This is a genomic window from Bacillus sp. T17B1, assembly GCF_026796395.1.
Classification (GTDB): domain Bacteria; phylum Bacillota; class Bacilli; order Bacillales; family Bacillaceae; genus Bacillus; species Bacillus spizizenii_A.
This window is the reverse complement of sequence record NZ_JALAYA010000001.1, coordinates 1-57,671: the sequence shown is the minus strand read 5'-3', so window position 1 is coordinate 57,671 and position 57,671 is coordinate 1. Positions and strand designations below refer to the sequence as shown.

Annotated in this window: 59 protein-coding genes, 1 other RNA gene, 1 pseudogene and 3 other annotated features (1 of these 64 running past the window's edge); of the genes and pseudogenes, 52 read left to right on the top strand and 9 right to left on the bottom strand. The window is 44.3% G+C overall.

Translation table 11 applies throughout. The features are described from left to right. Together MOF34_RS00305 and cotN are read left to right on the top strand one after the other, a co-directional pair. On the top strand, nucleotides 1-532 hold the final stretch of the coding sequence (locus tag MOF34_RS00305) for a LysM peptidoglycan-binding domain-containing protein (RefSeq protein ID WP_268397836.1). Its footprint begins 1,397 nt before the window's first position; the window shows 532 of its 1,929 coding nt (coding positions 1,398-1,929); its start codon lies off the left edge, out of view; it ends in the stop codon at nucleotides 530-532. 32 nt (nucleotides 533-564) lie between these two features. Further along, nucleotides 565-1,590 (top strand): spore coat protein CotN, encoded by a 1,026-nt coding sequence (gene cotN, locus MOF34_RS00300; RefSeq protein ID WP_268397834.1) that lies wholly within the window; start codon nucleotides 565-567, stop codon nucleotides 1,588-1,590. A gap of 18 nt (nucleotides 1,591-1,608) precedes the next feature. Here cotN and MOF34_RS00295 read toward each other — a convergent pair whose 3' ends face one another. Further along, nucleotides 1,609-1,800 carry a hypothetical protein gene (locus tag MOF34_RS00295; protein WP_024122364.1) on the bottom strand — a complete coding sequence of 64 codons (192 nt, stop codon included), beginning with the start codon at nucleotides 1,798-1,800 and terminating at the stop codon, nucleotides 1,609-1,611. A gap of 165 nt (nucleotides 1,801-1,965) precedes the next feature. Continuing rightward, nucleotides 1,966-2,188, top strand: a binding site (T-box leader). A 59-nt stretch (nucleotides 2,189-2,247) separates the two neighbouring features. On the opposite strand from MOF34_RS00295, the gene valS reads away from it, so the two are divergent. The 16 genes from valS (at nucleotide 2,248) to rpmA (ending at nucleotide 16,656) form a co-directional block, all read left to right on the top strand. Then, on the top strand, nucleotides 2,248-4,890 hold the full coding sequence (gene valS / locus MOF34_RS00290; RefSeq protein ID WP_268397832.1) for a valine--tRNA ligase: 2,643 nt from the start codon (nucleotides 2,248-2,250) through the stop codon (nucleotides 4,888-4,890). A 59-nt stretch (nucleotides 4,891-4,949) separates the two neighbouring features. Continuing rightward, the gene (locus tag MOF34_RS00285) at nucleotides 4,950-6,242 is read left to right on the top strand and encodes a bifunctional folylpolyglutamate synthase/dihydrofolate synthase (protein WP_268397830.1); all 1,293 of its coding nucleotides are present in this window, start codon (nucleotides 4,950-4,952) and stop codon (nucleotides 6,240-6,242) included. 136 nt (nucleotides 6,243-6,378) lie between these two features. After that, nucleotides 6,379-7,125: a prepilin peptidase gene (locus MOF34_RS00280; protein ID WP_268397829.1), complete on the top strand. Its 747-nt coding sequence runs from the start codon at nucleotides 6,379-6,381 to the stop codon at nucleotides 7,123-7,125. Nucleotides 7,126-7,258: 133 nt separating this feature from the next. Next, nucleotides 7,259-8,251 carry an SPOR domain-containing protein gene (locus MOF34_RS00275; RefSeq protein WP_268397827.1) on the top strand — a complete coding sequence of 331 codons (993 nt, stop codon included), beginning with the start codon at nucleotides 7,259-7,261 and terminating at the stop codon, nucleotides 8,249-8,251. 151 nt (nucleotides 8,252-8,402) lie between these two features. After that, complete coding sequence (locus tag MOF34_RS00270) at nucleotides 8,403-8,972, top strand: Maf family nucleotide pyrophosphatase (RefSeq protein ID WP_019715261.1); 570 nt, start codon at nucleotides 8,403-8,405, stop codon at nucleotides 8,970-8,972. A gap of 36 nt (nucleotides 8,973-9,008) precedes the next feature. Continuing rightward, complete coding sequence (radC, locus tag MOF34_RS00265; protein ID WP_019715260.1) at nucleotides 9,009-9,704, top strand: RadC family protein; 696 nt, start codon at nucleotides 9,009-9,011, stop codon at nucleotides 9,702-9,704. A 91-nt stretch (nucleotides 9,705-9,795) separates the two neighbouring features. Next, a complete protein-coding gene (gene mreB, locus MOF34_RS00260) occupies nucleotides 9,796-10,809 on the top strand; it encodes a cell shape-determining protein MreB (protein ID WP_019715259.1) in 1,014 nt (337 codons plus the stop codon). Nucleotides 10,810-10,839: 30 nt separating this feature from the next. Continuing rightward, nucleotides 10,840-11,712: a rod shape-determining protein MreC gene (gene mreC / locus MOF34_RS00255; RefSeq protein WP_019715258.1), complete on the top strand. Its 873-nt coding sequence runs from the start codon at nucleotides 10,840-10,842 to the stop codon at nucleotides 11,710-11,712. Beyond that, nucleotides 11,709-12,227, top strand: a complete 519-nt coding sequence (gene mreD, locus MOF34_RS00250) for a rod shape-determining protein MreD (RefSeq protein ID WP_019715257.1) — start codon at nucleotides 11,709-11,711, stop codon at nucleotides 12,225-12,227. Before mreC ends, mreD begins: the two co-directional genes overlap by 4 nt. 52 nt (nucleotides 12,228-12,279) lie before the next feature. After that, nucleotides 12,280-12,960: a septum site-determining protein MinC gene (minC, locus tag MOF34_RS00245; protein ID WP_268397823.1), complete on the top strand. Its 681-nt coding sequence runs from the start codon at nucleotides 12,280-12,282 to the stop codon at nucleotides 12,958-12,960. 1 nt (nucleotide 12,961) lies between these two features. Then, a complete protein-coding gene (gene minD / locus MOF34_RS00240; RefSeq protein ID WP_268397822.1) occupies nucleotides 12,962-13,768 on the top strand; it encodes a septum site-determining protein MinD in 807 nt (268 codons plus the stop codon). A 144-nt stretch (nucleotides 13,769-13,912) separates the two neighbouring features. After that, entirely contained in the window at nucleotides 13,913-14,704 is a 792-nt protein-coding gene (gene spoIVFA, locus MOF34_RS00235) for a stage IV sporulation protein SpoIVFA (protein ID WP_268397820.1), read from the top strand. Beyond that, nucleotides 14,697-15,563 carry a stage IV sporulation intramembrane metalloprotease SpoIVFB gene (gene spoIVFB / locus MOF34_RS00230; protein WP_268397819.1) on the top strand — a complete coding sequence of 289 codons (867 nt, stop codon included), beginning with the start codon at nucleotides 14,697-14,699 and terminating at the stop codon, nucleotides 15,561-15,563. The genes spoIVFA and spoIVFB overlap by 8 nt, the downstream gene beginning before the upstream one ends. Before the next feature lie 57 nt (nucleotides 15,564-15,620). Continuing rightward, nucleotides 15,621-15,696, top strand: a sequence feature (ribosomal protein L21 leader region). 13 nt (nucleotides 15,697-15,709) lie between these two features. Then, nucleotides 15,710-16,018, top strand: a complete 309-nt coding sequence (gene rplU, locus MOF34_RS00225; RefSeq protein WP_019715252.1) for a 50S ribosomal protein L21 — start codon at nucleotides 15,710-15,712, stop codon at nucleotides 16,016-16,018. Nucleotides 16,019-16,020: 2 nt separating this feature from the next. Continuing rightward, nucleotides 16,021-16,359, top strand: a complete 339-nt coding sequence (locus MOF34_RS00220) for a ribosomal-processing cysteine protease Prp (protein ID WP_003229669.1) — start codon at nucleotides 16,021-16,023, stop codon at nucleotides 16,357-16,359. Between the two features lie 12 nt (nucleotides 16,360-16,371). Beyond that, entirely contained in the window at nucleotides 16,372-16,656 is a 285-nt protein-coding gene (gene rpmA, locus MOF34_RS00215; protein ID WP_003222623.1) for a 50S ribosomal protein L27, read from the top strand. 119 nt (nucleotides 16,657-16,775) lie between these two features. Here the strand turns inward: rpmA and MOF34_RS00210 are convergent, their stop codons facing one another. Further along, nucleotides 16,776-16,898, bottom strand: coding sequence for a hypothetical protein (locus tag MOF34_RS00210; RefSeq protein WP_138921989.1), 123 nt, complete (start codon nucleotides 16,896-16,898; stop codon nucleotides 16,776-16,778). 77 nt (nucleotides 16,899-16,975) lie between these two features. Between MOF34_RS00210 and spo0B the strand changes: the two genes are divergently transcribed. The 4 genes and pseudogenes from spo0B to pheA all read left to right on the top strand — a co-directional run bounded on the left by spo0B (nucleotide 16,976) and on the right by pheA (nucleotide 20,246). Next, a complete protein-coding gene (gene spo0B, locus MOF34_RS00205; RefSeq protein ID WP_268397815.1) occupies nucleotides 16,976-17,554 on the top strand; it encodes a sporulation initiation phosphotransferase Sop0B in 579 nt (192 codons plus the stop codon). 33 nt (nucleotides 17,555-17,587) lie between these two features. Then, complete coding sequence (gene obgE / locus MOF34_RS00200) at nucleotides 17,588-18,874, top strand: GTPase ObgE (protein WP_019715249.1); 1,287 nt, start codon at nucleotides 17,588-17,590, stop codon at nucleotides 18,872-18,874. 57 nt (nucleotides 18,875-18,931) lie between these two features. Beyond that, on the top strand, nucleotides 18,932-19,375 hold the full coding sequence (gene thrR / locus MOF34_RS00195) for a transcriptional regulator ThrR (protein ID WP_003222630.1): 444 nt from the start codon (nucleotides 18,932-18,934) through the stop codon (nucleotides 19,373-19,375). 16 nt (nucleotides 19,376-19,391) lie between these two features. Further along, nucleotides 19,392-20,246, top strand: a pseudogene (gene pheA, locus MOF34_RS00190) (prephenate dehydratase). A gap of 23 nt (nucleotides 20,247-20,269) precedes the next feature. Here the strand turns inward: pheA and MOF34_RS00185 are convergent. Both MOF34_RS00185 and MOF34_RS00180 read right to left on the bottom strand, forming a co-directional pair. Continuing rightward, a complete protein-coding gene (locus MOF34_RS00185; protein ID WP_019715247.1) occupies nucleotides 20,270-20,812 on the bottom strand; it encodes a transcription repressor NadR in 543 nt (180 codons plus the stop codon). Next, nucleotides 20,772-21,959 (bottom strand): IscS subfamily cysteine desulfurase, encoded by a 1,188-nt coding sequence (locus MOF34_RS00180; RefSeq protein ID WP_268397812.1) that lies wholly within the window; start codon nucleotides 21,957-21,959, stop codon nucleotides 20,772-20,774. The genes MOF34_RS00185 and MOF34_RS00180 overlap by 41 nt, the downstream gene beginning before the upstream one ends. Before the next feature lie 102 nt (nucleotides 21,960-22,061). Between MOF34_RS00180 and nadB the strand changes: the two genes are divergently transcribed. From nadB to MOF34_RS00150, 6 genes are all read left to right on the top strand, one after another. Continuing rightward, complete coding sequence (gene nadB, locus MOF34_RS00175; protein ID WP_268397810.1) at nucleotides 22,062-23,657, top strand: L-aspartate oxidase; 1,596 nt, start codon at nucleotides 22,062-22,064, stop codon at nucleotides 23,655-23,657. After that, entirely contained in the window at nucleotides 23,611-24,471 is an 861-nt protein-coding gene (nadC, locus tag MOF34_RS00170) for a carboxylating nicotinate-nucleotide diphosphorylase (RefSeq protein WP_268397809.1), read from the top strand. The genes nadB and nadC overlap by 47 nt, the downstream gene beginning before the upstream one ends. Then, entirely contained in the window at nucleotides 24,458-25,564 is a 1,107-nt protein-coding gene (gene nadA, locus MOF34_RS00165) for a quinolinate synthase NadA (protein ID WP_268397808.1), read from the top strand. The genes nadC and nadA overlap by 14 nt, the downstream gene beginning before the upstream one ends. 115 nt (nucleotides 25,565-25,679) lie before the next feature. Then, a complete protein-coding gene (safA, locus tag MOF34_RS00160) occupies nucleotides 25,680-26,846 on the top strand; it encodes a spore coat assembly protein SafA (RefSeq protein WP_268397807.1) in 1,167 nt (388 codons plus the stop codon). Nucleotides 26,847-26,994: 148 nt separating this feature from the next. Then, a complete protein-coding gene (locus MOF34_RS00155; protein ID WP_268397806.1) occupies nucleotides 26,995-27,591 on the top strand; it encodes a YhcN/YlaJ family sporulation lipoprotein in 597 nt (198 codons plus the stop codon). A gap of 103 nt (nucleotides 27,592-27,694) precedes the next feature. Beyond that, nucleotides 27,695-28,417: a YebC/PmpR family DNA-binding transcriptional regulator gene (locus tag MOF34_RS00150; protein WP_268398059.1), complete on the top strand. Its 723-nt coding sequence runs from the start codon at nucleotides 27,695-27,697 to the stop codon at nucleotides 28,415-28,417. A 40-nt stretch (nucleotides 28,418-28,457) separates the two neighbouring features. On the opposite strand, the gene MOF34_RS00145 is transcribed toward MOF34_RS00150, so the two are convergent. Beyond that, nucleotides 28,458-29,912, bottom strand: a complete 1,455-nt coding sequence (locus MOF34_RS00145; protein ID WP_268397805.1) for an alanine/glycine:cation symporter family protein — start codon at nucleotides 29,910-29,912, stop codon at nucleotides 28,458-28,460. Nucleotides 29,913-30,176: 264 nt separating this feature from the next. Here MOF34_RS00145 and MOF34_RS00140 point away from each other — a divergent pair, with 264 nt between their 5' ends. Continuing rightward, nucleotides 30,177-30,299: a hypothetical protein gene (locus MOF34_RS00140; RefSeq protein WP_268397804.1), complete on the top strand. Its 123-nt coding sequence runs from the start codon at nucleotides 30,177-30,179 to the stop codon at nucleotides 30,297-30,299. Between the two features lie 45 nt (nucleotides 30,300-30,344). Here the strand turns inward: MOF34_RS00140 and MOF34_RS00135 are convergent, their stop codons facing one another. After that, on the bottom strand, nucleotides 30,345-30,992 hold the full coding sequence (locus tag MOF34_RS00135; protein ID WP_268397803.1) for a phosphotransferase: 648 nt from the start codon (nucleotides 30,990-30,992) through the stop codon (nucleotides 30,345-30,347). Nucleotides 30,993-31,228: 236 nt separating this feature from the next. On the opposite strand from MOF34_RS00135, the gene iolG reads away from it, so the two are divergent. The 9 genes from iolG to yajC all read left to right on the top strand — a co-directional run bounded on the left by iolG (nucleotide 31,229) and on the right by yajC (nucleotide 38,688). Further along, the gene (gene iolG / locus MOF34_RS00130) at nucleotides 31,229-32,254 is read left to right on the top strand and encodes an inositol 2-dehydrogenase (RefSeq protein WP_019715236.1); all 1,026 of its coding nucleotides are present in this window, start codon (nucleotides 31,229-31,231) and stop codon (nucleotides 32,252-32,254) included. Between the two features lie 78 nt (nucleotides 32,255-32,332). Next, nucleotides 32,333-33,640 (top strand): MFS transporter, encoded by a 1,308-nt coding sequence (locus tag MOF34_RS00125; protein WP_268397801.1) that lies wholly within the window; start codon nucleotides 32,333-32,335, stop codon nucleotides 33,638-33,640. A 47-nt stretch (nucleotides 33,641-33,687) separates the two neighbouring features. Continuing rightward, nucleotides 33,688-34,200, top strand: coding sequence for a sporulation cell-cell signaling protein BofC (gene bofC, locus MOF34_RS00120; protein WP_268397799.1), 513 nt, complete (start codon nucleotides 33,688-33,690; stop codon nucleotides 34,198-34,200). A gap of 137 nt (nucleotides 34,201-34,337) precedes the next feature. Then, entirely contained in the window at nucleotides 34,338-34,943 is a 606-nt protein-coding gene (ruvA, locus tag MOF34_RS00115; RefSeq protein ID WP_003222665.1) for a Holliday junction branch migration protein RuvA, read from the top strand. 10 nt (nucleotides 34,944-34,953) lie between these two features. Then, nucleotides 34,954-35,958, top strand: coding sequence for a Holliday junction branch migration DNA helicase RuvB (gene ruvB, locus MOF34_RS00110; RefSeq protein ID WP_019715233.1), 1,005 nt, complete (start codon nucleotides 34,954-34,956; stop codon nucleotides 35,956-35,958). Beyond that, a complete protein-coding gene (locus MOF34_RS00105; RefSeq protein WP_019715232.1) occupies nucleotides 35,951-36,151 on the top strand; it encodes a DUF2905 domain-containing protein in 201 nt (66 codons plus the stop codon). The genes ruvB and MOF34_RS00105 overlap by 8 nt, the downstream gene beginning before the upstream one ends. 28 nt (nucleotides 36,152-36,179) lie before the next feature. Further along, on the top strand, nucleotides 36,180-37,208 hold the full coding sequence (gene queA, locus MOF34_RS00100; RefSeq protein ID WP_019715231.1) for a tRNA preQ1(34) S-adenosylmethionine ribosyltransferase-isomerase QueA: 1,029 nt from the start codon (nucleotides 36,180-36,182) through the stop codon (nucleotides 37,206-37,208). 26 nt (nucleotides 37,209-37,234) lie between these two features. Beyond that, nucleotides 37,235-38,380, top strand: a complete 1,146-nt coding sequence (gene tgt / locus MOF34_RS00095; protein WP_019715230.1) for a tRNA guanosine(34) transglycosylase Tgt — start codon at nucleotides 37,235-37,237, stop codon at nucleotides 38,378-38,380. Between the two features lie 41 nt (nucleotides 38,381-38,421). Then, a complete protein-coding gene (gene yajC, locus MOF34_RS00090) occupies nucleotides 38,422-38,688 on the top strand; it encodes a preprotein translocase subunit YajC (protein ID WP_003222677.1) in 267 nt (88 codons plus the stop codon). A 205-nt stretch (nucleotides 38,689-38,893) separates the two neighbouring features. Here the strand turns inward: yajC and MOF34_RS00085 are convergent, their stop codons facing one another. Next, nucleotides 38,894-39,283, bottom strand: a complete 390-nt coding sequence (locus MOF34_RS00085; protein ID WP_032728255.1) for a TIGR04086 family membrane protein — start codon at nucleotides 39,281-39,283, stop codon at nucleotides 38,894-38,896. A 196-nt stretch (nucleotides 39,284-39,479) separates the two neighbouring features. On the opposite strand from MOF34_RS00085, the gene MOF34_RS00080 reads away from it, so the two are divergent. Then, nucleotides 39,480-40,136: a DUF421 domain-containing protein gene (locus tag MOF34_RS00080; RefSeq protein ID WP_019715228.1), complete on the top strand. Its 657-nt coding sequence runs from the start codon at nucleotides 39,480-39,482 to the stop codon at nucleotides 40,134-40,136. A 6-nt stretch (nucleotides 40,137-40,142) separates the two neighbouring features. Here MOF34_RS00080 and spoVB read toward each other — a convergent pair whose 3' ends face one another. Further along, the gene (spoVB, locus tag MOF34_RS00075; protein WP_268397796.1) at nucleotides 40,143-41,699 is read right to left on the bottom strand and encodes a stage V sporulation protein B; all 1,557 of its coding nucleotides are present in this window, start codon (nucleotides 41,697-41,699) and stop codon (nucleotides 40,143-40,145) included. 115 nt (nucleotides 41,700-41,814) lie between these two features. Here spoVB and comN point away from each other — a divergent pair, with 115 nt between their 5' ends. From comN to dtd, 8 genes are all read left to right on the top strand, one after another. Next, a complete protein-coding gene (gene comN, locus MOF34_RS00070; RefSeq protein ID WP_268397795.1) occupies nucleotides 41,815-42,111 on the top strand; it encodes a post-transcriptional regulator ComN in 297 nt (98 codons plus the stop codon). 38 nt (nucleotides 42,112-42,149) lie between these two features. Continuing rightward, a complete protein-coding gene (gene secDF, locus MOF34_RS00065; protein WP_268397794.1) occupies nucleotides 42,150-44,363 on the top strand; it encodes a protein translocase subunit SecDF in 2,214 nt (737 codons plus the stop codon). Between the two features lie 156 nt (nucleotides 44,364-44,519). Continuing rightward, nucleotides 44,520-45,017 (top strand): cation:proton antiporter regulatory subunit, encoded by a 498-nt coding sequence (locus MOF34_RS00060; RefSeq protein WP_019715225.1) that lies wholly within the window; start codon nucleotides 44,520-44,522, stop codon nucleotides 45,015-45,017. Between the two features lie 79 nt (nucleotides 45,018-45,096). Next, entirely contained in the window at nucleotides 45,097-45,429 is a 333-nt protein-coding gene (locus MOF34_RS00055) for a LapA family protein (RefSeq protein WP_019715224.1), read from the top strand. Nucleotides 45,430-45,495: 66 nt separating this feature from the next. Next, entirely contained in the window at nucleotides 45,496-47,856 is a 2,361-nt protein-coding gene (gene recJ, locus MOF34_RS00050) for a single-stranded-DNA-specific exonuclease RecJ (protein WP_268397791.1), read from the top strand. Nucleotides 47,857-47,861: 5 nt separating this feature from the next. After that, a complete protein-coding gene (locus MOF34_RS00045) occupies nucleotides 47,862-48,374 on the top strand; it encodes an adenine phosphoribosyltransferase (RefSeq protein ID WP_019715222.1) in 513 nt (170 codons plus the stop codon). Between the two features lie 168 nt (nucleotides 48,375-48,542). Beyond that, complete coding sequence (gene relA, locus MOF34_RS00040) at nucleotides 48,543-50,747, top strand: GTP diphosphokinase (RefSeq protein ID WP_019715221.1); 2,205 nt, start codon at nucleotides 48,543-48,545, stop codon at nucleotides 50,745-50,747. A 12-nt stretch (nucleotides 50,748-50,759) separates the two neighbouring features. After that, complete coding sequence (gene dtd / locus MOF34_RS00035) at nucleotides 50,760-51,200, top strand: D-aminoacyl-tRNA deacylase (RefSeq protein WP_019715220.1); 441 nt, start codon at nucleotides 50,760-50,762, stop codon at nucleotides 51,198-51,200. Nucleotides 51,201-51,225: 25 nt separating this feature from the next. Here dtd and MOF34_RS00030 read toward each other — a convergent pair whose 3' ends face one another. Continuing rightward, the gene (locus MOF34_RS00030) at nucleotides 51,226-52,779 is read right to left on the bottom strand and encodes an SH3 domain-containing protein (protein ID WP_268397789.1); all 1,554 of its coding nucleotides are present in this window, start codon (nucleotides 52,777-52,779) and stop codon (nucleotides 51,226-51,228) included. 132 nt (nucleotides 52,780-52,911) lie between these two features. Between MOF34_RS00030 and MOF34_RS00025 the strand changes: the two genes are divergently transcribed. The 5 genes from MOF34_RS00025 (at nucleotide 52,912) to MOF34_RS00005 (ending at nucleotide 57,625) form a co-directional block, all read left to right on the top strand. Continuing rightward, nucleotides 52,912-53,082, top strand: coding sequence for a YrzK family protein (locus MOF34_RS00025; protein WP_003222701.1), 171 nt, complete (start codon nucleotides 52,912-52,914; stop codon nucleotides 53,080-53,082). 59 nt (nucleotides 53,083-53,141) lie between these two features. Beyond that, nucleotides 53,142-53,373, top strand: a binding site (T-box leader). 84 nt (nucleotides 53,374-53,457) lie between these two features. Then, the gene (gene hisS / locus MOF34_RS00020) at nucleotides 53,458-54,732 is read left to right on the top strand and encodes a histidine--tRNA ligase (RefSeq protein WP_003222705.1); all 1,275 of its coding nucleotides are present in this window, start codon (nucleotides 53,458-53,460) and stop codon (nucleotides 54,730-54,732) included. Nucleotides 54,733-54,745: 13 nt separating this feature from the next. Next, entirely contained in the window at nucleotides 54,746-56,524 is a 1,779-nt protein-coding gene (aspS, locus tag MOF34_RS00015) for an aspartate--tRNA ligase (RefSeq protein ID WP_019715218.1), read from the top strand. 60 nt (nucleotides 56,525-56,584) lie between these two features. Continuing rightward, a non-coding RNA gene (ssrS, locus tag MOF34_RS00010) (6S RNA) lies at nucleotides 56,585-56,777 on the top strand. Nucleotides 56,778-56,860: 83 nt separating this feature from the next. Next, the gene (locus MOF34_RS00005) at nucleotides 56,861-57,625 is read left to right on the top strand and encodes a tRNA threonylcarbamoyladenosine dehydratase (RefSeq protein WP_003237491.1); all 765 of its coding nucleotides are present in this window, start codon (nucleotides 56,861-56,863) and stop codon (nucleotides 57,623-57,625) included. The last annotated feature ends 46 nt before the right edge of the window (nucleotides 57,626-57,671 follow it).

The following is a 57,671-nucleotide window of genomic DNA, read 5'->3' as shown; positions in this document are numbered from 1 at the left end:
CAAGCAAAAAGCAAGCTCGGAAGAGGCACCTCAAGAAGAGTCTGCACCGGCATATCGCACCTTCCTGCCCGAACATGAAGAGGAGGATTCTTTTTATTCAGCGCCTAAGCTGCTGGAAGAGGAAGAAAAAGAGGAAGAAAGCTTTGAAATTGAAGTGAGAAAAATACCACCGGCTGAAGAGCCTGAGGAAGAAACAGCTCTTCAATCCTTCCAGCTGCCTGATAACTCAGAGACTGAAAGGAAGGAAGCGAATGCTGTTCCTAGGGTTGCTCCTGCTGCTGAAACGAAGGAACCTCAAACAAAGGAAAGTGATAATTCTCTTTATTTAACAAAACTTTTTACGAGAGAAGAGGATGAGTTTTCGAGAATGAAAATATGCATTGTCCAGCAGGAAGATACGATCGAACGTTTATGCGAACGGTATGAAATCACATCCCAGCAGCTGATCAGAATGAATTCTTTAGCCATAGACGATGAACTGAAAGCAGGACAGATCCTCTATATTCCTCAATATAACAACAGCCATGCATAAGCCGTAATCGATCGGAAAATGTGGTGAATGGAATGGAAGATACCCAATCGGTTCTTCAGAAATACGGACTGACTGCTCAGTTTATTGAGCCTGTCAGTCCTCGTGTGTGGAAAGTGTATACAGACTATGGCGCATTTGCCCTGAAAAAATTGAAATCAGCTCGCAGCAAACAGTTTACAGACCATATGGTGGCGATTGAGGAAAAAGGTTTTCGTTCATTTGTTCCCGTTTACAGAACAAATAGCGGTGAGTTTTTCTCAGAAGGTATACAATCCGGAGATTCCTATTATTTAATGCCTTGGCTTCAATTTGACCAGGAGGAAGAACAGGATCAGAAACATGCTTATTTATTTAGAGAAACAGCCCGCCTACATGAGAGAACCGCGCAGGAAATAAAGATCAGACGTGATGATATTGAACGTTATTTCGGACAAACGAAAAAAAAGTGGGAACATGATAAAATTTTTTATGAACAGTTTGTAGACAGAGCGGAGAAGGAATGGTACCTCTCCCCTTTTGAACTTCAGGCCGTAACCTATTTTTCAGAAACCATTTCGGCGGTGAATTTTGCGCTGGAGCGGTTGGAGGATTGGTATGAGTCAGCAAAAGAGAAGAATGACTCAAGGGTTGTGATGAACCACGGCAGCCTGTCCATTCACCATTTTCTGTATAATGATACAGGGACCGGGTATTTCACAAACTTCGAAAGAGCGTCTGTCGGCCCGCCGCAAAACGACTTACTCGGCTTTTATACAAAAATGTTCAGAGGCATTCCGAAAGCTTGTCCGGAATGCGTTGAATGGTTTTATGCATACACGAAATTATTCCCTTTACGTGAAGCGGAAGTCAGTCTTTTTCTCAGCTATATGGCATTTCCGGCATCCATGTACAAGGTGCTGAACCGTTATCAAACCGGGGAAAGACAGCATGAAAAAAATGAATGTACGCAATTATTAAAGGCCTATTGGCAAATGAAAAATATAGAGCCGTTTGTGATGAAAATTCATCAGACTGAACAAGAGAAAAAATTCCAGGCTGAAAACGAGTCCACGTCTTAATGGCGCGGACTTGTTTGTTTATATCCATTCTAAATGAAGAGCGCAAGCCAATAAGATTAGGATTGCGAGCAGCAAAACATCAAAGGTTGTTGGGAAGAAAATGGTTCTGATTCCTTGGAAAATTGTAATGGGAATAATCACTTGTGCGGATACAAGCCGAATTTGCCTAACCCACGGCGGTAGCGAATAAGAGCTGAAACGTTTCTTCACGGTGCATCCTCCTCTGCGCATTTACAAGCATCATATGTAAACTTGGGCAATAGGTGCCTGCCTATCAGTATAGAAAGTGGCGTTTTTGGAAAAGATGATTGACGAATCAAAAACACTTTTACTATAATAAAGAACATAAATAAAGTATATAATGAGCTGATAAATACACCTGCTTAGAACGGGAAGAGTACAAAAAAGGCGCATGCAGAGAGAGAAGCCGTTTGCTGAAAGGCTTCTTATGTTGTCTGATTGGAAGGTCGCCCGGGAGCATAATTTCTTGAAAGAAGAGTAGAGAAATTCGGGAAACACCCGTTATCCGTTATAAGTGCATGAACTGATAAAGTTCATGAAAAAAGGTGGTACCGCGAAAGAGCTTTTCGTCCTTTTACAGGGATGAAGAGCTCTTTTTTCGTTCTCAGCCATTTTTAAACATGTTGGAGGGTTATGATGGAGACGAATGAACAAACAATGCCGACGAAATACGATCCGGCAGCTGTTGAGAAAGACCGATATGATTTTTGGCTAAAAGGCAAATTTTTTGAAGCGGGCAATGACCAGACAAAAGAGCCGTATTCTGTTGTTATTCCGCCGCCAAACGTAACAGGAAGACTTCACCTTGGACACGCGTGGGACACAACGCTGCAAGACATTGTAACAAGAATGAAACGCATGCAGGGCTATGATGTGCTGTGGCTTCCGGGTATGGACCACGCCGGCATTGCGACACAGGCTAAAGTGGAAGCGAAACTTCGTGAAGAAGGCAAATCCCGCTATGATCTTGGCCGCGAGAAATTCCTCGAAGAAACGTGGAAGTGGAAGGAAGAGTATGCTGACTTTATTCGCAGCCAGTGGGCGAAATTAGGGCTTGGCCTTGATTATTCCCGTGAACGTTTTACGCTGGATGAGGGCTTAAGCAAAGCGGTTCGCGAAGTATTCGTTAAGCTTTATGAAAAAGGCCTGATTTACAGAGGGGAATATATTATTAACTGGGACCCTGCGACAAAAACAGCACTATCCGACATTGAGGTCATTTACAAGGATGTTCAAGGCGCGTTCTATCATATGAGCTATCCGCTCGCTGACGGTTCAGGTTCAATTGAAATTGCAACGACACGTCCTGAAACGATGCTCGGTGATACAGCGGTTGCCGTTCATCCTGAAGATGAGCGCTACAAGCATCTTATCGGAAAAACGGTGATCCTGCCGATTGTAAATCGTGAAATTCCGATTGTCGGTGATGACTACGTTGATATGGAATTTGGTTCAGGTGCGGTGAAAATTACGCCTGCTCATGATCCAAACGACTTTGAACTTGGCAACCGCCATAACTTAGAACGCATTCTTGTCATGAATGAAGATGGCACAATGAACGAAAATGCACTGCAATATCAAGGCATGGATCGCTTTGAATGCCGCAAAAAGCTTGTTAAAGATCTACAGGAAGCAGGTGTTCTCTTCAAAATCGAGGATCATATGCATTCTGTCGGGCATAGTGAACGAAGCGGGGCTGTAGTTGAGCCTTATCTTTCTACCCAATGGTTTGTGCGCATGCAGCCGCTTGCTGATGAAGCGATTGAGTTGCAAAAGAAAGAAGAAAAAGTCAACTTTGTGCCTGACCGTTTTGAAAAAACGTATTTACACTGGATGGAAAACATCCGCGACTGGTGTATTTCACGTCAGTTGTGGTGGGGCCACCGTATTCCTGCTTGGTATCATAAAGAAACAGGTGAGCTATATGTCGGGCTTGAAGCGCCTGAGGACAGCGAAAATTGGGAGCAGGATACAGACGTACTGGATACATGGTTCAGTTCTGCGCTCTGGCCTTTCTCCACTATGGGCTGGCCTGATGTAACGGCTGAAGACTTTAAACGCTACTATCCGACAGACGTTCTCGTGACAGGGTACGACATCATTTTCTTCTGGGTGTCACGCATGATTTTCCAAGGCATTGAATTTACAGGCGAGCGCCCGTTCAAAGATGTTTTAATCCATGGCTTAATCCGTGACGAGCAAGGCCGAAAAATGAGTAAATCTCTTGGAAACGGTGTTGATCCGATGGATGTCATTGACAAGTACGGAGCCGATTCTCTGCGTTATTTCCTTGCGACTGGAAGCTCTCCTGGCCAAGATCTGCGCTTCAGCTATGAAAAAGTGGAATCGACTTGGAATTTCGCCAATAAAATTTGGAATGCCTCCCGTTTTGCATTAATGAACATGGACGGCATGACCTACGATGAGCTTGATCTGTCGGGCGAAAAGTCAGTAGCTGACAAGTGGATTTTAACGCGATTAAATGAAACGATTGAGCATGTGACTCAGCTTGCTGATCGATATGAATTTGGTGAAGTCGGACGTCATTTATATAACTTTATTTGGGATGATTTCTGTGACTGGTATATTGAAATGGCGAAGCTTCCGCTTTACGGAGAAGACGAAGCGGCTAAGAAAACAACTCGTTCCATCCTTGCTTACGTACTGGATCAAACGATGCGCCTGCTTCATCCGTTTATGCCATTCTTAACGGAGGAAATTTGGCAGCACCTTCCTCATCAAGGGGAATCGATTACAGTAAGCCAATGGCCTGTTGTAGTACCGGAGCATAACGATACTGAAGCGGCAGCTGACATGAAGCTTCTTGTTGAGCTGATCCGTTCTGTGCGTAATATCCGCAGTGAAGTCAATACGCCAATGAGCAAGCAGGTTGAACTGTATATTAAAACAAGCACAGACGAAATAGCAGACCGTCTCGAAGCGAACCGCTCATATGTTGAACGCTTTACGAATCCGAGTGTGCTAAAAATCGGCACGGGTATCGAGGCTGTTGATAAAGCGATGACGGCTGTTGTCTCAGGGGCAGAGGTTATTCTTCCGCTTGAAGGCTTAATTAATATTGATGAAGAAATTGCCCGCCTGCAAAAAGAATTCGATAAGCTGACGAAAGAAGTCGAGCGCGTCCAAAAGAAACTTGGAAATGAAGGATTTATGAAAAAAGCGCCTGCGCACGTAATTGATGAAGAACGTGAAAAAGAAAAAGATTATGTGGCAAAGCGTGACGCTGTTCAAAAACGAATGGCTGAGCTAAAGGGCTAATGAAAAGCCGGGGCGGTTTCCAGAGAAACCGCCTTGTCTTATAAAAGAGGGGATTATCATTGTTTACTGCATATGAAGAAGCGCGCAGCTGGATTCACGGGCGGCTAAAATTCGGAGTCAAGCCCGGACTCGGCCGAATGGAGCAGCTGATGGCGCGGTTAGGGCATCCTGAAAAGAAAATCAGTGCGTTCCACGTCGCAGGAACAAACGGTAAAGGATCAACTGTCGCTTTTATCCGTTCTATGGTGCAAGAAGCCGGATATACGGTTGGAACGTTTACATCACCTTATATCATTACGTTTAATGAACGGATCAGCGTTAATGGGACACCGATTTCAGATGAGGAATGGACAGCACTCGTCAATCAGATTAAACCGCACGTTGAAGCGCTTGATCAAACGGAATACGGACAGCCGACAGAATTTGAAATTATGACGGCGTGTGCATTTTTATATTTTGCAGAGTTTCATAAGGTCGACTTTGTTATTTTTGAAACAGGTCTGGGGGGGAGATTTGACTCTACGAATGTAGTTGAACCGCTTTTAACTGTAATCACAAGCATCGGACACGACCATATGAACATCTTGGGAAACACCATTGAAGAAATTGCTGGGGAAAAGGCCGGAATTATTAAAGAAGGTATACCGATGGTTACAGCTGTTACTCAGCCGGAAGCCTTACAGGTTATTCGTCATGAAGCTGAACGACATGCTGCGCCGTTCCAGTCATTACATGATACATGTGTTATTTTCAATGAAGAGGCTCTGCCTGCGGGAGAACAGTTTTCATTCAAAACGGCTGAGAAGTGTTATGAAGATATTCGGATCTCTCTGATTGGCACACATCAAAGGCAAAATGCGGCTTTGTCCATTTTGGCTGCTGAGTGGCTTAATAGAGAGAACATTGCAAGTATCAATGATGAGGCGTTAAGAAGCGGGCTTGTAAAGGCTGCTTGGCCGGGGCGGTTAGAGCTTGTTCAGGAACATCCGCCGGTATACTTAGATGGTGCGCATAACGAAGAAGGCGTTGAAAAGCTGGTGGAAACGATGAAGCAGCGTTTTCCTGATTCCCGCATTTCTGTAGTGTTTAGCGCGTTAAAGGACAAACCGTTTCACGATATGATAAAAAGATTGGAAACCATAGCCCATGCGATTCATTTTGCTTCTTTTGATTTCCCGCGTGCTTCTCTCGCAAAAGATCTATATGATGCAAGTGAAATCAGCAATAAAAGCTGGAGTGAAGATCCGGGTGATGTGCTCGAATTCATAGAAAACAAAAAGGATTCAAATGAAATTGTGCTGATTACTGGATCACTTTATTTTATCTCTGACATTCGTAAAAGGTTGAAATAAACGCGTCAAACCCCGGCAGTATCGAAAATGAAATTCTGCCGGGGTTTTTATGTGTAAAATTGAATATTCCCAATTAGAGTTCAGCCCGCTCACTTTGCTACAATCCATACCAGTATCTTGTAAAGGTGTGTTGTCTATGCTTTTCATTCTTTTTCTCCTCGGGCTGATCCTTGGTTCATTTTATTATACGGCCGGGTGCCGTATCCCCGTACATATATCCATTATCAAGCCCCGTTCGGCATGTTCGTTTTGCCAGCGGACATTAACCGCGGCAGAATTAATTCCCATCCTGTCATTCCTTTTCCAAAAGGGCAAATGTAAAAGCTGCGGACATAGAATTTCTTTTATGTATCCCGCGGCCGAGCTTGTGACAGCTTGTTTATTTGCCGCTGCAGGAATACGCTTTGGCTCATCTCCGGAACTATTTCCTGCTGTGGTGTTTATTTCTCTTCTCATCATTGTTGCAGTGACAGATATTCATTTTATGCTGATTCCAAATCGAATCTTGATTTTCTTTCTTCCCTTTTTGGCGGCAGCAAGATTGATTTCTCCGCTTGATTCCTGGTATACCAGTCTGTTAGGTGCAGTTGCCGGATTTCTTTTCCTGGCCTTAATTGCCGCAATCACCCATGGAGGAATAGGGGGAGGAGATATTAAACTATTTGCAGTGATTGGCTATATGCTTGGTGTGAAAATGCTGGCAGCTGCCTTTTTCTTTTCTGTTTTGATAGGTGCATTGTATGGAGCGGCAGCTGTTCTGACTGGAAGACTCGCCAAAAGGCAGCCGCTTCCCTTTGCCCCCGCAATTGCGGCTGGGAGCATTTTAGCATATTTATACGGTGACTCTATTATTTCTTTTTATATGAAAATGGCATTGGTTTGACCGCTGAAAAATTTGACGAACGGTTTTTGGACAAGACGACAAAAGTCTTGTTCTTTTTTTTTTTGCCTGTGCTAAAGTGTGTAGCATGAAAAGCTGACAAGAACGGTCAAGCAAATGAAGGGAGGAAGCGGAATTGAAAAAAAGGAAGAATAAAAAAAACAGTAAAGCCGCAGAAAAAGCCCTCAAGGTGACGATTAATGGAAAAGAAGAGACGGTTTACGAACAAGAAACGCCTGAGACTGAAACGGATAAAAATATGACATTTTCAAATTGGGAGGAAAAGAGAAAGGCAGAACAGGAGGTCGCAGCATCCCATGAACATCCCGATGAAGATGAATTTAACTGGGATTCAGAAGAGGACAAGGTGTTTAAAGAGGATCCAAAAGTCGTTCCGCCTTATCAAAAGAAAAAAACAAAGCTGTATGCAAAAGGAAAGGCCGGGGCGGCCAAGCCGGTAAAAAGAGTGGCGGCGACGATTGCCTTTGCAGCTGTCATAGGCACCGGATTAGGCTTATTCGCGTTGAACATCTCGGGCAATAAAGAAGCATCTGCACCAGCCTCTTTAGATGAATCCCTGGGCAGTCAAACGGCAAAAGCCGGAGATACTTCTGCTGATAAACAAAGCTCAGGTGCAGAAAAACAGGCGGCACCAGCTCAAGGTACATACAAAACGTACGCTGTACAAGCCGGAAAATTCTCAAATGAAAAGGGTGCCGAAACGTTAACAGAACAACTGGCTGAAAAAGGTTATTCCGCCGTGTCACTGTCAAAGGATGACGGGTATACGTATGTCATCGCAGGCTTAGCCAGTGATAAGGATGTGTCACAGCAGCTAGGGCAGCTTTTAATCGACAGCGATTTTGAAGCCTGGGGTGGCAAGGAGCTTTCCTTATCAATAGAGTCAGATATGACAGATTCCTTCAAGGAAACAGCGGAGCTTGCAGCAAAGGCGATTCTCGGCGAAGATATTACAAAAGCGAGTGTAGAGAAAATAGAAAAGTCGCTTGGTAAAACAGAAGCATCAGGAGAGAAAAAAGCGATTTTGCAGGCATTAAAGGAATTAGAGGACCCAAATGCTGAAGCCGGATGGAAGGCTCAGCAGCAGCTGTTAGCTGTCATTAAATAAGAGGAAGTGCCTGAGCCTTGTCCTTTAGTGACAGGCTTTTTTTCAATTTGTCATGAAAAAGTTATTTTTCTGAAATTGTGACGAGCCTCTTGATTTGGTAGGATAAACGAGTATCTTTTTTTCTTAAGCAAACCCTGAAAGGATGACGAACATGACTAAGCCACTAATACTTGCATCACAATCTCCGCGCAGGAAAGAACTCCTCGATCTTCTCCAGCTGCCCTACTCTATTATTGTCAGTGAAGTAGAGGAAAAATTAAATCGAAACTTTTCACCTGAAGAAAACGTCCAATGGTTGGCAAAACAAAAAGCTAAGGCTGTAGCTGATCTCCACCCGCATGCAATCGTTATCGGCGCTGATACAATGGTATGCCTGGACGGAGAATGCCTTGGTAAACCGAAAGATCAAGAAGAAGCTGCTTCTATGCTGCGGAGGCTTTCAGGCCGAAGTCATTCAGTGGTTACCGCGGTCAGCATACAAGCCGAAAATCACAGCGAGACTTTTTATGATAAGACCGAAGTTACGTTTTGGCCCCTCAATGAAGAAGAGATTTGGACTTATATAGAAACAAAAGAGCCGATGGATAAAGCAGGTGCATACGGCATCCAAGGAAGAGGCGCGCTTTTTGTAAAGAAAATAGACGGAGATTATTATTCAGTCATGGGCCTTCCTATATCAAAAACGATGAGAGTTCTTCGCCATTTTAATATAAAGGCATGACGGTTCTATAAACGGGAAGGGAAAGAAAAGGAGTGCTTGATCATACACGATCTGCCATTAAAACTCAGAGATTTCCCAACGAAAGAAAAGCCAAGAGAAAGGCTCCTGAAAGTCGGAGCCGAGAACTTAGCGACTCATGAACTATTGGCTATATTGTTACGGACAGGAACGAAACACGAATCTGTTATGGATCTGTCAAACCGGTTGCTGCGCTCTTTTGACGGACTTCGATTGCTGAAAGAAGCATCGGTTGAAGAGCTGTCAAGCATCCGGGGAATCGGTATGGTAAAAGCGGTCCAAATACTGGCGGCAGTTGAGCTTGGAAGCCGTATTCATAATTTAGCCAACGAAGAACATTTCGTCATTCGCTCCCCGGAAGACGGCGCAAATCTTGTCATGGAAGATATGCGCTTTTTAACCCAGGAGCATTTTGTCTGTTTATACTTAAATACAAAAAACCAAGTCATCCATAAACGCACCGTATTTATCGGAAGTCTGAATTCATCTATTGTCCATCCGCGAGAGGTGTTTAAAGAAGCGTTTAAACGATCTGCCGCTTCCTTTATCTGTGTTCATAATCATCCTTCTGGAGATCCGACGCCGAGCAGGGAAGATATTGAAGTGACAAGACGGCTGTTTGAATGCGGAAACCTGATTGGCATCGAGCTGCTTGACCATTTGGTGATCGGGGACAAAAAATTTGTGAGTTTAAAGGAAAAAGGATATTTGTAACACTTTTTTTTTCGTCGAATTAAGCTATAATAGAGTTTATGAGTTTTTCCCTTTAGGGTATTTTTGCTTTAAGAAAGGAAGATACATACATATGTTTGGAATTGGTGCAAGAGACCTTGGTATAGATCTTGGAACTGCGAATACGCTTGTTTTTGTAAAAGGAAAAGGAATTGTTGTGAGAGAGCCGTCAGTTGTTGCTTTGCAAACGGATACGAAGTCGATTGTTGCTGTCGGAAATGATGCGAAAAATATGATCGGACGGACACCGGGCAACGTGGTGGCACTTCGCCCGATGAAAGACGGCGTTATCGCTGATTATGAAACAACGGCGACGATGATGAAATATTACATCAATCAGGCCATTAAAAATAAAGGCATGTTTGCCAGAAAACCATATGTGATGGTTTGTGTGCCTTCAGGCATTACGGCTGTTGAGGAACGCGCTGTCATTGATGCGACAAGACAGGCAGGGGCGCGTGACGCGTATCCGATTGAAGAGCCATTTGCCGCAGCAATCGGAGCCAATCTGCCAGTTTGGGAACCGACTGGAAGCATGGTTGTCGATATCGGAGGCGGTACGACAGAGGTTGCGATTATTTCACTCGGAGGCATTGTAACATCTCAATCGATCCGTGTAGCTGGTGATGAGATGGATGATGCGATTATCAACTACATCAGAAAAACGTACAATCTGATGATTGGTGACCGTACGGCTGAAGCGATTAAAATGGAGATCGGATCTGCAGAAGCTCCTGAAGAAGCTGATAAAATGGAAATCCGCGGACGTGATTTACTGACAGGTCTGCCGAAAACAATCGAAATTACAGGAAAAGAAATTTCTAACGCTCTGCGCGACACTGTATCTACAATTGTCGAAGCAGTGAAGAGCACACTTGAAAAAACACCGCCTGAGCTTGCAGCTGATATTATGGACAGAGGTATTGTGTTAACCGGCGGCGGCGCGCTTCTTCGCAATTTGGATAAAGTCATCAGTGAAGAAACGAAAATGCCGGTCCTTATCGCCGAAGACCCGCTTGATTGTGTAGCGATCGGAACAGGGAAAGCACTGGAGCACATCCATCTTTTCAAAGGGAAAACTAGATAATCGGGAGTTCAATAGAAGAGGTGTAACACGATGCCGAATAAACGGTTAATGCTATTACTTCTGTGTATTATCATATTGGTGGCTATGATTGGATTTTCGCTGAAGGGCGACCGCAATACCACCTGGCCTGAGAAAGTGATCGGCGATACGACGGGAGTATTTCAAAATATTTTTCATACGCCTGCCGAATTTTTTGCAGGCATATTTGAGAACATGAATGATTTAAAAAACACATATAAAGAAAACGAGCGTCTGAGAGAAAAGCTTGACGGACAGACACAATATGAAGCCAAGCTTCAAGAACTTGAAGAAGAAAACAAATCCTTGCGTGACGAGCTTGGTCATGTTAAATCGATTAAAGATTACAAGCCGATTTTAGCGACAGTCATTGCCAGAAGCCCAGATCATTGGGCGAAACAGGTCAAGATCAATAAGGGAACACAGCAAAATGTAGCGAAAGATATGGCTGTAACAAACGAAAAAGGCGCATTAATCGGCAAGATTAAAAGTTCCGGACTTAATAATTTTACGTCTACTGTACAACTTTTAAGTGATACTGACCGCAATAACAGAGTCGCGACAAAAATTTCCGGAAAAAAAGGCAGCAAAGGCTACGGATTGATCGAAGGCTATGACAGAGACAAAAAACGCCTTAAGATGTCAATTATTGAGCGCAAGGATAAACAAGACGTGAAAAAAGGTGATCTTATTGAAACGTCAGGCACAGGCGGCGTTTTCCCAGAGGGGCTGACAATCGGTGAAGTGACTGATATCGAGTCAGATTCCTATGGATTAACGAAAGTTGCGTATGTAAAACCTGCTGCTGACCTTACCGATTTAAATAATGTGATTGTTGTTAACCGTGATATGCCGACTGTCGATACAGAGGAGGAAGGATCGTGAAGCGTTTCCTTCTCCCTTTCGTTATGATGCTTGTTTTTTCTGCGGAAAGCATTTTTACGGATCTGGTGCATTTTCCGTTCGTTACTGATGATCAGGTGCTTGCCCCGCGTTTTCTGATGCTTGTTTTGATATTTATGTCGGCTTTCATCAACCAAAAACACGCGATGATTTACGGATTTATTTTTGGTTTTCTATATGACATGAACTATACAAGTCTATTAGGCGTTTATATGTTTGGTTTTGCAGGCTTATGCTATTTGGCTTCAAAAGCGTTTAAAGTGCTGCATACAAACGCATTTGTGGTGATATTAATAGCAGTTCTCGCTGTCAGCGTGCTCGAATTTTACGTATTCGGCATTCAGTCGTTGATCCATAAAGACATCATGACGTTTAACGGGTTTGTGCTTGACCGGTTTATACCGACAATTTTATTAAATATTGTAGCCGCTCTTATTCTGGTTCTGCCATTTAGATTGTTTTTTATGAGTCTAAAGAAAGAATTGAGAGATGAGTAAAAAGGATTTTATCTTTTTTTGACGAAATGAGTATGTTGTTGAGGTGAATATTGTGAAGACCAAAAAGCAGCAATATATAACAATAAAAGGAACAAAGAATGGATTAACATTGCATCTGGATGATGCGTGTTCTTTTGATGAGCTTCTCGATGGTCTTCAGAATATGCTGTCAATCGAACAATATACGGATGGCAAAGGCCAGAAAATCAGCGTTCATGTTAAGCTGGGAAATCGCTTTTTATATAAGGAGCAAGAGGAACAGCTGACCGAATTGATTGCGTCAAAGAAAGATTTGTTTGTTCATTCTATTGACAGTGAAGTCATTACTAAAAAAGAAGCACAGCGTATGAAAGAGGAAGCTGAAGTTATTTCTGTTTCAAAAATTGTCCGTTCAGGCCAAGTGCTGCAGGTGAAAGGCGACTTGCTCCTGATCGGTGACGTGAATCCCGGCGGAACAGTCATGGCCGGAGGGAACATTTTTGTTCTGGGCTCACTGAAAGGAATCGCGCACGCCGGATTCAACGGAAATAATCAAGCGGTTATTGCCGCCTCTGAAATGCTGCCGACACAATTGAGAATCAATCACGTGTTAAATCGCTCCCCAGACCACATTCAAAAAGGGAACGAAATGGAATGTGCTTATTTAGATACAGACGGAAATATGGTCATTGAACGCCTTCAACAATTGGCTCATTTAAGACCTGATCTAACAAGGCTTGAGGGAGGAATGTGAATTGGGTGAGGCTATCGTAATAACTTCGGGAAAAGGCGGAGTAGGTAAAACGACAACATCTGCTAACCTCGGTACCGCCTTAGCCATTTTAGGGAAGCGTGTATGTTTATTAGATACTGATATAGGACTGCGCAACCTTGATGTAGTAATGGGTCTTGAAAATAGAATTATTTACGATCTTGTAGACGTTGTAGAGGGAAGATGCAAAATGCATCAGGCGCTCGTAAAAGACAAACGTTTCGACGATCTGCTCTATTTAATGCCCGCTGCTCAAACGAGTGATAAGACAGCCGTTGTTCCTGAACAAATTAAAAATATGGTCCAAGAGCTCAAACAGGAATTTGACTATGTCATCATAGACTGCCCTGCAGGAATTGAGCAAGGATACAAAAATGCCGTTTCCGGAGCTGATAAAGCGATTGTGGTCACAACGCCTGAAATCTCTGCTGTTCGTGATGCTGACCGTATTATAGGACTGCTGGAGCAAGAGGAAAATATTGAACCGCCGCGGCTCGTTGTAAACAGAATCAGAAATCACCTGATGAAAAACGGTGACACGATGGATATCGACGAAATTGTACAGCATTTGTCGATTGATTTGCTCGGAATCGTGGCTGACGATGATGAAGTCATTAAAGCTTCAAACCATGGCGAACCGATTGCAATGGACCCGAAAAACCGCGCTTCCATCGCATATCGCAATATTGCCCGCCGCATCTTAGGTGAATCGGTTCCTTTACAATTGCTTGAAGAGCAAAACAAAGGAATGATGGCTAAGATTAAATCATTTTTCGGAGTAAGGTCTTAATGTTGATAGAATCAAAGAGAAGAATCTGACAAAGCAATTGCTGTGTCAGGTTTTTTTTGTCTGCTTTGTTCCTGACTAAATCGAATATTTGCCATGGACAAGACATATGATGTACAAACCCAACGAATGCAAAGGATGATGGCAATGAGTCACAGAGCAGATGAAATCAGAAAACGATTAGAGAAAAGAAGAAAACAGCTTTCCGGCTCAAAACGTTACTCTCAGACGGTTTCTGAAAAGCAGAAACCCCCGTCTTGGGTAATGGTAACGGACCAGGAAAAGCACGGAACTCTTCCGGTCTATGAAGATAACATTCCAACATTCAACGGAAAACACCCTTTGGTTAAAACAGATTCAATTATCCTGAAATGTCTTCTGTCGGCCTGCCTTGTTCTTGTTTCCGCCATAGCCTATAAAACAAACATTGGGCCTGTCAGCCAGATAAAACCCGTTGTTGCCAAAACCTTCGAAACTGAATTTCAATTTGCCTCAGCAAGCCATTGGTTTGAAACGAAATTTGGCAATCCGCTCGCTTTTCTGGCTCCTGAACATAAAAATAAGGAAAAGCAGGTTGAAGTGGGCCAAGACCTGGTCGCGCCTGCATCCGGGAAAGTGCAGCAGGATTTTCAAGACAACGGGGAAGGGATTAAAGTTGAAACAAGCAGCGATACAATTGATAGCATAAAAGAAGGCTATGTAGTTGAAGTCAGCAAAGACAGCCAGACGGGATTGACAGTTAAGGTGCAGCATGCTGACAATACGTACAGTATTTATGGCGAGCTTAGAGATGTGGATGTTGCTTTATATGATTTTGTAGATAAAGGAAAAAAGCTCGGCTCAATTAAACTTGATGATCATAATAAAGGGGTCTATTATTTTGCCATGAAAGACGGCGATAAATATATTGATCCGATTCAGGTGATTTCATTTGAATAAATGGCTTGACCTTATCTTGAAGATTCATGTGCATCCTTTTCTTTGGATTATCGCCGCGCTCGGGCTGCTCACAGGCCATATAAAAGCATTATTATGTCTGCTCCTGATTGTACTGGTCCATGAGCTGGGGCATGCTGCTCTGGCCGTGTTTTTTTCCTGGAGAATCAAGCGTGTTTTTTTGCTTCCGTTTGGCGGAACGGTGGAAGTGGAAGAACACGGGAATCGGCCGTTAAAGGAAGAGTTTGCGGTGATTATTGCCGGCCCTCTTCAGCACATCTGGCTTCAGCTTGCTGCCTGGATGCTAGCAGAACTCTCAGTGATTCATCAGCACACCTTTGAACTCTTCACCTTTTATAATCTCTCTATTTTATTTGTGAATCTGCTGCCGATCTGGCCGCTTGATGGCGGAAAACTGTTGTTTTTGCTGTTTTCCAAGCAGTTGCCTTTTCAAAAGGCTCACCGGCTGAATTTAAAAACGTCGCTCTGCTTCTGCATGCTGCTCGGGTGCTGGGTTCTATTTGTAATTCCTCTGCAAATCAGCGCATGGGTTTTGTTTGTCTTTCTGGCTGTTTCTTTGTTTGAGGAATACAGGCAAAGACATTATATTCATGTGAGATTTCTCCTTGAAAGGTATTACGGAAAAAACCGTGAACTTGAAGAACTGCTGCCGTTGACAGTAAAGGCAGAGGATAAAGTCTATCATGTGATGGCCGAGTTCAAACGCGGCTGCAAACACCCGATTATTATAGAGAAATCAGGCGAAAAGCTCAGCCAGCTTGACGAGAATGAAGTGCTCCATGCTTACTTTGCCGATAAGCGGACGAATTCCTCCATGGAGGAGTTGCTGCTTCCTTATTAAAATCGATTGACAAACGCCTTGTATTCTGATATATTTTTTAATGTTATGGATGTAGCACCATTGCTACAACCGCTCAGTACAGGTGTTAAGAGCTTTTACAGCCCCCTGGTATCTGGCGAGTCTTAGTCTAATAGGAGGTGCAGAGAATGTACGCAATCATTAAAACAGGCGGTAAACAAATCAAAGTTGAAGAAGGCCAAACTGTTTTCATCGAAAAACTTGCTGCTGAAGCAGGTGAAACAGTTACTTTTGAAGACGTTTTGTTTGTTGGCGGAGACAACGTGAAAGTCGGCAACCCTACAGTTGAAGGCGCAACAGTAACGGCTAAAGTTGAAAAACAAGGCCGCGCGAAAAAAATCACTGTTTTCAGATACAAAGCAAAGAAAAACGTTCATAAAAAACAAGGTCATCGTCAGCCTTACACTAAAGTGACGATCGAAAAAATCAACGCGTAAGCATGATTCAGGCAACAATCAGAAGGTCTCATGATAAAGGCATATTGTCTTTTGAAATGACGGGCCATGCGAATTTTGCTGAACATGGACAAGATCTTGTTTGTGCCGGAGTAACAGCCGTTGTGTTTGGAGCCGTTAACGCCGTTATTGTGCTCGCAGGCTTCGAGCCGCTTCTTGATATAGGGGAGGACGGAGGTTATTTTTACTTCGAATTTCCTGAATCTCTTGATCCGGAGGCGCGTCAAAAAGCTCAGCTGCTGATTGAAGGCATGATTGTTTCGCTTGAGACAATTGAACGGGATTACAAAGATAACTTGCGTGTGACCACAAACATAATATAGGAGGTGAGCTACATGCTTAGATTAGATCTTCAGTTTTTCGCTTCTAAAAAAGGAGTAGGTTCTACAAAGAACGGACGTGACTCTGAGGCTAAACGTTTAGGTGCTAAACGTGCTGACGGTCAATTCGTAACAGGCGGTTCTATCCTTTACCGTCAACGCGGAACAAAAATTTACCCAGGTGAAAACGTGGGCCGCGGCGGAGATGACACTCTATTTGCGAAAATCGACGGAACTGTTAAATTCGAACGTTTTGGTCGTGACCGCAAAAAAGTGAGCGTATATCCTGTAGCTCAATAATGATTCAAAAACTCCGGTCGATGATGACTGGAGTTTTTTTTGCAATATGCGGAGTAAACATCAAGAATGAAATGCAGAGTATGTGCGAGCAGACCCCGCCAAGAATGAGAATAAACATCTCAAACCCACTGGATATGTTCCCCAAGCAGTAATACATAAAATGTTCTGCCTGGCTGCAAATCAACCATAGTCAGAAAAAAGGAACATGATATTTCTGGGAAAAACAATTGTTTTTCTAACAAAGCCTTCTCTGTTATAATTCATAATACACACTTATACAGACTCCTAAATAAGAAATTAAATGATTGGGAGTGCGAAAATGAAGGATGTTTCACAAAATCAAGAAGAAAATATAAGCGACACGGCATTAACAAACGAACTGATTCATCTGCTCGGCCATTCCCGGCATGACTGGATGAATAAGCTGCAGCTGATTAAAGGAAACTTAAGTTTGCAGAAGTATGACCGCGTCTTTGAAATGATTGATGAAATGGTTATAGACGCAAAGCACGAATCAAAGCTCTCAAACCTGAAAACACCGCATTTGGCGTTTGATTTTCTAACGTTTAATTGGAAAACCCATTATATGACGCTTGAATATGAAGTTCTTGGAGAAATTAAGGATTTGTCGGCTTATGATCAAAAGCTGGCGAAACTGATGAGAAAGCTGTTTTATCTGTTTGATCAAGCAGTCAGCAGAGAAAGCGAAAATCATTTAACCGTTTCGCTGCAAACGGATCATCCTGACAGACAGCTGATTCTGTACCTTGATTTTCACGGCGCCTTTGCCGATCCATCTGCTTTTGATAATATTCGTCAGAATGGATATGAGGACGTTGATATCATGCGTTTTGAAATCACAAGTCACGAATGTCTGATTGAAATTGGGTTGGACTAGCGGAGTTTTTAACGGTTTAGAACGGAGGACATTATGTTTGTAGATCAGGTCAAAGTATATGTAAAAGGCGGCGACGGCGGCAACGGGATGGTTGCGTTTCGCCGTGAAAAATATGTGCCGAAAGGCGGCCCTGCCGGCGGTGACGGAGGAAAGGGAGGAGACGTCGTTTTTGAAGTGGATGAAGGTCTCCGTACCCTGATGGATTTTAGATACAAAAAGCATTTTAAAGCGATTCGCGGCGAGCATGGCATGTCCAAAAACCAGCACGGGCGAAATGCTGATGATATGGTCATTAAAGTCCCGCCAGGCACCGTTGTGACAGACGATGATACAAAGCAGGTCATCGCTGATTTAACAGAGCATGGACAGCAGGCTGTCATTGCAAGGGGCGGACGAGGCGGAAGAGGTAATTCCCGCTTTGCTACACCGGCTAATCCTGCGCCTCAGCTTTCAGAAAACGGCGAGCCGGGAAAAGAACGCTACGTTGTTCTTGAATTAAAAGTGCTTGCGGATGTCGGACTTGTCGGATTCCCGAGTGTTGGAAAATCCACATTACTGTCTGTTGTCTCATCTGCAAAACCGAAAATTGCGGACTACCACTTTACAACGCTTGTCCCAAATCTCGGCATGGTTGAAACGGATGACGGACGCAGCTTTGTTATGGCCGATTTACCGGGACTGATTGAAGGCGCACACCAAGGCGTAGGGCTTGGCCACCAGTTTTTGCGTCATATCGAACGGACACGGGTTATCGTTCACGTCATTGACATGTCGGGCTTAGAAGGCCGTGATCCGTATGAGGATTATGTGACGATTAACCAGGAGCTGAGCGAGTACAACCTGCGTCTCACTGAACGTCCGCAAATTATCGTTGCAAATAAAATGGACATGCCGCAGGCTGCGGAAAATCTTGAAGCCTTTAAAGACAAGCTGACGGATGATTACCCGGTATTCCCGGTCAGTGCGGTGACAAGAGAAGGACTTCGTGAGCTTCTGTTTGAAGTCGCCAATCAGCTGGAGAAGACACCGGAATTCCCGCTGTATGACGAGGAAGAGCTTACACAAAACCGTGTCATGTACACGATTGAAAATGAAGAAGTGCCATTTAACATTACACGCGATCCAGACGGTGTATTTGTGCTTTCCGGAGACAGCCTTGAGCGGTTATTCAAGATGACTGATTTCTCACGTGATGAATCGGTTAAACGGTTTGCAAGACAAATGCGCGGAATGGGTGTTGATGAAGCACTCAGAGAACGCGGAGCCAAGGATGGAGATATTATCAGGCTTCTGGAGTTCGAATTTGAATTTATTGATTAATGATGGCAAAAAGGAGAGCCTGGATGTCAGGCTCTCTATTTTAAAGGGGGGATGCAAATGAAAGAGGAGACATTTTACCTTGTCCGTGAAGATGTATTGCCCGATGCGATGAGAAAAACATTGGAAGTCAAAAAGCTGCTTGATCGAAAAAAAGCAGATTCAGTGGCAGATGCCGTTCAAAAGGTCGATTTAAGCAGAAGTGCGTTTTATAAATACAGAGATGCTGTTTTTCCATTCTACACAATGGTTAAAGAGCAAATTATCACACTTTTCTTTCATTTGGAGGACAGGTCAGGTGCGTTATCTCAGCTTTTGCAGGCTGTAGCGGATTCTGGAAGCAACGTTCTTTCCATTCACCAGACCATTCCGCTTCAAGGGAGAGCAAATGTGACACTGTCTATCAGTACGTCTGCCATGGAAGAGGACATTCATACGTTAATGAATAAGCTTAGGAAGTTTGACTTTGTAGAAAAGGTTGAAATATTAGGCTCAGGTGCATAAGGGAGAGAATATCGTCATGAAAGTCGGTTACTTAGGTCCAGCAGCTACATTCACACATCTAGCAGTCAGTTCTTGTTTTCAAAACGGCGCCGAACATGTTGCTTATCGAACCATACCGGAGTGTATAGATGCGGCAGTTGCAGGCGAAGTTGATTTCGCTTTTGTTCCTTTAGAGAATGCGTTAGAAGGATCAGTAAATTTAACGATAGACTATTTAATACATGAACAGCCAATGCCAATCGTGGGTGAAATGACATTGCCGATTCATCAGCACTTGCTCGTCCATCCTTCGAGAGAGAGTGCATGGAAAGAGCTTGACAAAATTTACTCGCACTCACACGCGATTGCGCAATGCCATAAATTTCTCCATCATCAATTTCCTTCTGTTCCATATGAATACGCCAATTCAACCGGGGCGGCAGCAAAATTTGTCAGTGACCATCCCGAGCTGAATATCGGGGTCATTGCCAATGACATGGCAGCTTCTACATACGAATTAAAAATTGTGAAACGAGATATACAGGATTATAGGGATAATCATACGAGATTTGTTATCCTGTCTCCTGATTAAAACATTTCATTTGAAGTTAATTAAAAATTGAGTTCACGGCCCAAAACGACTCTGATGGTAATGCTTCCGCAGGATGAACCAGGGGCGCTGCACAGAGTGCTGTCTGCTTTTTCGTGGAGAAACTTAAACTTGTCAAAAATTGAGTCACGTCCGACTAAAACCGGATTAGGCCATTATTTTTTTATTATTGATATTGAGAAAGCGTTTGATGAGGTATTGATTCCGGGTGCCATGCAGGAGCTCGAAGCTCTTGGCTGCAAAGTAAAGCTTCTAGGTGCATTTCAGTCCTACCAATTATAAAAAAGCCCAATAAGGGCTTTTTTTTAGTCTTTAATTAAAATACCTGCTTCCTCGAGTGCTTGACAGGCTTGGTCGATGCGGTGTTCATCGGGTGCTGTCAGAGTGTGGAGATGCACACCGTCAGTCAGCTGTGATAAATAGGCGGCATTCGTTGAATTGATTTTTTCAATGAAATTGCTAACTTCCTTCCGGGTGCCTACTTGGATGGCTGCAGTTAAATCCCCGTATACGGGATGCTCGATTTTTACGTCTTTTACTGTAACGCCTTCGTCCACGATGAGCTGCAATTCCTCTTCTGTCCGTTCAGGACTGTGCAGACAAGCTATGATTCTTTCGGCCTGCTGGTGCTGCTGAGCGGCTGCATCCATGTATACATATCCTTGGCTTGTGGCGATAATCGGTTCATTTTTCGCTTTCAAGAGCGATATGTCCTGTACAATAACCTGTCTTGAAACGTTCGCTTTTTTTGCGAGTTCTCCTCCTGTAAGCGGTGATGTGGATTCCTTCAGCCACAGAAGAAGCTGGTCACGCCTGTTGGCGCCCATAAGCTTTAATTCTTCGGTCAATATCGAATTCTCCTTTCTTTTGTTCCCAAAGCGCTGTAAACGTATGTAATAACTTATCCAGCTGTTTAGCCGTTGTATGCCTTCCAAAAGAGATGCGGATAAATTGCAAGGCTTCTTGTTCTGTTTTTCTTAATGCTTTCATCGTTGCAGACGGACCGTGATAACCGGCAGAACAAGCGCTGCCCGTTGAAATGCAAATATTACTCCGATTACATTCTAACATAACATATTGTCCTTCAAATGAGTGAAAAAAACACCCAACAATATGCGGAAGACATTCCGTTTGTGCAGCGTCTGCCGCAAGGGTTACAGGGAGAGAGCGAATACTGATTTGATCTAAAAAGTAGGTTCTTAATGTCTTATTGCGGGATATCTGTTTATCCATTTCGCTTATGATTAGCTCCGCAGCGGCAGTAAAGGCTCCGATTCCGGGGACATTCACGGTGCCGGCTCTGAATCCATGTTCGTGAGTGACGAGAGGATAAACGGGTTTCCAAGGGACATTGGGCCGAATATAGACCGCGCCCACTCCTTTAGGGCCGTGGATTTTATGGCTGGACACTGAGAGTGCATCTATTCCCAAATCTTCTGTATTGATCGGGATCTTTCCAAACGTTTGAACAGCGTCGCAATGAAGAAGAATACCCTTTTTGTGCAGGTATGAAGACAGCCGTTGAATGGGCTGAATAATTCCGGTTTCAGAATTTGCATGCTGAATAGATACCAGGCCCGTTTCCGAACGGACATGAGCAGCCAATATTTCCTCGGTAATAAGCCCGTATTCATCCGGTTCAATGATTGTTACATCAAATCCATGCTGTTCCAGAAAAGCAGCACAGCTATGAATGGACTGATGCTCCATGGCAGTCGTAATGAAATGTCTTTTTGTTTTTGGCAGGCCGTTTAGCAATGATTGAATGGACAGAAAATTGGATTCAGAGCCTCCGCTTGTAAAATAAATGCCGCTAGCTTCTCCGCCAATAATATTGGCGATTTTTTCGCGGCAGTACTCCAGTATGTGCTTTGCTTTTCCACCCGCATCATGCAGGCTGCTGGCATTTCCGTACATATCCATGCTGAGCTTCTGATATACGTTAAGGGCTTCCTTACAAATAGGCGTTGTCGCTGCATAGTCTAAATAAATCATCCGGTCTTCCTCCATCCGTTCTCCATAAAAAACTCTTGAGTTTATTTTATCCTTGTGTAAATATAGGTGTCAAGACAGGTGTAAACAACAGGAGGGTGGCATATGTCTAAAAAGACGATTGCAGTCATCGGTTCAGGGGCGGCGGCACTTTCTTTAGCGTCAGCTCTCCCGTCTTCATATGAAGTGACTGTTATCACTAAAAAAAGTGTCAAAAGTAGCAACTCTGTCTATGCGCAAGGCGGCATTGCTGCGGCTTATGCGAAAGGTGACTCGATTCAAGCCCATTTGAGGGATACGTTATATGCAGGATGCGGACATAACGACCTTGCAATTGCAGCAGACGTTTTACATGATGGAAAAAACATGATTCAAAGTCTATTGGAGAATGAATTTCCATTCGACCGCAATGAACAAGGCGATGTTTGTCTTGGTAGAGAAGGAGCCCACACATACAACCGTATTTTTCATTCGGGCGGAGACGCAACAGGCAGACTGCTTGTTGATTATTTGCTGAAACAGATCGAAAGCAAAATCGATTTAATCGAGCATGAAACAGCGGCAGATTTGCTTGTTGAAAATGGACGCTGTATCGGCGTCATGACAAAAGACAGTCAGGGGCAGATCAAGGTAAGACATGCGGATGAAGTTGTGCTGGCGGCTGGCGGATGCGGGAGCCTGTTTCTTCACCATACGAACGATTCATCTGTCACAGGTGACGGCCTTTCTTTAGCTTACCGTGCCGGAGCGGAATTAACTGATTTAGAGTTTACCCAGTTTCACCCGACACTGCTTGTGAAAAATGGTGTTTCTTATGGGCTTGTTTCAGAAGCAGTCAGAGGGGAAGGTGGATGTTTAGTTGACGAAAATGGCCGCCGCGTTATGGCTGGACGACATCCTTTAGGTGACTTGGCTCCAAGGGACATCGTCTCACGGGTTATTCATGAAGAACTGGCAAAAGGAAACCGCGTTTACATCGACTGCAGTGCGATTTCTGATTTCGAAGCACGTTTCCCTACCATCACCGCTATTTGTGATAAAGCAGGGGTTGATATTCAAAGTGGAAAAATACCTGTTGCTCCGGGAATGCACTTCTTGATGGGAGGGGTTTCAGTTAATTGCTGGGGGGAAACGACAGTGCCGGGGCTTTATGCGATTGGAGAGACCGCATGTACCGGTTTACATGGAGCCAACCGGCTTGCGAGCAATTCTTTGTTGGAGGCGCTGGTGTTTGGAAAAAGAGCAGCAAAGCATATTATGCAAAAACCGGTTTATAACAGGCAATATCAATCATCATCAGACATCAGCGTAGTCTACAAGGTGCCGAATATAGAGGTGTATGAATTGCAAAGCAGAATGACAAGCCACATGTCTATCTTGCGGGAACAAGGCAGTTTGATTGAGCTGAGCAACTGGCTTGATATGCTGCCTTTTCAGGAAATGAATGTGAAAGACATCACATTACCTCAGCTGGAGCTTTCTCATTTATGGCAGGCTGCAAAGCTGATGACATCTTCTGCGCTTTTGCGGGAGGAAAGCAGAGGGGCTCACTACCGCACCGATTTTCCTCAAGCTGATGTGCGCTGGCAAGGAAGACAAATTGTCCATACAAAAAAGGGAACAAGGATTATAAAAAACGAGGGGATTTGGAAAAATGAATCTGTTAAAGCTGAAAAAATTGTTGAATCACTTTTTTCTTGAGGATATAGGCATGGGGGATCTTACATCGCAGTCTATCTTTGGAGAACAGAGCTGTGAAGCGGAGATTGTTGTAAAGTCAGACGGTATCTTTGCAGGAGCTGCGGTGATAAAAGAAGGCTTTGCTTTATTAGATGAAAATGTTCAAATCATTATACACAAAAAAGATGGGGACATGTTGCGAAAAGGTGAAGTGATTGCCGTGTTAAGCGGTCCGGCGGCTGCGCTTTTATCAGGAGAGCGGGTCGTATTAAATCTTATTCAAAGGCTGTCAGGAATTGCGACGATGACAAGGGAGGCTGTCCGTAGGCTGGATGATGAACAGATTAAAATTTGTGACACGAGAAAAACAACACCGGGGCTGAGAATGCTGGAAAAATACGCTGTCAGAGCGGGTGGCGGGTATAATCATCGGTTCGGTTTGTATGACGGCGTCATGATTAAAGACAATCATATTGCAGCATGCGGCTCTATTTTAGAGGCATGCCGAAAAGCGCGCCAGACTGTGGGGCATATGGTAAATATCGAAGTGGAAATTGAAACGGAGGAACAACTGCGGGAAGCAATTGAAGCAGGCGCAGATGTTATTATGTTTGACAACTGCCCGCCTGAGACGGTCCGTCATTTTGCAACTCTCACACCGGGCCATATAAAAACTGAAGCTTCGGGCGGGATTACGCTAGAATCTTTGGCTGCTTATAAAGGGACGGGAGTGAATTATATTTCTTTAGGATTTTTGACTCATTCCGTCAAAAGTTTAGATATCAGCATGGATGTTACACTATCAAAGGAGGAATGCCGTTATGTCAATTCTTGATATGATAAAACGATCGAATGATATGATGCCTGAAGGTTACAAAGGAATGTCGAGAGAAGAAATGGAAACTCGTGTTGCCGCCATTAAGAAAAAGTTCGGCAGCAGGCTCTTTATACCGGGCCATCATTATCAAAAAGATGAAGTGATACAATTTGCTGACCAAACAGGTGATTCCCTGCAGCTGGCTCAAATTGCGGAAAAAAACAAAGAAGCTGATTATATTGTTTTTTGTGGCGTGCACTTTATGGCAGAGACCGCTGATATGCTGACAGGAGAGGAACAAACGGTCATCCTGCCTGATATGAGAGCAGGGTGTTCGATGGCCGACATGGCTGACATGCAGCAGACCAATAGGGCGTGGGAGAAGCTTCAGCATATATTTGGAGATACGATCATACCTTTAACTTATGTGAACTCCACTGCGGAGATCAAGGCTTTCGTCGGTAAGCATGGCGGAGCGACTGTGACTTCTTCGAATGCGAAAAAAGTGCTTACATGGGCGTTTACTCAGAAAAAACGAATTTTATTTTTGCCTGATCAGCATTTAGGGAGAAATACGGCTTCTGATCTGAATATCGCGCTTGAGGATATGGCTGTGTGGGATCCGATAAAAGATGAATTAGTAGCTGAATCTGAGCATAAGAATGTGAAAGTGATTTTGTGGAAAGGGCACTGCTCTGTTCACGAAAAATTCACCACAAAAAATATCCATGATGTGAGGGACCGTGATCCTGATATACGGATCATTGTGCATCCGGAGTGTTCACATGAAGTCGTGACACTAAGTGACGACAGCGGATCTACAAAATATATTATCGATACAATCAACCAGGCTCCGGAGGGAAGCAAGTGGGCAATCGGAACAGAAATGAATCTTGTTCAGCGGATTATTCACGATCACCCCGATAAACAAATCGAATCACTTAATCCTGACATGTGCCCGTGTCTGACAATGAACCGAATCGATTTGCCGCATTTGCTGTGGTCTTTGGAACAAATAGAAAAAGGAGAACCTTCGGGCGTGATCAAGGTGCCAAAAGCCATTCAGCAAGATGCCCTCCTTGCTCTGAATCGAATGCTTTCGATCACGTAAATCAGAAATATTTCCCCTCCTGTACTCATAACTTCTTTTGTTCAGGCATATGTTGTGAAGAAACATATTGTAATCAAAGCTGAACTGTTCACGTTTTGCATAGGAGGGGAAAACGTTGAAAATCCATATCGTTCAAAAAGGCGATTCGCTCTTGAAAATAGCTGAAAAGTACGGAGTCGATATTGAGGAAGTGAAGAAGCTTAATACACAGCTCAGCAATCCAGACTTAATCATGCCTGGAATGAAAATAAAAGTGCCGTCTGAAGGTGTCCCAGTCAGAAAAGAGCCACAAACAGGCAAAAGTCCGGCGCCTGGGAAGCAAGATCATCCATATGCGAAAGAGAAGCCTAAATCCGTTGTTGACGTAGAAGACACAAAGCCGAAAGAAAAGAAGTCTGTGCCGTATGTCCCGCCAATGCCTAATTTACAGGAGAATGTGTATCCTGAAGCTGATGTGAACGATTATTATGATACGAAACAGCTTTTCCAGCCTTGGTCGCCTCCTAAACCGGAGGAGCCGAAAAAACAACATGAGGGAAATATGGATCCTATGTATCACATGCAAGACCAAGATCAATTTCCACAACAGGAGGCTATGAGTAATATGGAAAATGCAAATTATCCGAATATGCCTAATATGCCAAAGGTGCCAGAGGTAGGCGGTATGGAAGAAGAAAACGTTCAACACACAGTTCCGAATATGCCGGCTGTTCAGCCTTATCATCATTATCCGGCTCATTGCGTGCCATGTCCCGTTCCTGTTTCACCAATTCTTCCAGGGTCAGGATTATGCCACCCGTACTATCCGGCACAACCTTATCCAATGTATCAGCCACATGGATACCAGCCAAGCTTTGTATCACCTCAGTATGATCCGGGTCAATATGATAACCAGTATCATGAAAACACTCATCACGGACATTTCGGTTCATATGGAGCGCCTCAATATGCATCTCCGGCTTATGGATCACCGTATGGACATATGCCGTATGGCCCTCATTATGGCACTCCTCAAGTGATGGGTGCATACCAGCCGCCAGCGGCCCCAGGATACATGCCGTACAAAGATCATGACGATTGCGGCTGTGACGATGATCACCAGCCATATTACTCCGCACCTGGCTATTCCGGACATTTAGCATATGGAACACCTAATATGCCATATGGCGGAGCGAATCCAAATCCAAATCCAAATCCGTATGCGGCCGGAGCCTCTATGCCAATGGCGAATCAGCCTTCTGTAAACCAAATGTTTGGCCGGCCGGAAGAAGAAAATGAGTGATTGTTCGGAACGATGTAAATCGTTCCTTTTTTTTGTTTAGGCGCAGATCACAGTCAACTGGACAGAACTGACACGCTTAATATGCCCCTCAACCGCACATGATAAAAACGAGCAAACATGCTCAATTCGTCCACGGGGGGTTTTTCCATTGGGTAAAAAAATGATGATCACAAGCTTGATTCTAATGACAGCGGGCTTAACAGCATGCGGAGCAAACGATAATGCTCAGAATGATACACGCAATAACGGCAATACCCGTCCAATCGGATACTATTCAAATGAAAACGACACTGATAGACAGGAAGAAGGAATGGTCGACAATGATGGTCCTGTTACTGAATTAATGGAGGACCAGAATGGCGATAAAAACACCACGAATGTGAATAACCGTGACCGTGTTACTGCTGACGATCGCGTTCCTTTGGCAACTGATGGAACATATAACAACACGAATAACAGAAACATGAATCGGAACGCAACGAACAACGGATATGATAACCAAGAAAACAGAAGACTGGCTGCAAAAATTGCCAACCGTGTGAAACAAGTGAAAAATGTAAATGACACACAAGTGATGGTAACGGATGACCGAGTAGTCGTCGCAGTCAGAAGCCATACAGACTTCACAAAGTCCGACAGGGATAACGTAGCAAAGGCGGCGCGCAATTATGCGAATGGCCGTGACGTTCAAGTGTCCACAGATAAAGGACTGTTCAGAAAACTTTATAAAATGAACACCCGCTAAGGATGAAGGCTGCCGGAAGTGATGTTCGGCAGCCTTTTCATTGCAACAGCAATCAATACCCAATAAAGTAGTGTACATAGATAATGTAAAAGAAGGTGAAAATGTGGCAGGCCATTCCAAGTGGAAAAACATCCAAAAAAGAAAAAATGCGCAGGATGCAAAGCGCGGGAAAATATTTATGAAGCTTGCGAAAGAAATCTATGTGGCAGCGAAAGAAGGCGGAGCTGATCCTGAAGCAAACTCAGCATTGCGTCTTGTCATCGAAAAAGCAAAAGGCGCCAATATGCCGAATGAAAATATAGACCGTGCCATTAAAAAAGCTGCGGGGAGCTTAGATGGAAGCAGCTATGAGGAAATCACCTATGAAGGCTATGGCCCATCAGGGATTGCTGTGATGGTTGAATGTGTAACAGATAACAAAAACCGAACGGCCTCAAATGTGCGGACAGCGTTTAATAAAAATGGCGGAAGTCTGGGAGAAAGCGGATGTGTAGCCTTTTTATTTGAACGAAAGGGATTTATTGCAATCGACCGTACAGACAGGCAAATAGAAGAAGATGAGCTCATGCTTGATGTGCTGGAAGCTGGGGGAGAAGAGCTGCAGAATGAAGAAGGCCAATATAGGGTATTAACAGAGCCCGATCATTTTGAAGAGGTAAAAACAGCTCTCGAATCGAAATATCCAATTTCTTCGGCAGAGGTGACCATGCTACCGAAAACCTATGCAGAGGCCGATGATCAGGCTGTTGAAAAGCTGGAAAAATTGATCGACATCCTTGAGGATGACGATGATGTTCAAGAAGTGTATACTAATTATCGCTCATAAAAAACCGGCACGATGTCATATCGGGCCGGTTTTTGTACCTTCAAGAGACACGCTCATTTTCATGAGTGTATTCTTTCTCCCAGAAATCAGCATTTTTAATCCCCAGCGCTTTTGGATCAAAGACCGGGTCTAAGCCCTGCTTCTTTTGGCGCTCGTAATCCTCTAAAGCGAGAAGTGCCGGTTTGGCTAGCAGCACAATTGCAATGACATTCAGCCATACCATAATGCCGAGCCCTGCATCGCCTAATGCCCAAGCAAGAGAAGCGGTTTTCACAGTTCCATAGAACGTCGCGGCTAAAATAATCAGTTTTAAGCCAAGCATTGCCCATTTGCTTTCTCTGCCTCGTGCTAAATAGGCAATATTTGTTTCTGCGATGTAGTAATACGCCATAATTGTTGTAAGTGCGAAGAAGAATAATGCGATGGCAACAAAGCCTGCACCGAATCCGGGAAGAACATTGTCAATGGCCGCTTGTGTGAAACCTGGCCCCGCCTCTACGCCTTTAATTTGATGAACGATATAGGAACCATCTGCAGCCTGAGTATTGTACATGCCGGTAAACAAGATCATGAAGGCTGTAGCGGAACATACAAATAATGTGTCGATATAAACAGAAAATGCCTGAACCAGCCCCTGCTTGACCGGGTGGGAAACTTCTGCAGCGGCAGCCGGATGCGGGCCTGTTCCCTGGCCGGCTTCGTTTGAGTAAATGCCTCGTTTGACACCCCAGGAAATCGCCATGCCGACCAGGCCGCCAAAAGCGGAATCTAAAGCAAAAGCGCTTTTGAAAATCAATGAGATTACAGCAGGCAATTCAGAAACATTCGTGACAATAATGATGAAAGACAGCAGGATATAACCAATGGCCATAAACGGAACAATCATCTGCGCGGCACTGGCAATTCGTTTGACGCCGCCAAAAATGATAAACCCTAATAATAAAACGAGAACACAGCCCGTAATGGCAGGAGAGATGCCGAATGCATTTTTGACGCCAGCCGCAATGGAGTTGGACTGCACGCCCGGCATCAGAAGGGCCATTGCAATAAGGGCAGCAGCGGCAAAAAAGACGGCAAACCACTTAATGCCTAAGCCCTTTTCAATATAATAAGCCGGACCACCTCGATATTGGCCGCCTTGTTTTACTTTGTAAATTTGGGCAAGAGTTGACTCAACAAAGGCGCTCGCAGCACCGATAAAGGCAATCGCCCACATCCAGAACACCGCACCGGGTCCGCCGAATGCAATTGCTGTCGCCACACCCGCAATGTTTCCTGTCCCCACTCGTCCTGACAGCGCAATCGATAATGCTTGAAAAGAAGAAACGCCAGCTTCAGAGCTCTTTCCTTTGAACATCAGATCAATCATTTCTTTCAAATGTCTGACTTGTAAAAAACGGGTCATAATAGAGAAGATTAATCCAATACCCAATAAAATATAAATGACGGGGGTACTCCATAAGACTGCGTTTAAACTGGTAACAAAATCTGCCATCAAGCTTCCTCCCCACTGCATTTTGAATACATGTATAAAAAGGATTTTGGGCTAATCGAACTATTTTTACAATCGATTTGTCACATTATATGACTGGTAATTATCAATAAGAGAAAAGAATAAATGCCGCGTATTGATTACGCTGTGTTGTTCTAAAATGTCACCACCTATCAGGTTCATGTTATCTTTACATTTCCTTAAAATTCCCTCAATAAAGCGGTGGTATGATGAAATAAAACAAATAAAGGGTGAGGGGAGACAGAGATGGAGAAAACGTATTGTCATTCCAGCGAGAATGGCACAGAAACGGTCTACTTAACTGTGAGAGGCTATCGAATTAAGCTGTCGCCTGAACAAATGAAACTGATTTCTGCCGCCAGAAAGTAAAAATATATGAACGAAGGCAGCCGCTTGTGCGGCTGCCTCTTTGATTTAAGAATATTTTCTTTTCCGCTGTGCGAAATGTTTTTGGAACCAATCTTTCTTATATAAAAATGCGATAATCTCCAGCCAGAAACCCGGAATCTTTTTGGGGAATATCGGTTTTTTGTAGAGTGCATGATAAGCTGATTTTAAATCGTCCCACTGGGTGCACGTTTTTGTCTGTTCGAACCTTGCAACATCAATCACCCGCACTGCCCCGGTTTCTGTCAAAATCAGATTCCTTAAATGAATGTCTGACGGGTTCAAGCCGGCTGCCCGGGCGTCAGAAAGTGCTTCTTCAACCTGCTGAATCATGTCATCACTGATCGCAATGCCTTTCTTCAGACAGTTATAAAAGGTTTCGCCTTTAATATATTCCATGAGAATAAATGAATCACCAGTTTCGTAAATGTCAGGGTAGAATGGGGACCCGGCTAATTTTTCATAGATCGCGGCTTCTTTGACGGCTGTCGCTTGATACTCCGGAAAAAATACTTTCAGCGCCATTTTTCGATCGCCCTCTGTTAAGGCAAACACATAGGCGCTTCTTCCCTTGCCGATTAGTGTTAATTCCTCAGATTTTTCTTTGACTTTATCAAATCTGCTGTTCTTGCGGTATATGACTGAATGGGCCAGTGCCTCTGCTCTTGTCAGCATTTCATTCACCTTCTTTGCTCTATTTTATGCAGTTGTTTATAGGAAAATCATAAACTGTTCAGGAAAAAGAGCCTAATTCTAGTGTATCTGGTCTTGAAGAAGAAGGCTACCTATAAGTATTAATTGTGATAAAAGAGACATAGAGCGATTATTTCCATTCTTGAAAAGCGCTTACAAATGAGATAGTATTAATTTTAAATAAAGCGCTTTCGTGAATGTTCAAGGGGGAAAAAGCCATGACAAAACAGATTGTGACAGGGATTATCGGTGCAGGGCGCATCGGCAAACTTCATGTTCAAAATATAAGCCGGATTCCTCATATGAAAATAAAAGCAGTCTCTGATATTCAGGTAAGCCGTATAAAGAGCTGGGCCGACAGTCATCAGATTGAATACATAACCTCTGATTATCGTGAGTTATTACATGATCCGGATATTGACGCTGTTTTTATTTGCTCACCGACAGCCTTACATGCACAGATGATAAGAGAAGCAGCCGAGGCAAAAAAGCATATCTTTTGTGAGAAGCCCGTCAGTTTCTCTCTGGACAAAACAAAAGAAGCGCTTGCGGCTGTCCGGAAATACGGGGTTGCACTCCAAGTCGGATTCAACCGCCGTTTTGATCCTCATTTTAAGAAAATCAAAACAATTGTTGAAAGGGGTGAAATCGGTACCCCTCATTTATTAAAAATTACGTCGCGGGACCCGGAGCCCCCGAATATAGATTATGTCCGTACTTCAGGCGGCTTGTTTATGGATATGTCAATCCATGATTTTGATATGGCCAGGTATATTATGGGAAGCGAGGTGGCGGAAGTGTATGCAAAAGGGGCGGCTCTGGTGAATCCCTCTTTTGCAGAGCTGGGCGATATTGATACGGCTGTCATTACACTGACTTTTGAAAACGGTGCCATGGCTGTGATTGACAACAGCCGCCAAGCTGTGTACGGGTATGACCAGCGAGTCGAGGTTTTCGGGACGAAAGGCTCTGCAGCGGCGGACAACAGCAGGCCGACGACGGTTGAAGTGTCAACTGCTGATTTTGTGATGAAGGATAAACCGCATTTCTTTTTCCTTGAACGTTATAAGGATGCGTATGAGGAGGAGATTGTTCGGTTTGCAGAAGCGATTGAAACAAACCGGGAAACTGCCTGCACCGGCAATGACGGTTTTCAGGCGGAAAGGATCGCCAGAGCGGCACAGCAATCGCTTGCTTTTGGCATGCCTGTCAGTATTGAGCATACTGAAAAAGTCGCTTTTTGACCAAACGGGATTACAATTCAGCAAGCTTGGGTATAGAACCTCCATTGATACTTTATAAAAAAGTAGGCGGTGGAGAAAATGAATATAGCACATCCTAAAGGAAATGTTTTGGATAATATCGGAATTCCTTCTCACATGGTTTGGGGTTATATCGGCGTTGTCATCTTTATGGTTGGAGACGGGCTCGAACAAGGCTGGCTGTCTCCTTTTCTCGTTGATCATGGTCTCAGTATGCAGCAATCCGCATCATTATTTACCATGTACGGCATTGCTGTCACCATCTCGGCTTGGCTTTCAGGCGCGTTTGTCCAAACTTGGGGGCCAAGAAAAACGATGACTGTCGGCTTGCTTGCATTTATCCTCGGTTCGGCCGCTTTTATCGGCTGGGCGATTCCTCATATGCATTATCCGGCTCTCTTAGGCAGCTATGCACTTAGAGGATTGGGATATCCCCTGTTTGCATACTCTTTTCTCGTGTGGGTGTCATACAGCACCTCTCATCATATTCTCGGAAAAGCCGTCGGCTGGTTTTGGTTTATGTTTACGTGCGGTCTTAACGTGCTCGGGCCGTTCTATTCCAGCTTTGCGGTTCCGGCTATTGGAGAAATCAATACGCTTTGGAGCGCTTTACTGTTTGTGGCGGCAGGCGGATTCCTCGCCCTGTTTTTTAACAAAGATAAATTTACACCGGTACAAAAACAAGATCAGCCGAAATGGAAAGAACTGTCGAAGGCATTTACAATTATGTTTGAAAACCCTAAAGTCGGCATCGGCGGTGTGGTCAAGACGATTAATGCCATAGGACAATTCGGATTTGCCATCTTTCTCCCTACTTATTTAGCGCGTTACGGGTATTCTGTTTCGGAATGGCTGCAAATATGGGGGACGCTGTTTTTTGTGAATATCGTGTTTAATATCATTTTCGGTGCAGTCGGAGATAAACTTGGCTGGCGCAATACCGTGATGTGGTTTGGCGGTGTTGGGTGCGGCATTTTTACGCTGGCGCTTTATTACACGCCTCAGTTGATCGGGCATCAGTATTGGGTGCTGATGATTATCGCTTGCTGTTACGGTGCGGCATTGGCTGGCTACGTGCCATTAAGCGCGCTTTTGCCGACGCTTGCACCTAATAATAAAGGTGCTGCCATGTCAGTCTTGAATCTGGGATCTGGTTTATGTGCGTTTATCGCGCCGGGCATCGTCAGTCTTTTCATTGGACCGCTCGGTGCAGGCGGGGTTATTTGGATCTTTGCGGTATTGTATTTTTTCAGCGCTTTTCTGACACAATTCTTGACGATTTCTGAGAAAAGCGCCGATGTGTATACAGAGGAACGATTTATCAGAGAAAACGTGCAAACAAATTTAGAGAAAACGGTTAAGCAGTAGCCTCATTGGTCAAACTAGTCATAAACGTGTGCAAAGAGGTGTAGAGGGTGAAACGATTCAGCACGGCGTATCTTTTGCTGGGCATTCTTTGCTCAGCCACAGCATTTCTAATAGGTGATCCGCCCCGCGCGCTTGGAGCGGAAGTGGAGCACTATGAACCGCTGCAGGTGCATGTGCAGCTTGAGAAAGTGTACTTGGACGGAGATGTCAGCATTGAGCATAAACATGAAAAAGTGCTTTCTACGGATGATTTTTGGGCAGCCTATGCCGGCTGGACTCTTGTCGAGCAAAAAAAGGGGTATGTGCTCTTCAGGAAGCAAATGGACGATATTTCTCCGCTCAGTAAGGTAAATGGGTATATCGGTGTTTCGGACAATGGAGTGATCTCCACTTTTCATGGTCGGCCTGAGTCAGCTTCCGAACCGATTCAGTCTTTTTTTCAAATTGATTTAGAAAGGCTGGAAAGCCATATGCAAAAAAATTTGTTGAAAGGCATTCCATTCCGGACCAAAGCGGAGTTTGAGGATGTTATAGAACATATAAAGACATACAGCGGGTAACGTCCGCTGATTGAAGACATGTAATCATGTCTTTTTTTCGTAGGAGAATGAGAGAGAAGCGAACGTATGTTAACTTTTCTATAAGACTTTGGCTGTTTTTATGGTACAATGAAGAACAGTCAAAGAGGTGAATTTGCGTGATCGAATTTGTTAAAGGCACGATTGATTATGTATCTCCCCAATATATTGTGATAGAGAACGGCGGCATTGGCTATCAGATTTTCACGCCGAATCCGTTTATATATAAGGAGAGAAACCAAGAAACGATTTTTACGTACCATCATATCAGAGAGGATGCTTTTTCGCTCTACGGTTTTTCAACAAGGGAGGAGAAGGCGCTCTTTACAAAACTATTAAACGTGACCGGAATCGGTCCAAAAGGCGCACTCGCCATCTTGGGCTCAGGTGATCCGGGAGCGGTAATCCAAGCGATTGAAAATGAAGATGAAGCCTTTTTGGTCAAGTTTCCTGGTGTAGGAAAGAAAACCGCGCGCCAGATTATTCTTGACTTAAAAGGAAAACTCGCTGATGTAGTGCCTGAAATGATTGAAAATCTGTTTAATCATGAAGAAAGGCTTGAAAAACAAACAGCAGAAACAGCTCTCGAAGAAGCGCTAGAGGCCCTCAGGGTTCTCGGATATGCTGAAAAAGAAATCAAAAAGGTGCTTCCTCACTTAAAAGAAGATACTGGACTCACAACAGACCAGTATGTGAAAAAAGCATTACAAAAACTATTGAAGTAAGGTGATGTTCATGGATGAACGGCTCGTCTCAAGTGAAGCAGACAACCATGAATCAGTGATAGAGCAAAGCCTGAGGCCGCAAAATTTGGCGCAGTACATCGGGCAGCATAAGGTGAAAGAAAATTTGCGTGTGTTTATAGATGCGGCAAAAATGAGACAGGAGACGCTCGATCATGTTCTTCTGTACGGGCCGCCCGGACTCGGGAAAACAACGCTTGCTTCCATCGTTGCCAATGAAATGGGAGTGGAATTACGTACGACATCTGGGCCTGCGATTGAAAGACCTGGTGATTTGGCTGCCATATTAACGGCGCTGGAGCCGGGAGATGTATTATTTATCGATGAAATACATAGGCTTCATAGATCGATTGAAGAGGTGCTATATCCTGCGATGGAAGACTTTTGTCTGGATATTGTGATCGGCAAAGGTCCTTCTGCCCGCTCGGTCCGGCTCGATCTTCCGCCTTTTACGCTGGTAGGCGCAACGACAAGGGTAGGGCTTTTGACGGCGCCGTTAAGAGATCGATTCGGTGTAATGTCTCGACTTGAGTACTATACGCAAGAAGAGCTGGCGAACATTGTCACAAGAACTGCTGATGTATTCGAAGTTGAAATTGATAAACCGTCTGCTCTCGAAATCGCCAGGCGATCGAGAGGGACGCCCCGCGTAGCGAACCGCCTGCTGAGAAGGGTTCGGGATTTCGCTCAGGTACTGGGTGACAGCCGGATCACGGAAGAGATTTCGCAGGATGCGCTGGAACGGCTGCAGGTTGACCGTCTCGGTTTGGATCATATTGATCACAAGCTGCTGATGGGCATGATCGAAAAATTTAACGGCGGCCCGGTGGGTCTTGATACCATTTCAGCCACGATCGGCGAAGAATCGCATACGATTGAAGACGTGTACGAACCGTACCTCCTGCAAATCGGATTTATCCAAAGAACGCCGCGGGGAAGGATCGTGACACCGGCCGTTTATCATCATTTCCAAATGGAGGCTCCCCGATATGACTGAATTCCCTAAGATGATTATGATTCTTGGAGCTGTTTTGCTTCTCATCGGAGCAGTATTGCATTTTGTCGGCAAGATGCCGGGAGATATTTTTGTGAAAAAAGGAAATGTCACGTTTTTCTTCCCGGTTGTCACTTGTATCATCATAAGTGTGGTATTATCAATTTTGCTTAATCTTTTCGGCAGAATGAAATAACAAAAGACTAGAATAAAGGTGAAATGTCATGAAAGTCGATTTATTTGATTTTGAATTACCGGATCGTTTAATTGCACAAGTGCCGTTGGAGCAGCGTGATGCTTCAAGGCTGATGGTGCTTGATAAACATACAGGAGAGCTGGCTGACAGCTCGTTTAAACACATTATCAGCTTCTTTAAAGAAGGAGATTGTCTTGTGCTGAACAATACCCGTGTGCTGCCTGCTCGGTTATTCGGCACAAAAGAGGATACCGGCGCAAAAGTGGAACTGCTTTTGCTGAAACAGGAAGCTGGTGACAGGTGGGAAACACTTGCCAAACCGGCGAAACGTGTAAAAAAAGGAACCGTTGTGACATTTGGAGACGGAAGGTTGAAGGCTGTCTGCACGGAAGAGCTTGAGCATGGCGGCAGAAAAATGGAATTCCAGTATGACGGCATTTTCTACGAAGTGCTGGAATCCCTGGGAGAAATGCCGCTCCCGCCATATATTAAGGAACAGCTTGATGACAGAGAGCGCTACCAGACCGTGTATTCAAAAGAAATCGGCTCTGCGGCCGCGCCTACTGCAGGCCTTCACTTCACGGAAGAAATCTTGCAGCAATTGAAAGACAAAGGTGTGCAAATTGAGTTCATCACTCTGCACGTAGGCCTTGGAACGTTTCGCCCTGTGAGCGCCGATGATGTTGAAGAGCATAATATGCATGCGGAGTTTTATCAAATGTCAGAAGAAACGGCTGCAGCCTTAAACAAAGTGAGAGAAAAGGGCGGCCGGATCATTTCCGTCGGCACGACATCGACACGCACGCTTGAAACGATTGCCGGGGAACATGACGGTCAATTTAAAGCTTCAAGCGGCTGGACATCTATTTTTATTTATCCAGGCTATGAATTTAAAGGCATTGACGGAATGATTACAAACTTCCATTTGCCGAAATCGTCATTGATTATGCTGGTGAGCGCGCTTGCTGGAAGAGAAAACGTTCTGCGCGCTTATAACCATGCGGTGGAAGAGGAATACCGTTTCTTCAGCTTCGGAGACGCGATGCTGATTTTATAATTTAAGAACAGGAGGCCTCATCAAAAGTGGCTGAACAACCAATACGCTATGAATTTATAAAAGAATGCAAACAAACAGGAGCGCGGCTGGGCAAAGTGCATACCCCACACGGCTCCTTTGAAACACCAGTTTTTATGCCGGTCGGCACACTGGCGACAGTGAAAACGATGTCACCTGAAGAGCTGAAAGCAATGGATGCAGGCATCATTTTAAGCAACACTTATCACCTATGGCTCCGCCCGGGCCAAGATATTGTGAAAGAAGCGGGCGGGCTCCATAAATTTATGAACTGGGACCGCGCGATTTTAACAGATTCAGGCGGTTTTCAGGTCTTTTCTCTAAGCAAGTTTCGTAATATAGAGGAAGAGGGTGTTCATTTCCGCAATCACTTAAATGGAGACAAGCTGTTTTTATCTCCGGAAAAAGCGATGGAGATCCAAAACGCACTCGGCTCTGATATTATGATGGCGTTTGACGAGTGCCCGCCATATCCGGCAGAGTACGATTATATGAAGCGGTCAGTAGAACGGACAAGCCGCTGGGCGGAACGCTGCCTGAATGCCCACAACCGTCAGGATGAACAAGGGCTGTTTGGCATTGTACAAGGCGGAGAATATGAAGATCTGCGCACGCAAAGCGCGAAGGACTTGATTTCTCTTGATTTCCCGGGATATGCTATAGGCGGATTATCTGTCGGTGAACCGAAGGATGTCATGAACCGTGTGCTCGAGTTTACAACACCGCTTTTGCCGAAGGATAAACCGAGATACCTGATGGGAGTTGGTTCTCCGGACGCGCTGATCGACGGAGCGATCCGCGGGGTCGACATGTTTGACTGTGTGCTGCCGACTCGGATTGCAAGAAACGGCACTGTGTTTACAGCTGAAGGCCGTCTCAATATGAAAAATGCGAAATTTGAAAGAGACTTCCGTCCGATTGATGAAGAGTGCGGTTGCTATACATGTAAAAATTACACTCGCGCGTATATCAGACACTTGATCCGCTGTAATGAAACATTTGGCCTTCGATTAACAACTTACCATAACCTTCATTTTCTGTTACACTTAATGGAGCAGGTAAGACAGGCTATTCGCGAGGATCGTCTGGGTGATTTCCGAGAAGAGTTCTTTGAGCGTTACGGCTACAACAAGCCAAATGCGAAAAGCTTCTAAAATAAAAATGAAAAACAAGCTTACAGAAAGGGGTGAAAATCATGACAGGCACTTTAGGTACATTGGTTCCTATTATTTTAATGTTTGCGGTCCTTTACTTCTTGCTGATTCGTCCTCAGCAAAAACAGCAAAAGGCAGTACGCCGAATGCAAGAGGAACTGAAAAAAGGCGATTCAGTAGTGACAATCGGGGGATTGCACGGTACTGTTGACTCTATCGACGAGAGCAAAGTCGTCATTAAGACTGGTGAAAACACACGTCTTACGTTCGACCGCCGCGCGATCAGAGAAGTTTCTGCTGCTGAATAACAGCAGGAGCTATACATAGCAAGCAAAAAAGAGCGGGTGAGTGAGCCCGCTCTTTTTTTGTATCTTTTTTTCGTACCCTTGAAGTTTAGGAAGGCTGAGTGCCGGAGCACACCGAATGTTGAAATTCGTGAGTACCGGAAACGTTAGCCTGACAACGAATGTGAAAGTTGTCGACATGCTGAAAGAGCGGGGAATCCCGATTTTTTTATGTGGAAGACCTGTTTCCCCTTATGTTCACGCCGAAAATCCCGCCCAGCATGCACACCCCTAAAAATCCAAGATGGAAGAGCAGCTGTTCCGCTGTAAATGTCTTTCCGAACCCTAAATACTGAAACAATAAAATAATCAGAGAAAAGCTTAAGGCAGTCAATGCCCCGATCATCCAGCCTCTTTCCTTCCCTTTACCGCCAGAAATGAACCCGCCGATGAACAAAGAAAGAAATGAGATGGCGGTGATCAGCCAGTTAAATGATGACTCTTCCAGCGAGGTTGCCGTCAGTAACAGTGAAACGGCTAAACTCGTCAGGAGCATGGCTGAGAAAATAGCGATTAAGCCGTAGAGAATGCCTTTTCCAACTTGTTTCGTTTCCTCCATGAATGTCTCCTCTCTGCCTGTATTAAAAGGCTTCTGTTCTTTTTGAACAAAGCCGCCAGACATGCTGATGGCTCGTCTTTGTAAAAATGTATTCCCCTATCCCGTGAATTAGACGTAAAAGCTTTATGAAATACAATCGGTTTTCTTACATAAATTATTCGTTTTGTTGCAACCTATAATGAGTTGGAGGTGCATGATGGAAGAGCTTCTCACTATTACGTTTCGCACAGTCATATTGTATTTTGTGATATTGGTCATTTTTCGTTTTATGGGCAAACGGGAGATCGGGGAGCTTAGCATTTTAGATCTCGTTGTCTTTATCATGATGGCTGAAATTGCCGTTTTAGCTATAGAAAACGTAGATGATCATCTATTTCATACCATTTTGCCAATGCTTGTATTAATGATCATCCAAGTAACTTTGGCATACTTTTCTTTAAAAAACCGAAAGGTCCGCCAGCTTCTTGACGGAAAGCCGACCATTATTATTAAATATGGGGAAATTGACGAAGATGCTATGAAATCACAGCGTTATAATTTCGATGATTTATTGGTTCAGCTCAGGGAAAATAATATCGACAGAGTAGCTGATGTATCATTTGCCATTTTAGAGCCGTCAGGCAAACTGACCGTTGTAAAGAAAGAAAACAGCGGAGAACAGCGGCAGCTCGAAATGCCGCTCATTATAGACGGCTCTATTCAAACAGAAAACCTGTCCAGAATTGACAAAGACAAACAGTGGCTGCTTGAAAAACTAAGAAAACACGGATATGCAAATCCTTCAGGTATTTCATTTTGCTCGTTTACTGACGGTGAGTTATTTATAGATGAAAAAGATGGGCACCGCACGTGACCTTTATTATCGGACGATTAAACGTCCGATAATAGGAATACGGCGAAGCTCATCTTTTTTAATTAAACGGAAAGTGAGCAGGAGGATGATATAGATGGCAGCACTTATCGCAATCCATCCGGCGACATTCACAGCCTCGGACGATCCAAAGCTTACATATTGTTTGATGGCGGAGCTGATGAATCCGCAAATTACAATAACAGCGAAGCTGAGCGCGTACTCCTTGATTTTGATACTGATCGGCAGTACCTTGCTTACGGTTGCCGCGTGCAAAAGCGTGACGAGAACCATGCCTGTCACAATGGCTAATGCCGCGCCCATAATACCGAGAGACGGCCTGGTGGCAAGGACGAAAATAAGACCGGTTTTGACAAGCGCTCCGATTAAGCTGTTCATCATCGCAGCCCCTGCTAAATTAAGCGCCTGCAGCACAGCTTGAAGAGGGCCCTGAAAATAATAAAGCAGAAAAAACGGGGCCATCACTTTTATAAATACAGCTGCGCCTGAGGAACCGTACATCACCCTCATCAGCTCATCCGCAAATACAAATAATATGACAACTGAAATGCCTCCGCTGAGCAGACATAGACGCATGGCCTGTTCCAAGCGGTATTCCACCACCTGCAATTTTTTCTGCTCCATTCCTTCACTGATCGCAGGAACAAGCGCGGTCGATAAAGAATATGTAATAAAGCTGGGCAGAGTGAGCAGGGTCATGGCAAAGCCGGTCAGCTCCCCGTATTGCTTGGTAGCGGCAACTGTCGCCACACCGGCGATGGCAAGGCTTTGAGCGACGACAATCGGCTCAAAAAACCAAGAGAGATTGCCGATAAAGCGGCTCCCGGTCGTTGGAAGGGACACGCTCATTAATTGAGAAAATGTTTGTTTTCCGTTTTTAATCGACTGGAAAAAGTGCTTTCTGATTTTAATTGTCTTTTTATATTTAAAACAAACAAATAAATACAGAAGTGACGCCAGCTCCCCTGCGACTGAGGATAGCATTGCCCCCGCTGCGGCGTATTCAATTCCGTAAGGGAGAAAAATCGTCGTACAGACAGCGACGAGTGAAATGCGGATGACTTGTTCAAGGACTTGGGACACGGCAAGCGGGTTCATATTCTGTTTTCCTTGAAAGTATCCTCTAAGCACACTTGATATGGCGATAATCGGCACAACCGGCGTAATGGCCAGGAGCGGATAAAGTGTTCTTTTATCTGTCAGCATCGTTTCAGCCATAACCGGGGCGAAAAATAGAAACAGTGGTGTGAAAATCAGGCTGAGGACTCCTGTGATGGTCAGAGACATGACTAAAATATTTTTAGTTTTTTGATGGTCTCCGCGCGCGCTGGCTTCAGCGACAAGCTTGCTGATCGCGACCGGCAGACCGAATTGAGTTAATGTAGTGGCCAAGAAGAAGGTAGGCGCCGCCATCATGTAAAGCCCGACTCCTTCTTCACCGATAAAACGGGCGATAACCACCCGGTTGACAAACCCGAGCATTCTTGTAACCATTCCTGCTGCGATAAGAATAAGAGTGCCCCTTAAAAACGTCTGTTTCGCCATTTTTACCCCCTGCCTTCTCAAACTACCTGTAATCATATACAATAAAGATATGCGTATATATCGTCCAAGCATGACAAGTCTTCTTGAAAAACAATGAAAAAGGAGCGTGGAATTCATGGAGAAGCATCCTGCTGATCTATATAAAGACCACGTCAGGCCGTTTCTTTACAGCAAACTGGAAGAGTTTCAGATTCTCGGGTATGATGATGTTGAACTCGAAAGTTTGTGGTCATACTTAACAGGTAAAAAGTGGAAAAAGAAAACGGAACTGCACATTTATGAAATGACAAGCGATATTCTATCAGTAAAAATTGGCGAATTTATGAACTATGCAACTGTTGAGTCATTTAAAACGTCTAATTGGCTGGGCAGTGAAGAAGGCCAGGAAGCATTGGAAGAACTGCTGAGATAGCAGATTGATTCGTACAGGTTTAAGGGAGGATATACATAATGAAAAAAGGACGCTTGATTGCGTTTTTCCTTATCGTTTTATTGATTGGCACAGGCTTGGGCTACTTTACGAAGCCTGCCGCGAACAATATTACGTTAGGATTGGATTTGCAAGGCGGATTTGAGGTGCTGTATGATGTACAGCCCGTAAAAAAAGGTGACAAAATCACAAAAGACGTTCTGGTCAGCACGGTAGAGGCGTTGAACCGCAGGGCCAATGTTCTCGGTGTCAGCGAACCGAACATCCAAATTGAAGGAAATGACCGGATTCGCGTTCAGCTCGCTGGGGTGACAAACCAAAACAGAGCGCGTGAAATCTTAGCCACTGAAGCGCAGCTTTCTTTTAGAGATACAAATGATAAGGAATTGCTGAATGGCTCTGACCTCGTCGAAAACGGGGCTAAACAAACATATGACGCCAAAACAAATGAACCGATTGTCAGCATTAAATTGAAGGATGCTGATAAATTCGGCGATGTGACCAAAAAGGTCATGAAAATGGCGCCAAATAACCAGCTTGTCATTTGGATGGATTACGAAAAAGGTGACTCCTTCAAAAAAGAAGTTCAAAAAGAACATCCTAAATATGTATCAGCTCCAAATGTAAGTCAGGAATTGAACACAACAGACGTGACAATTGAAGGACAGTTTACTGTTCAAGAAGCAAAAGATTTAGCCAGCATTTTAAACGCCGGCGCGCTTCCTGTGAAACTGACTGAAAAATATTCAACATCAGTAGGTGCACAATTCGGCCAGCAGGCGCTCCAGGAGACGGTGTTTGCCGGGATTGTCGGTATCGCAATTATTTTCTTATTTATGCTTTTCTATTACCGCCTGCCGGGATTTATTGCGATCATTACGCTATCGGTTTATATCTATATTACACTCCAGGTCTTTGACTGGATGAATGCTGTGCTCACGCTTCCGGGAATTGCCGCGCTCATTTTAGGTGTCGGGATGGCAGTCGACGCCAATATCATCACCTATGAGCGGATTAAAGAAGAGCTCAAGCTAGGAAAGTCAGTCCGCTCTGCCTTCCGTTCAGGAAACAGACGGTCATTCGCGACGATTCTTGATGCGAATGTTACAACGATTATTGCGGCCGTTGTGCTCTTCATCTTTGGGACAAGCTCTGTAAAAGGGTTTGCGACGATGTTGATTCTGTCAATTTTGACAAGCTTTATCACTGCTGTTTTCTTATCAAGATTTCTCCTTGGTCTCCTTGTGGAAAGCAGCTGGCTTGATCGGAAAAAAGGCTGGTTCGGCGTCAACAAGAAGCACATTATGAATATTCAGGATACAGATGAAAATACAGAGCCGCATACGCCGTTCCAAAAATGGGATTTTACGAGAAAACGCAAATATTTCTTTATCATCTCAAGTGCAATCACAATTGCCGGAATTATTATTCTGCTTGTGTTTAAGTTGAATCTGGGCATTGACTTTGCGAGCGGTGCACGGATTGAAGTCCAAAGTGAACATAAGCTGACAACAGAGCAGGTGGAGAAAGATTTTGAATCACTTGGCATGGACCCTGACACCATTGTTCTGTCAGGCGAAAAGAAAAATATCGGTGTTGCCCGTTTTGTTGGAGTGCCAGATAAAGAGACGATTGCCAAAGTAAAAACGCACTTTAAAGACAAATACGGGACAGAGCCAAATGTCAGCACAGTTTCACCGACAGTCGGTAAAGAGCTGGCGAGAAATGCTCTGTACGCACTTGCTATAGCTTCTATTGGAATCATTATTTACGTTTCGATACGGTTCGAATATAAAATGGCGATAGCCGCGATAGCTTCACTGCTTTATGACGCATTCTTTATTGTCACGGTTTTCAGTATTGCAAGGCTGGAGGTAGATGTTACGTTCATCGCTGCTATACTGACGATTATCGGATATTCGATTAACGATACAATCGTTACATTTGACAGGATTCGCGAGCATATGAAGAAGCGTAAGCCGAAAACATTTGCCGACCTCAACCATATTGTAAACCTGAGTCTGCAGCAAACCTTTACACGTTCAATTAACACTGTATTAACTGTCGTGATTGTTGTAGTGACACTGCTCATCTTTGGAGCATCTTCGATTACAAACTTCTCAGTCGCTTTATTGGTCGGACTGTTAACAGGCGTTTATTCCTCTCTCTACATTGCCGCACAAATTTGGCTTGTATGGAAAGGAAAAGAACTGAAAAAAGATTCGGTGCAATAAAAAATTCAGGCTGTCCTTTGCAGGGCAGCCTGTTTTTTGAAGTTTCATTGAACTTAAAATAGACATTTGCTATAATGACATACGCTTACATTTACACATATAAATGGTGTTAAGCGTGTTTGTGGCTGTTTTTCAGATATGTAGGAGGGTTTATGTATGAGGATTCGCGAATCGCAGCTGCCGGGCATAGGGCATAAATTTGAGATCATTACTAGAAATCGCGATAAAATTTCAATTATCATTCATCATGACGGCCGGAAGGAGCTGTACTATTTTGATGAAAATGATCATGAAGAATGTGTTGCTTCCGTGCAGTTTGATGATGCTGAAGCGAGGCAGATTTCTGCAATTCTCGGCGGAATGGCATATAAACCGAAAGTATTAGAAAGGGTCGAGGCAGCCCTTGATGATTTAATCATAGAGTGGTGTAAAGCAGAGACAGGTGCGCCTGCTATCCATCATACAATTGGTGATTTGGATGCGAGGCAGGAGTACCATGTGACTGTCATCGCGATTATTAAGAAAAATCAGGATAAACAACTAAACCCAGGATCTGAAACAGTCATTGATGAAGGTGATACACTAGTGATGTCCGGTGATGGAAACGGATTGAAGAGACTGATCAGGGAAAAATTAACTGCGAAAGAGGTTTGATCAAGAGCGTCAAGTCATGTTTAAAATCAGTTCTGACAGGGAAAGTTACCTCAGGTAAATAAACTTTGGGGGATAGAGAATGAATAAACAATGGACAATCATTTTCGCACTTATTTTTACCTTAATTGTCGCTATTTTTGCAGTCATTAATGTTAGATCCGTAGAAGTTGATTACCTGTTTGGCAGATCGGAGTGGCCGCTCATTCTTGTCATTTTAGGCTCGGTTTTAATGGGTGCGCTGATCGTATTTTCTGCCGGCATTTTTCAGGTGATGAGATTAAAGCGGGAAATAAAAGCGTTGCGGAAAGAAAACAAAACAACACAAGAGACGATACATAAACAAGAAGATACACTGTATCCTGAACAGAACGACATAAAGGATGCATCAACCGGACTTGAGAAAAAAGACTAGTTTTTGAATAATATTTGAAACCCCTCAGCCTGCTCTAGTATAATAGGGTGGTTGAGGGGTGAATTTATGTTAGCGTCAAAAATGCGATGGGAAATCCAGCGACCAGATCAGGATAAGGTCAAATCACTCACAGAACAATTGCATATAACACCTCTTGTTGCGTCCCTGCTTGTAAAAAGAGGCTTTGATACGGCAGAAAGCGCAAGGCTGTTTTTACATACAAAGGATGCCGATTTTTATGATCCTTTCGAAATGAAAGGCATGAAAGAAGCGGCAGATCGTATAAAACAGGCGATATCACAACAAGAACAGATTATGATATATGGCGATTATGACGCCGATGGAGTTACCAGTACGTCAGTGATGCTTCACACACTGCAAAAGCTGTCGGCTCAAGTTGATTTTTATATACCTGACCGCTTTAAAGAAGGATATGGCCCTAATGAACAGGCATTTCGTTCGATTAAAGAGCGGGGCTACTCTCTGATTATTACAGTTGATACAGGAATTGCCGCTGTGCATGAAGCGAAGGTAGCAAAGGAACTCGGGCTGGATGTCATTATTACCGATCACCATGAGCCGGGACCGGAGCTTCCGGATGTCCATGCGATCGTCCACCCGAAGCAGCCAGGCTGCACCTACCCGTTTAAAGAACTTGCCGGGGTCGGGGTCGCGTTTAAGCTCGCCCACGCTTTATTGGGCGAACTCCCGGATGAACTGCTTGACCTGGCGGCAATCGGCACTATTGCCGATCTTGTCCCGTTGCATGGCGAAAACAGATTAATTGCAACACTAGGACTTGAAAGGCTTCGTCGGACGAATCGACTGGGCTTAAAAGAGCTGGTCAAGCTGTCAGGCGGAGGCATCGGAGAAGCGAACGAAGAAACTGTCGGGTTCCAAATAGCACCAAGGCTGAATGCCGTCGGACGAATCGAACAGGCGGATCCCGCTGTTCATTTGCTCATGTCAGAGGATTCGTTTGAAGCGGAAGAGCTTGCCGCTGAAATTGACCAGCTGAACAAAGAGCGCCAAAAAATGGTTAGTAAAATGACGGATGAAGCGATTGAAATGGTTGAACAGCAAGGTCTCGATCAAACTGCTATTGTTGTGGCCAAATCCGGGTGGAATCCAGGAGTCGTGGGGATTGTGGCTTCAAAGCTTGTGGACCGTTTCTACCGTCCGGCCATTGTGCTTGGCATTGATGAAGAAAAAGGGATTGCTAAAGGCTCGGCCCGAAGCATCAGAGGCTTTAACTTATTCGAGAGCCTTTCAGAATGCAGAGATATTCTTCCACATTTCGGCGGCCACCCAATGGCTGCGGGAATGACGCTGAATGCCGAAGATGTGCCGGATTTGCGACACAGGCTGAATGAAATAGCAGACAACACGCTTACGGAAGAGGATTTTATTCCCGTACAGGAAGTCGATCTTGTCTGCGGTGTCGGGGACATTACGGTTGAAAGCATCACAGAAATGAACCTGCTGTCCCCATTTGGCATGCTGAACCCGAAACCGCACGTCCTCGTAGAAAACGCTGTGCTGGAAGATGTCCGCAAGATCGGCGCTAATAAAAATCATGTGAAAATGACGGTCAGAAACGAGTCGTCTCAGCTTGATTGCGTTGGTTTTAATAAAGGTGAGCTAGAAGAAGGCATCGTCCCGGGTTCAAGAATATCAATTGTCGGTGAGATGTCTATCAACGAATGGAACAATAGAAAAAAACCGCAGTTAATGATTAAGGATGCCGCTGTTTCTGAATGGCAGCTGTTTGATTTAAGGGGAAAACGGATGTGGGAAGACACAGTTTCCGTCCTTCCATCTGCTAAACGGGCCATTGTCTCTTTCAAAGAAGACTCAACAACACTTCTTCAGACTGAAGACCTTCGCCGTGAAGTGCACGTCATCAGCTCTGAGGATCAAGCGAAGGCGTTTGACCTTGATGGTGCATATATTGTATTGCTGGATCCGCCGCCTTCGTTGGACATGCTCGCACGTTTGCTGGAAGGCAAGCAGCCTGAGCGGATATATTTCATTTTTCTCAATCAAGAGGACCACTTTTTATCAACGTTTCCCGCAAGAGACCACTTTAAATGGTATTATGCGTTTTTGCTGAAAAGAGGCGCTTTTGACGTAAAAAAACATGGTTCAGATCTTGCGAGACATAAAGGCTGGTCTGTTGAAACAATCAATTTCATGACAAAGGTGTTTTTTGATCTAGGTTTTGTTAAAATAGAGAATGGTGTGCTGTCTGTGGTTAGTGGAGTAAAGAAACGCGACTTAACGGACTCACAAACATATCAGGCAAAACAGCAGCTGATGGAATTGGATCAAAAGCTGAATTATTCTTCTGCTGAAGAGCTGAAGGAATGGCTGAATAAGCTGATGAAACAAGATTCAGAGGCTTATGAAAGTACGAGGAGGACATAAAACAGATGGATTTAAAACAATACGTAACAATTGTACCGGATTACCCGAAAGAGGGCGTGCAATTTAAAGATATTACGACACTGATGGATAAAGGCGACGTATACCGCTATGCCACAGACCAAATTGTTGAATATGCGAAAGAAAAGCAAATTGATTTGGTCGTCGGCCCTGAAGCGCGCGGCTTTATTATCGGCTGTCCCGTTGCTTACGCGCTTGGCGTAGGTTTTGCGCCGGTCCGCAAAGAAGGCAAATTGCCTCGTGAAGTGATCAAAGTGGACTACGGTTTGGAATACGGAAAAGACGTATTAACGATCCACAAAGATGCGATTAAACCGGGTCAGCGTGTGCTTATCACAGATGACTTGCTTGCGACAGGCGGCACAATTGAAGCAACAATCAAACTTGTTGAAGAGCTTGGCGGCGTTGTTGCTGGTATCGCTTTCTTAATCGAGCTTTCTTACCTTGACGGCAGAAAGAAACTTGAAGATTATGACATATTAACATTGATGAAATACTAAAGATAATCGCATACCGAAAAAAGCACTCCATGTCAGGGTGCTTTTTTCCTATTGTTTTGCAATTATTTTATATAATATTTGGCTATTTGAACTTCTGCTCTTTACATCTTTCGGTTTTTTCTTGATAATAAACTACAATACAGTTTACATTCTAAAAAAGGTGATTCCATGGCGAACGAACAAGTATTGACTGCCGAGCAAGTTATAGATAAAGCGCGCAGCTATCTATCTGATGAGCATATCGCATTTGTCGAAAAAGCATATCTTTACGCTGAAGATGCTCATCGCGAGCAATACCGCAAATCGGGCGAGCCATATATTATTCATCCGATTCAGGTTGCGGGAATTCTCGTTGATCTTGAAATGGACCCTTCCACAATCGCGGGAGGATTTCTGCACGATGTCGTGGAAGATACAGATGTGACGCTCGATGACCTGAAAGAAGCATTTTCCGAAGAAGTGGCAATGCTTGTGGACGGCGTAACGAAGCTCGGTAAAATTAAATATAAATCTCAAGAGGAACAGCAGGCGGAAAATCATCGCAAAATGTTTGTCGCTATGGCTCAAGATATCCGGGTCATACTGATTAAGCTGGCGGATCGTCTCCACAATATGCGGACGCTGAAACATCTGCCTCAGGAAAAACAGCGGAGAATTTCTAATGAAACACTGGAGATTTTTGCACCATTGGCGCATCGTCTCGGGATTTCAAAAATTAAGTGGGAATTGGAAGATACGGCGCTCCGTTATTTGAATCCTCAGCAATATTACAGAATTGTCAACCTCATGAAGAAGAAACGCGCAGAACGTGAGCTTTATGTCGATGAGGTTGTCAATGAAGTGAAGAAACGTGTCGAAGAAGTGAACATCAAGGCTGACTTCTCGGGACGTCCGAAACATATTTACAGCATCTATCGAAAAATGGTGCTCCAAAATAAACAATTCAACGAAATTTACGATTTGCTGGCTGTCCGCATTCTTGTGAATAGCATAAAGGACTGCTACGCGGTGCTCGGCATCATTCACACATGCTGGAAGCCGATGCCCGGCAGATTCAAAGATTATATCGCAATGCCGAAGCCGAATATGTATCAATCGCTTCATACAACGGTTATCGGGCCTAAAGGCGATCCGCTGGAAGTGCAGATCCGCACCTTTGAAATGCATGAAATTGCGGAATACGGAGTTGCGGCTCACTGGGCTTATAAAGAAGGGAAAGCGGCCAATGAAGGCGTAACCTTTGAGAAAAAGCTTTCTTGGTTCCGTGAAATTTTAGAATTCCAGAATGAATCAACAGATGCAGAAGAATTTATGGAATCGCTCAAAATCGATTTGTTTTCTGACATGGTATATGTTTTTACGCCGAAAGGAGATGTAATCGAGCTTCCATCCGGTTCTGTTCCGATTGATTTTTCTTACCGGATTCACTCGGAAATCGGCAATAAAACAATTGGTGCCAAAGTAAACGGAAAAATGGTAACGCTGGACCATAAGCTTCGGACAGGTGATATCGTTGAAATTCTCACTTCTAAGCATTCCTACGGTCCGAGCCAGGATTGGGTGAAGCTTGCCCAAACATCCCAGGCGAAGCATAAGATCCGTCAATTCTTTAAGAAACAGCGGCGCGAAGAAAATGTCGAAAAAGGCCGTGAACTGGTTGAAAAAGAAATTAAAAATTTGGATTTTGAAGTGAAGGATGTCTTAACGCCGGAAAATATCCAGAAGGTTGCTGACAAGTTTAATTTCTCAAATGAAGAGGATATGTACGCAGCGGTCGGCTACAACGGCATTACAGCCTTACAGGTGGCAAACCGCCTGACAGAAAAAGAGAGAAAGCAGCGTGATCAGGAAGAACAGGAAAAGATCGTTCAAGACGTCAATGCGGAATCTAAACCATACCCGCAGGGCAGAAAACGCGAAGCGGGCGTTCGTGTCAAGGGTATCGACAATCTTCTTGTCCGTTTATCAAAATGCTGCAATCCTGTACCAGGTGACGATATTGTCGGATTTATCACAAAAGGCAGAGGGGTTTCGGTCCATCGTGAAGACTGTCCGAATGTCAAAACGAATGAAGCCCAAGAGCGGCTGATCCCGGTAGAGTGGGAACATGAGTCACAGGTTCAAAAGCGCAAGGAATACAATGTTGAGATAGAGATTCTTGGATATGACCGCCGCGGATTGCTGAACGAGGTGCTTCAGGCAGTAAATGAAACGAAAACAAATATTTCATCTGTCTCTGGCAAATCGGATCGCAATAAAGTGGCAACCATTCATATGGCGATTTTTATTCAGAACATTAATCACTTGCACAAAGTTGTCGAGCGTATTAAACAGATTAGAGATATTTATTCTGTACGCCGCGTCATGAACTAAAGGGGTTAGAAAATGAAATTAGTTGTTCAGCGAGTAACAGAAGCAAGCGTTACAGTGGATGATGAGGTCGTCGGCCAAATTGGACAAGGCATCATGGTGCTGGTCGGCATCACTCACGATGATACAGAAGAGGATGCAGCCTATTTAGCCGATAAAGTTGTTCATCTTCGTATTTTTGATGACAGTGAAGGAAAAATGAATCTGTCTCTTTTAGATATCGGAGGAGAGATTTTATCTGTTTCACAGTTTACGCTTTATGGAGATACGAAGAAGGGGCGCCGGCCGAACTATATGAACGCTGCCAAGCCTGATAAAGCTTTAGGTCTTTATGAAAAATGGAACGATCTGCTCCGCGAAAAAGGAATCAAAGTTGAGACCGGAACGTTTGGAGCGATGATGGATGTTCAGCTTACAAACTCTGGACCCGTCACGCTCATTATGGATTCAAAATAAAAAAGCTGCCAAAAGGCAGCTTTTTTTATTGGAAATATTTCTCTAATCCGCTTTCAATCCCGTCTGTAACTTTTTCTTGGTATGAATTGCTATGTACAATGGCTTCTTCCTGCGGATGGCTTACATATCCCAGCTCATACAGCATAGCGGGCTGTCTATTTTCCCGAAGCACATAATAATCTCCGAATAATACGCCGCGGTCAGGAATGGAAGAACGCTTCGCCACTTCAGAGTGTACATCTGATGCCAGTTCCTCATCTTTGGCAGGACTGTAGTAGTAAGCAGTGCTGCCTCTCGTGGAAGTATCCGCATAGCTGTCATAGTGAATGCTGATGAATGCGTCAGCGTTGCGATAGTGAGACGTAGAGACACGTGACTGTAGGCTGACAAAGGTATCATCCTGGCGTGTTACATAGACATCGGCTCCAGCTAATCTGAGCTTGCTGGCGAGCAGTTTTGCCGTTTTGATCGTCAGGTTTTTCTCGAATTTACCAGAATAGCCGATCGTTCCGCTGTCTTTTCCTCCGTGTCCCGGGTCAACAATAATCGTTTTATTGTTCAGAGAACCGTTTCCGGATGGGGAGTCAGAGACAGGGGGTTCACCTGCTTCTTCCGCGCTTTTAGACGTTTGGACCACCCAATTAGCTACATAACCAGTCTGCCCGTTATCAAGCTTAATCTCATACCAGCTGCCCTTTGAACCTGTAATAGTAAACGAATCGCCTTTGGCAGCACGTTCTACGATCGAAGCTGATGTAGATGCATCACTTCTTACATTCGTTCCTCCGTATACAATATAGGCTTTTTTAGCGGGGGGTGAACTGCCTGCATTAGCCGAACTTTCAGCTGGATCAGAACTAGTTAAAAGGTAATGACTTGCAACCCAGCCTTTCAGCCCGTTCACCTCGATGTGAGCCCAGCCGTTTTTCTCGTTGAGAATTGTAAGCTTCGTTCCACGATCAAGCTTCGTTATAATCGCTGCGTCATGTGAGGCGGAGGCCCTAACATGTAGTGAAGATACACCGACCGTGCCCGTTGAAGCACCGGAAGATTCAGTTTGAGCACTCTTGGAAGACGCTGAACTGCTGCGGCCTGATGTAATATATTCAGATGACACCCATCCGGTAGTATTTTGATAGGATATCTTAATCCAGCCCGAATCTTTATCAATGACAGACGCTTGGCTGCCTTGCGGGAATTTGCCGATGACTTCGTATGAAGTGCCCGGTCCGGTTCTCATCCGCAGATCGGGGTCTGTTGATGTCACAATATCACTGCTTTCCGAAGAGCTTGTACTGGCTTGGTCTTCCTTTGTAATAAGCCAGGAGACCACCCATCCTTTTTCTCCGGAACCAAGTTGTATCTGCACCCAGTCTCCATCTTCCTTTAAAATCGGATAGCGCTCTCCTTTTTTCGCTTCCGCTGTAATCCCGTAGCTAAGCCCCGGACCGCTTCTGACGTTCATTTCATCTGTTGCGATGACCGCTTCTCCTTGAGCGGCTGTAACGGAGGAAAGTGGCGGGAAAAGCGCCCCCGCGAAAATAATAGATACAATAAGAACAAAGTATTTCTTGCTCATTGTGTCCTCCTTTCTCATGATCATTAAAAAAGCATTCTTGCTTATTATCGTATTGTCCTTTCTGATTTTTAAATAAAAATAAAATGATTTGTTTATACTAGGCATAAATACAATCAAAAAGGTGTGCAAATCATGAAATATCATCCAAAAATGGGACGTGCATTTCACGACGGTGAAGCAAATCTGCATTACAGCGATCATGCAGATCCCGAAACGACCGGTTATCTTACTGAAACAGCATCTGAATTTGGTCTTATGTCCAAAGAAGCAGCGATGAGGAAAAACAACCGGAATAAAGCTTGACAGAGAACTCCAATCCCATTATTATAATAGAAATTGAGTACATAGCAAATGATGAAAGATTTGAACCAATAATGGAGAAGAGTAGGTCAGATTGCATGGCTAGAGAGGAACCGCCCCAGGCTGAAAGCGGATCCCATTGCGTCTTTCTCGAAACAACACTCCGGAGGTTTCCTGCTGAACGCGTTAATCCCGTCATTAGGCAGTGAACGTGAACCTGCGTTAAAGGATCGAGCGGGAATATGAACATATTCCAACTAGGGTGGCACCACGGGTATAACTCTCGTCCCTACTATACATGTATAGTAGGGACGAGAGTTTTTTTCATTTTCATCATTACGATCATTGTATATAAGGAATACATAAGGAGGTCTACATATGGGATATAGCATTCCAAGAGGGACACAGGATATTCTGCCTGGAGAATCAGATCGCTGGCAGTTTGTTGAACAAATTATGAGAGACACTTGCCGCACTTATCAATATAAAGAAATTCGCACACCGATTTTTGAGCATACAGAACTGTTTGCCAGAGGCGTCGGAGAATCGACGGATATCGTGCAAAAAGAAATGTATACCTTTCAGGACCGAAAAGGCAGAAGCCTGACGCTTCGTCCGGAAGGAACAGCAGCGGCGGTTCGCGCTTTTAATGAAAACAAGCTATTCGCAAACCCTGTCCAGCCGACAAAGCTTTATTATGTCGGGCCAATGTTCCGTTATGAACGTCCCCAGACGGGCCGCTACCGCCAGTTTTATCAGTTTGGAATTGAAGCGATAGGCTCGAAAGATCCTGCAATTGATGCCGAAGTCATGGCGCTTGCGATGAGTATTTATCAAAAAGCAGGCTTGCAAAACGTTAAGCTTGTCATAAACAGCCTAGGCGACCAAGAAAGCCGCAAAAGCTACAGAGAAGCGCTCGTTAAACATTTTGAGCCTCGCATTGAAGAGTTTTGTTCAGACTGCCAGTCACGGTTGCACACAAACCCGCTCAGAATCTTGGACTGCAAAAAAGACCGTGATCATGAGCTGATGAAAACGGCACCTTCGATTCTGACATATTTAAATGAAGAATCAGCCGCTTATTTTGAGAAAGTGAAACAATACTTAAACGATCTTGGCATTTCGTATGAAATTGACCCTAACCTTGTGAGAGGGCTGGATTATTACAACCATACCGCATTTGAAATTATGAGCAATGCGGAGGGCTTTGGCGCGATTACGACACTTGCCGGCGGCGGACGCTACGACGGACTTGTCGAACAGATCGGCGGACCTGAAGCGCCGGGCATCGGATTTGCGATGAGCATTGAACGCCTGCTTGCCGCAATTGATGCTGAAAAAAGAGAGCTGCCTGTTGATCAGGGAATCGACTGCTATATCGTCACACTCGGCGAAAAGGCCAAGGATTATTCTGTTTCATTGGTGTACAAACTGAGAGAAGCAGGCATTTCCAGCGAAATCGATTATGAAAATAAGAAAATGAAAGGCCAGTTTAAAACAGCTGACCGCCTGAATGCCAGATTTATTGCGATTTTGGGTGAAGATGAGCTTGCCCAAAATAAAATCAATGTTAAGGATGCACAGACGGGCGAACAGATTGAAGTGGCACTTGATGAATTTATACATGTGATGAAGGCAAACCAAAAGGGATAAGGAGTGGAATGTATTGTTTGGAAGAACATATTATTGCGGTGATATAACTGAAAAAGCAATCGGTGAATCTGTAACGCTAAAAGGCTGGGTCCAAAAAAGACGGGATCTCGGCGGATTGATTTTTATTGACTTGCGTGACCGTACAGGAATTGTTCAAGTCGTGTTTAACCCTGATGTGTCAAAAGAAGCGCTTGCTATTGCGGAAGGCATCAGAAACGAATACGTGCTTGATATTCAAGGAAAAGTGGTGGCGCGTGAAGAGGGCACAGTCAATACGAATTTGAAAACAGGCGCGATTGAAATTCACGCTGATGAAGTGACCGTATTAAGTGCTGCAAAGACACCTCCGTTTGCGATTTCTGATCAAGCTGAAGACGTATCAGAGGACGTCCGTTTAAAACACCGTTACTTAGATTTGCGCAGACCGGCTATGTTTCAAACGATGCAGATGCGACATAACGTGACGAAAGCTGTCCGCAGCTTTTTAGATGATAACGGGTTTCTTGATATTGAAACACCGATATTAACAAAAAGCACACCTGAGGGCGCACGTGACTACTTAGTGCCGAGCCGTGTGCACGAAGGTGAATTCTATGCGCTGCCTCAGTCTCCGCAGCTATTTAAACAGCTTCTGATGGTATCCGGCATTGAACGGTATTATCAGATTGCCCGCTGTTTCCGCGATGAAGACTTGCGTGCAGACCGCCAGCCTGAGTTTACGCAAATCGATATTGAAATGTCCTTTATGAGCCAGGAAGACATTATGTCATTGGCTGAGGATATGATGGCAAAGATTATGCGTGAAACAAAAGGTGTGGAACTCAAGCTTCCTCTTCCTCGTATGACGTATGACGAGGCGATGAACAATTATGGTTCGGATAAACCGGATACGCGTTTTGATATGCTTTTGACAGATGTATCCGACATTGTGAAGGACACAGAATTTAAAGTATTCTCATCAGCTGTGGCAAACGGCGGTGTGGTAAAAGCCATCAATGTAAAAGGTGGAGCTGGCGATTACTCCAGAAAAGACATCGACGCTCTTGGCGCTTTTGCAGCTAACTACGGGGCGAAAGGGCTTGCCTGGGTAAAGGTTGAGGCAGACGGAGTGAAAGGCCCGATCGCCAAATTCTTTGATGAAGAAAAGCAGTCTAAGCTGATTGAAGCACTTGATGCTGCTGAAGGTGATTTGCTGCTGTTTGGAGCGGATAAATTCGAAGTTGTAGCCGCATCACTCGGCGCCCTGCGCTTAAAGCTTGGGAAAGAACGAGGGCTGATTGACGAAAGCCTGTTCAATTTCTTATGGGTTATCGACTGGCCGCTCTTAGAGCATGACCAGGAGGAAGGCCGTTTTTACGCAGCCCATCATCCGTTCACAATGCCTGTCCGTGAAGACCTTGAGTTGATTGAAACAGCGCCTGAGGACATGAAAGCACAAGCTTATGATCTCGTCTTAAACGGCTATGAGCTTGGCGGCGGTTCGATCCGTATTTTCGAAAAGGATATCCAGGAAAAAATGTTTACGCTTCTCGGCTTCTCACAAGAAGAAGCAGCTGAGCAGTTCGGATTCTTACTGGAGGCATTTGAATACGGCGCTCCTCCGCACGGCGGAATCGCGCTCGGCTTAGACCGTCTCGTCATGCTTCTCGCAGGACGTACGAACCTAAGAGATACGATCGCATTCCCGAAAACTGCAAGCGCAAGCTGCCTGATGACAGAAGCGCCAGGGGAAGTAAGCGACGCCCAGCTTGATGAGCTTCATCTTTCAATCAAGAATAAAGTTAAAAATTGAATGAGCAGTTCGATTCTTGAAAATCAAAATCGTCTGTGATATGATTTTGACAAGTTAAATAAAGTCCTGATGTGTTAGTTGTACACCTAGTTTTGACCGAACATTTTTTTGATTTGGGAGCCCGCATTTTTAAATGGCGTACATGCCTCTTTTCATTCGGTAAAGAGGACTTACAAGATTTAAAAGAGGGCACCCACCTGCTGAGAGCGGGTTCAAAACAAAGGAAAGCTGCAACGGCACTATTGGGACTTTATTTTTTGTGCGCAGAAAAAACGGCTGCTCATGGATCAGCCATTTTTATAGATGAAACCAGAATACGAATGTGGAGTGAGGTTCTTGTTACACCAGTTTTCACGCAATGAATTAGCTATCGGAAAAGAAGGCCTTGAAACGCTGAAAAACAGCACGGTTGCTGTGCTTGGGGTCGGCGGAGTAGGATCGTTCGCAGCGGAGGCTCTCGCGCGGTCAGGCGTCGGCCGCATTCTGCTTGTCGACAAAGATGATGTGGACATTACAAATGTAAACCGTCAGCTTCATGCGCTTCTTTCAACAGTCGGACAGCCCAAAGTTGATTTAATGAAAGCGCGGATCGCAGACATTAACCCTGAGTGTGAAGTGATCGCGTTAAAAATGTTCTATACGGAAGAAACGTATGAGCAATTTTTTGAATATAATCTTGACTATGTCATTGATGCGTCAGACACTATCCATTACAAAATTCATTTAATGAAAGAATGCTTAAAACGGGATATTCCGCTCATTTCCAGCATGGGTGCCGCAAATAAAACGGACCCGACACGCTTCCAAATCGCTGATATTTCAAAAACGCACACCGATCCAATTGCGAAGGTCGTCCGTACGAGATTACGAAAAGAGGGCATCAAAAAGGGCGTTCAAGTGATTTTCTCTGACGAAAGCCCGATTGTCATTCGGGAAGACGTCAGAAAAGAAGTGGGGAATGACGAAGCGAAAATCCGAAAAGCAAAAATGCCGCCATCCTCTAATGCTTTTGTACCGTCAGTGGCAGGCTTGATTATGGGCGGACATGTTGTCATGGATCTTTTGAAAGACATTGAAATCAAACGCGTGAAGGACAAATAACGCATAAAAACAGCCTTGATTTATAGGGACTGACCCCCGTTTTTGA

What these genes read in the sequence shown, in the direction of transcription:
- MOF34_RS00105 (WP_019715232.1), top strand. Translation starts at nt 35,951, where the DNA reads ATGACTGAATTCCCTAAGATGATTATGATTCTTGGAGCTGTTTTGCTT.
- spo0B (WP_268397815.1), top strand. Translation starts at nt 16,976, where the DNA reads ATGAAGGATGTTTCACAAAATCAAGAAGAAAATATAAGCGACACGGCA.
- MOF34_RS00220 (WP_003229669.1), top strand. Translation starts at nt 16,021, where the DNA reads ATGATTCAGGCAACAATCAGAAGGTCTCATGATAAAGGCATATTGTCT.
- MOF34_RS00145 (WP_268397805.1), bottom strand. Translation starts at nt 29,912, where the DNA reads ATGGCAGATTTTGTTACCAGTTTAAACGCAGTCTTATGGAGTACCCCC.
- MOF34_RS00045 (WP_019715222.1), top strand. Translation starts at nt 47,862, where the DNA reads ATGGATTTAAAACAATACGTAACAATTGTACCGGATTACCCGAAAGAG.
- relA (WP_019715221.1), top strand. Translation starts at nt 48,543, where the DNA reads ATGGCGAACGAACAAGTATTGACTGCCGAGCAAGTTATAGATAAAGCG.
- MOF34_RS00135 (WP_268397803.1), bottom strand. Translation starts at nt 30,992, where the DNA reads ATGCTGACAAGAGCAGAGGCACTGGCCCATTCAGTCATATACCGCAAG.
- queA (WP_019715231.1), top strand. Translation starts at nt 36,180, where the DNA reads ATGAAAGTCGATTTATTTGATTTTGAATTACCGGATCGTTTAATTGCA.
- rplU (WP_019715252.1), top strand. Translation starts at nt 15,710, where the DNA reads ATGTACGCAATCATTAAAACAGGCGGTAAACAAATCAAAGTTGAAGAA.
- nadB (WP_268397810.1), top strand. Translation starts at nt 22,062, where the DNA reads ATGTCTAAAAAGACGATTGCAGTCATCGGTTCAGGGGCGGCGGCACTT.
- hisS (WP_003222705.1), top strand. Translation starts at nt 53,458, where the DNA reads ATGGGATATAGCATTCCAAGAGGGACACAGGATATTCTGCCTGGAGAA.
- mreC (WP_019715258.1), top strand. Translation starts at nt 10,840, where the DNA reads ATGCCGAATAAACGGTTAATGCTATTACTTCTGTGTATTATCATATTG.
- MOF34_RS00085 (WP_032728255.1), bottom strand. Translation starts at nt 39,283, where the DNA reads ATGGAGGAAACGAAACAAGTTGGAAAAGGCATTCTCTACGGCTTAATC.
- spoVB (WP_268397796.1), bottom strand. Translation starts at nt 41,699, where the DNA reads ATGGCGAAACAGACGTTTTTAAGGGGCACTCTTATTCTTATCGCAGCA.
- MOF34_RS00125 (WP_268397801.1), top strand. Translation starts at nt 32,333, where the DNA reads ATGAATATAGCACATCCTAAAGGAAATGTTTTGGATAATATCGGAATT.
- recJ (WP_268397791.1), top strand. Translation starts at nt 45,496, where the DNA reads ATGTTAGCGTCAAAAATGCGATGGGAAATCCAGCGACCAGATCAGGAT.
- thrR (WP_003222630.1), top strand. Translation starts at nt 18,932, where the DNA reads ATGAAAGAGGAGACATTTTACCTTGTCCGTGAAGATGTATTGCCCGAT.
- MOF34_RS00080 (WP_019715228.1), top strand. Translation starts at nt 39,480, where the DNA reads ATGGAAGAGCTTCTCACTATTACGTTTCGCACAGTCATATTGTATTTT.
- dtd (WP_019715220.1), top strand. Translation starts at nt 50,760, where the DNA reads ATGAAATTAGTTGTTCAGCGAGTAACAGAAGCAAGCGTTACAGTGGAT.
- mreB (WP_019715259.1), top strand. Translation starts at nt 9,796, where the DNA reads ATGTTTGGAATTGGTGCAAGAGACCTTGGTATAGATCTTGGAACTGCG.
- secDF (WP_268397794.1), top strand. Translation starts at nt 42,150, where the DNA reads ATGAAAAAAGGACGCTTGATTGCGTTTTTCCTTATCGTTTTATTGATT.
- MOF34_RS00060 (WP_019715225.1), top strand. Translation starts at nt 44,520, where the DNA reads ATGAGGATTCGCGAATCGCAGCTGCCGGGCATAGGGCATAAATTTGAG.
- yajC (WP_003222677.1), top strand. Translation starts at nt 38,422, where the DNA reads ATGACAGGCACTTTAGGTACATTGGTTCCTATTATTTTAATGTTTGCG.
- MOF34_RS00270 (WP_019715261.1), top strand. Translation starts at nt 8,403, where the DNA reads ATGACTAAGCCACTAATACTTGCATCACAATCTCCGCGCAGGAAAGAA.
- MOF34_RS00030 (WP_268397789.1), bottom strand. Translation starts at nt 52,779, where the DNA reads ATGAGCAAGAAATACTTTGTTCTTATTGTATCTATTATTTTCGCGGGG.
- nadA (WP_268397808.1), top strand. Translation starts at nt 24,458, where the DNA reads ATGTCAATTCTTGATATGATAAAACGATCGAATGATATGATGCCTGAA.
- cotN (WP_268397834.1), top strand. Translation starts at nt 565, where the DNA reads ATGGAAGATACCCAATCGGTTCTTCAGAAATACGGACTGACTGCTCAG.
- comN (WP_268397795.1), top strand. Translation starts at nt 41,815, where the DNA reads ATGGAGAAGCATCCTGCTGATCTATATAAAGACCACGTCAGGCCGTTT.
- MOF34_RS00280 (WP_268397829.1), top strand. Translation starts at nt 6,379, where the DNA reads ATGCTTTTCATTCTTTTTCTCCTCGGGCTGATCCTTGGTTCATTTTAT.
- MOF34_RS00140 (WP_268397804.1), top strand. Translation starts at nt 30,177, where the DNA reads ATGGAGAAAACGTATTGTCATTCCAGCGAGAATGGCACAGAAACGGTC.
- iolG (WP_019715236.1), top strand. Translation starts at nt 31,229, where the DNA reads ATGACAAAACAGATTGTGACAGGGATTATCGGTGCAGGGCGCATCGGC.
- nadC (WP_268397809.1), top strand. Translation starts at nt 23,611, where the DNA reads ATGAATCTGTTAAAGCTGAAAAAATTGTTGAATCACTTTTTTCTTGAG.
- spoIVFA (WP_268397820.1), top strand. Translation starts at nt 13,913, where the DNA reads ATGAGTCACAGAGCAGATGAAATCAGAAAACGATTAGAGAAAAGAAGA.
- MOF34_RS00055 (WP_019715224.1), top strand. Translation starts at nt 45,097, where the DNA reads ATGAATAAACAATGGACAATCATTTTCGCACTTATTTTTACCTTAATT.
- obgE (WP_019715249.1), top strand. Translation starts at nt 17,588, where the DNA reads ATGTTTGTAGATCAGGTCAAAGTATATGTAAAAGGCGGCGACGGCGGC.
- MOF34_RS00180 (WP_268397812.1), bottom strand. Translation starts at nt 21,959, where the DNA reads ATGATTTATTTAGACTATGCAGCGACAACGCCTATTTGTAAGGAAGCC.
- MOF34_RS00025 (WP_003222701.1), top strand. Translation starts at nt 52,912, where the DNA reads ATGAAATATCATCCAAAAATGGGACGTGCATTTCACGACGGTGAAGCA.
- ruvB (WP_019715233.1), top strand. Translation starts at nt 34,954, where the DNA reads ATGGATGAACGGCTCGTCTCAAGTGAAGCAGACAACCATGAATCAGTG.
- rpmA (WP_003222623.1), top strand. Translation starts at nt 16,372, where the DNA reads ATGCTTAGATTAGATCTTCAGTTTTTCGCTTCTAAAAAAGGAGTAGGT.
- valS (WP_268397832.1), top strand. Translation starts at nt 2,248, where the DNA reads ATGGAGACGAATGAACAAACAATGCCGACGAAATACGATCCGGCAGCT.